The 57110-nt window shown below is 72.7% G+C and carries 49 protein-coding genes (2 of these 49 running past the window's edge); 20 read left to right on the top strand and 29 right to left on the bottom strand.

The window, feature by feature from the left end:
* The 5 genes in view from V4Y03_RS25370 to V4Y03_RS25350 are tightly spaced (at most 3 nt apart) and all read left to right on the top strand, a layout consistent with a single transcriptional unit that may run on beyond the window.
* Positions 1-222, top strand: partial view of an ABC transporter substrate-binding protein gene (locus V4Y03_RS25370; protein ID WP_317877208.1) — the final stretch only. It extends 1617 nt beyond the left edge of the window; 222 of the gene's 1839 nt are visible here — the last part of the coding sequence; the start codon falls outside the window, past its left edge; its stop codon occupies positions 220-222.
* Between the two features lie 3 nt (positions 223-225).
* Positions 226-1287, top strand: coding sequence for an ABC transporter permease (locus V4Y03_RS25365; RefSeq protein WP_317877206.1), 1062 nt, complete (start codon positions 226-228; stop codon positions 1285-1287).
* A complete protein-coding gene (locus V4Y03_RS25360) occupies positions 1284-2168 on the top strand; it encodes an ABC transporter permease (protein ID WP_332436376.1) in 885 nt (294 codons plus the stop codon). Before V4Y03_RS25365 ends, V4Y03_RS25360 begins: the two co-directional genes overlap by 4 nt.
* Positions 2165-3130 carry an ABC transporter ATP-binding protein gene (locus V4Y03_RS25355; protein ID WP_317877204.1) on the top strand — a complete coding sequence of 322 codons (966 nt, stop codon included), beginning with the start codon at positions 2165-2167 and terminating at the stop codon, positions 3128-3130. The genes V4Y03_RS25360 and V4Y03_RS25355 overlap by 4 nt, the downstream gene beginning before the upstream one ends.
* Positions 3127-4173 (top strand): ABC transporter ATP-binding protein, encoded by a 1047-nt coding sequence (locus V4Y03_RS25350; protein ID WP_317877203.1) that lies wholly within the window; start codon positions 3127-3129, stop codon positions 4171-4173. Before V4Y03_RS25355 ends, V4Y03_RS25350 begins: the two co-directional genes overlap by 4 nt.
* A gap of 175 nt (positions 4174-4348) precedes the next feature.
* Here the strand turns inward: V4Y03_RS25350 and V4Y03_RS25345 are convergent, their stop codons facing one another.
* The 9 genes from V4Y03_RS25345 to rimP form a co-directional block, all read right to left on the bottom strand.
* Positions 4349-5317: a bifunctional riboflavin kinase/FAD synthetase gene (locus tag V4Y03_RS25345; protein WP_317877202.1), complete on the bottom strand. Its 969-nt coding sequence runs from the start codon at positions 5315-5317 to the stop codon at positions 4349-4351.
* 39 nt (positions 5318-5356) lie between these two features.
* A complete protein-coding gene (locus V4Y03_RS25340; protein ID WP_332436375.1) occupies positions 5357-9565 on the bottom strand; it encodes a trypsin-like peptidase domain-containing protein in 4209 nt (1402 codons plus the stop codon).
* Between the two features lie 206 nt (positions 9566-9771).
* Positions 9772-10671: a tRNA pseudouridine(55) synthase TruB gene (truB, locus tag V4Y03_RS25335; RefSeq protein WP_317878318.1), complete on the bottom strand. Its 900-nt coding sequence runs from the start codon at positions 10669-10671 to the stop codon at positions 9772-9774.
* On the bottom strand, positions 10668-11108 hold the full coding sequence (rbfA, locus tag V4Y03_RS25330) for a 30S ribosome-binding factor RbfA (protein ID WP_332436374.1): 441 nt from the start codon (positions 11106-11108) through the stop codon (positions 10668-10670). The genes truB and rbfA overlap by 4 nt, the downstream gene beginning before the upstream one ends.
* Before the next feature lie 30 nt (positions 11109-11138).
* The gene (locus tag V4Y03_RS25325) at positions 11139-11432 is read right to left on the bottom strand and encodes a DUF503 domain-containing protein (protein WP_317878316.1); all 294 of its coding nucleotides are present in this window, start codon (positions 11430-11432) and stop codon (positions 11139-11141) included.
* 148 nt (positions 11433-11580) lie between these two features.
* Positions 11581-14679 (bottom strand): translation initiation factor IF-2, encoded by a 3099-nt coding sequence (gene infB, locus V4Y03_RS25320; RefSeq protein ID WP_332436373.1) that lies wholly within the window; start codon positions 14677-14679, stop codon positions 11581-11583.
* A gap of 147 nt (positions 14680-14826) precedes the next feature.
* Complete coding sequence (locus tag V4Y03_RS25315; RefSeq protein WP_317878879.1) at positions 14827-15108, bottom strand: YlxR family protein; 282 nt, start codon at positions 15106-15108, stop codon at positions 14827-14829.
* A 74-nt stretch (positions 15109-15182) separates the two neighbouring features.
* Positions 15183-16178, bottom strand: a complete 996-nt coding sequence (nusA, locus tag V4Y03_RS25310; protein ID WP_317878880.1) for a transcription termination factor NusA — start codon at positions 16176-16178, stop codon at positions 15183-15185.
* A gap of 2 nt (positions 16179-16180) precedes the next feature.
* Positions 16181-16678 carry a ribosome maturation factor RimP gene (gene rimP / locus V4Y03_RS25305; protein WP_332436372.1) on the bottom strand — a complete coding sequence of 166 codons (498 nt, stop codon included), beginning with the start codon at positions 16676-16678 and terminating at the stop codon, positions 16181-16183.
* Positions 16679-16856: 178 nt separating this feature from the next.
* Here rimP and V4Y03_RS25300 point away from each other — a divergent pair, with 178 nt between their 5' ends.
* From V4Y03_RS25300 to V4Y03_RS25285, 4 genes are read left to right on the top strand one after another with little or no spacing between them, the layout of a single operon-like run.
* Positions 16857-17417: a hypothetical protein gene (locus V4Y03_RS25300; protein WP_332436371.1), complete on the top strand. Its 561-nt coding sequence runs from the start codon at positions 16857-16859 to the stop codon at positions 17415-17417.
* Positions 17414-17830, top strand: a complete 417-nt coding sequence (locus tag V4Y03_RS25295) for a ferritin-like domain-containing protein (protein WP_332436370.1) — start codon at positions 17414-17416, stop codon at positions 17828-17830. Before V4Y03_RS25300 ends, V4Y03_RS25295 begins: the two co-directional genes overlap by 4 nt.
* Before the next feature lie 31 nt (positions 17831-17861).
* Positions 17862-18761 (top strand): aminoglycoside phosphotransferase family protein, encoded by a 900-nt coding sequence (locus tag V4Y03_RS25290; protein WP_332436369.1) that lies wholly within the window; start codon positions 17862-17864, stop codon positions 18759-18761.
* A 43-nt stretch (positions 18762-18804) separates the two neighbouring features.
* On the top strand, positions 18805-19743 hold the full coding sequence (locus V4Y03_RS25285) for a slipin family protein (RefSeq protein ID WP_317876135.1): 939 nt from the start codon (positions 18805-18807) through the stop codon (positions 19741-19743).
* A gap of 60 nt (positions 19744-19803) precedes the next feature.
* Here the strand turns inward: V4Y03_RS25285 and V4Y03_RS25280 are convergent, their stop codons facing one another.
* From V4Y03_RS25280 to V4Y03_RS25240, 9 genes are all read right to left on the bottom strand, one after another.
* A complete protein-coding gene (locus V4Y03_RS25280) occupies positions 19804-21504 on the bottom strand; it encodes a proline--tRNA ligase (RefSeq protein WP_317876127.1) in 1701 nt (566 codons plus the stop codon).
* 68 nt (positions 21505-21572) lie between these two features.
* Positions 21573-22118, bottom strand: a complete 546-nt coding sequence (locus tag V4Y03_RS25275; protein WP_317876128.1) for a GNAT family N-acetyltransferase — start codon at positions 22116-22118, stop codon at positions 21573-21575.
* Positions 22119-22146: 28 nt separating this feature from the next.
* Positions 22147-22992, bottom strand: coding sequence for a GNAT family N-acetyltransferase (locus V4Y03_RS25270; protein ID WP_317876129.1), 846 nt, complete (start codon positions 22990-22992; stop codon positions 22147-22149).
* A gap of 151 nt (positions 22993-23143) precedes the next feature.
* Complete coding sequence (gene ispG, locus V4Y03_RS25265; protein ID WP_056565882.1) at positions 23144-24301, bottom strand: flavodoxin-dependent (E)-4-hydroxy-3-methylbut-2-enyl-diphosphate synthase; 1158 nt, start codon at positions 24299-24301, stop codon at positions 23144-23146.
* A gap of 103 nt (positions 24302-24404) precedes the next feature.
* Positions 24405-25712 carry a M50 family metallopeptidase gene (locus V4Y03_RS25260; protein WP_317876130.1) on the bottom strand — a complete coding sequence of 436 codons (1308 nt, stop codon included), beginning with the start codon at positions 25710-25712 and terminating at the stop codon, positions 24405-24407.
* The gene (gene dxr, locus V4Y03_RS25255; protein ID WP_317876131.1) at positions 25709-26959 is read right to left on the bottom strand and encodes a 1-deoxy-D-xylulose-5-phosphate reductoisomerase; all 1251 of its coding nucleotides are present in this window, start codon (positions 26957-26959) and stop codon (positions 25709-25711) included. Before dxr ends, V4Y03_RS25260 begins: the two co-directional genes overlap by 4 nt.
* A 34-nt stretch (positions 26960-26993) precedes the next feature.
* On the bottom strand, positions 26994-28232 hold the full coding sequence (gene aroA, locus V4Y03_RS25250; protein WP_317876132.1) for a 3-phosphoshikimate 1-carboxyvinyltransferase: 1239 nt from the start codon (positions 28230-28232) through the stop codon (positions 26994-26996).
* 152 nt (positions 28233-28384) lie between these two features.
* A complete protein-coding gene (locus V4Y03_RS25245) occupies positions 28385-29830 on the bottom strand; it encodes an aldehyde dehydrogenase family protein (protein WP_332436368.1) in 1446 nt (481 codons plus the stop codon).
* Positions 29831-30058: 228 nt separating this feature from the next.
* Positions 30059-31042: an EamA family transporter gene (locus tag V4Y03_RS25240; protein ID WP_332436367.1), complete on the bottom strand. Its 984-nt coding sequence runs from the start codon at positions 31040-31042 to the stop codon at positions 30059-30061.
* A 176-nt stretch (positions 31043-31218) separates the two neighbouring features.
* Here V4Y03_RS25240 and V4Y03_RS25235 point away from each other — a divergent pair, with 176 nt between their 5' ends.
* Positions 31219-31422 (top strand): hypothetical protein, encoded by a 204-nt coding sequence (locus V4Y03_RS25235; RefSeq protein WP_332436366.1) that lies wholly within the window; start codon positions 31219-31221, stop codon positions 31420-31422.
* A gap of 74 nt (positions 31423-31496) precedes the next feature.
* On the opposite strand, the gene V4Y03_RS25230 is transcribed toward V4Y03_RS25235, so the two are convergent.
* Positions 31497-33050, bottom strand: coding sequence for a PucR family transcriptional regulator (locus tag V4Y03_RS25230; RefSeq protein WP_332436365.1), 1554 nt, complete (start codon positions 33048-33050; stop codon positions 31497-31499).
* Positions 33051-33257: 207 nt separating this feature from the next.
* Entirely contained in the window at positions 33258-35519 is a 2262-nt protein-coding gene (locus V4Y03_RS25225; RefSeq protein WP_332436364.1) for an ATP/GTP-binding protein, read from the bottom strand.
* Between the two features lie 595 nt (positions 35520-36114).
* Here V4Y03_RS25225 and gabT point away from each other — a divergent pair.
* The 4 genes from gabT (at position 36115) to V4Y03_RS25205 (ending at position 42070) form a co-directional block, all read left to right on the top strand.
* Positions 36115-37449: a 4-aminobutyrate--2-oxoglutarate transaminase gene (gene gabT, locus V4Y03_RS25220; RefSeq protein ID WP_317873988.1), complete on the top strand. Its 1335-nt coding sequence runs from the start codon at positions 36115-36117 to the stop codon at positions 37447-37449.
* Positions 37450-37549: 100 nt separating this feature from the next.
* Positions 37550-38368: a phosphatase PAP2 family protein gene (locus tag V4Y03_RS25215; protein WP_332436363.1), complete on the top strand. Its 819-nt coding sequence runs from the start codon at positions 37550-37552 to the stop codon at positions 38366-38368.
* Positions 38311-40773 carry an McrB family protein gene (locus V4Y03_RS25210; protein WP_332436362.1) on the top strand — a complete coding sequence of 821 codons (2463 nt, stop codon included), beginning with the start codon at positions 38311-38313 and terminating at the stop codon, positions 40771-40773. The genes V4Y03_RS25215 and V4Y03_RS25210 overlap by 58 nt, the downstream gene beginning before the upstream one ends.
* On the top strand, positions 40763-42070 hold the full coding sequence (locus tag V4Y03_RS25205; RefSeq protein WP_332436361.1) for an McrC family protein: 1308 nt from the start codon (positions 40763-40765) through the stop codon (positions 42068-42070). The genes V4Y03_RS25210 and V4Y03_RS25205 overlap by 11 nt, the downstream gene beginning before the upstream one ends.
* 12 nt (positions 42071-42082) lie before the next feature.
* Here V4Y03_RS25205 and V4Y03_RS25200 read toward each other — a convergent pair whose 3' ends face one another.
* From V4Y03_RS25200 to V4Y03_RS25165, 8 genes are all read right to left on the bottom strand, one after another.
* Positions 42083-43900 carry a chitinase gene (locus tag V4Y03_RS25200; RefSeq protein WP_332436360.1) on the bottom strand — a complete coding sequence of 606 codons (1818 nt, stop codon included), beginning with the start codon at positions 43898-43900 and terminating at the stop codon, positions 42083-42085.
* 137 nt (positions 43901-44037) lie between these two features.
* Complete coding sequence (locus tag V4Y03_RS25195; protein ID WP_317873991.1) at positions 44038-44508, bottom strand: hypothetical protein; 471 nt, start codon at positions 44506-44508, stop codon at positions 44038-44040.
* Positions 44509-44624: 116 nt separating this feature from the next.
* A complete protein-coding gene (locus V4Y03_RS25190) occupies positions 44625-46043 on the bottom strand; it encodes an NAD(P)/FAD-dependent oxidoreductase (protein ID WP_317873992.1) in 1419 nt (472 codons plus the stop codon).
* Between the two features lie 37 nt (positions 46044-46080).
* Positions 46081-46875, bottom strand: a complete 795-nt coding sequence (locus V4Y03_RS25185; RefSeq protein WP_015036516.1) for an ABC transporter permease — start codon at positions 46873-46875, stop codon at positions 46081-46083.
* On the bottom strand, positions 46875-47810 hold the full coding sequence (locus V4Y03_RS25180; RefSeq protein WP_317873993.1) for an ABC transporter permease: 936 nt from the start codon (positions 47808-47810) through the stop codon (positions 46875-46877). The genes V4Y03_RS25185 and V4Y03_RS25180 overlap by 1 nt, the downstream gene beginning before the upstream one ends.
* Complete coding sequence (locus tag V4Y03_RS25175) at positions 47807-48955, bottom strand: ABC transporter ATP-binding protein (protein WP_317873994.1); 1149 nt, start codon at positions 48953-48955, stop codon at positions 47807-47809. The genes V4Y03_RS25180 and V4Y03_RS25175 overlap by 4 nt, the downstream gene beginning before the upstream one ends.
* A 43-nt stretch (positions 48956-48998) precedes the next feature.
* A complete protein-coding gene (locus V4Y03_RS25170; RefSeq protein ID WP_332436359.1) occupies positions 48999-50246 on the bottom strand; it encodes a polyamine ABC transporter substrate-binding protein in 1248 nt (415 codons plus the stop codon).
* 49 nt (positions 50247-50295) lie between these two features.
* Positions 50296-51810, bottom strand: a complete 1515-nt coding sequence (locus V4Y03_RS25165; RefSeq protein ID WP_317873996.1) for a gamma-aminobutyraldehyde dehydrogenase — start codon at positions 51808-51810, stop codon at positions 50296-50298.
* Between the two features lie 175 nt (positions 51811-51985).
* On the opposite strand from V4Y03_RS25165, the gene V4Y03_RS25160 reads away from it, so the two are divergent.
* Positions 51986-52534, top strand: a complete 549-nt coding sequence (locus V4Y03_RS25160) for an NADAR family protein (RefSeq protein ID WP_332436358.1) — start codon at positions 51986-51988, stop codon at positions 52532-52534.
* A 96-nt stretch (positions 52535-52630) separates the two neighbouring features.
* Here the strand turns inward: V4Y03_RS25160 and V4Y03_RS25155 are convergent, their stop codons facing one another.
* Complete coding sequence (locus tag V4Y03_RS25155; RefSeq protein ID WP_332436357.1) at positions 52631-53314, bottom strand: DUF4190 domain-containing protein; 684 nt, start codon at positions 53312-53314, stop codon at positions 52631-52633.
* A gap of 75 nt (positions 53315-53389) precedes the next feature.
* Between V4Y03_RS25155 and V4Y03_RS25150 the strand changes: the two genes are divergently transcribed.
* The 5 genes in view from V4Y03_RS25150 to V4Y03_RS25130 are tightly spaced (at most 19 nt apart) and all read left to right on the top strand, a layout consistent with a single transcriptional unit that may run on beyond the window.
* Complete coding sequence (locus V4Y03_RS25150; protein ID WP_332436356.1) at positions 53390-54421, top strand: adenosine deaminase; 1032 nt, start codon at positions 53390-53392, stop codon at positions 54419-54421.
* A gap of 19 nt (positions 54422-54440) precedes the next feature.
* A complete protein-coding gene (locus tag V4Y03_RS25145; RefSeq protein ID WP_317874000.1) occupies positions 54441-55130 on the top strand; it encodes a glycerophosphodiester phosphodiesterase in 690 nt (229 codons plus the stop codon).
* Positions 55127-55912 (top strand): SAM-dependent methyltransferase, encoded by a 786-nt coding sequence (locus V4Y03_RS25140; RefSeq protein ID WP_317874001.1) that lies wholly within the window; start codon positions 55127-55129, stop codon positions 55910-55912. The genes V4Y03_RS25145 and V4Y03_RS25140 overlap by 4 nt, the downstream gene beginning before the upstream one ends.
* A complete protein-coding gene (locus tag V4Y03_RS25135) occupies positions 55912-57069 on the top strand; it encodes a sensor histidine kinase (RefSeq protein ID WP_332436355.1) in 1158 nt (385 codons plus the stop codon). Before V4Y03_RS25140 ends, V4Y03_RS25135 begins: the two co-directional genes overlap by 1 nt.
* Positions 57066-57110, top strand: the start of a protein-coding gene (locus tag V4Y03_RS25130; protein ID WP_317874003.1) for a response regulator transcription factor. It continues 669 nt past the right edge of the window; the window shows 45 of its 714 coding nt (coding positions 1-45); its start codon is at positions 57066-57068; its stop codon lies off the right edge, out of view. The genes V4Y03_RS25135 and V4Y03_RS25130 overlap by 4 nt, the downstream gene beginning before the upstream one ends.

Raw genomic sequence — 57110 nt, 5'->3', positions numbered from 1 at the left:
TCCATCACGACCATGCCCGAGGCAGCCGGAAACCTGTGGGGCCAGGACGGCTACTGGAGCTGGTGGTCGGCCGTGCCGACGGCCTCGGCGTCCGGGGACTCCGGCGACGGCGGCTCGAACACCGGTGTGATCATCGGGATCGGCGCGGCCGTGGTGGTCGTCGTCGGCCTCGGCGTCTTCCTGGGAATGCGCCGCCGCTCCACCGCCGACGACCGCGAGTAGTACGTGACGACGGCAAGCACCCCCGCCGACGTGGCGCGGGCCGACAAGGCCCGCGCCACGGACGGCGCACCCCGCACCGGTTCCTCCCTCGGCTATCTCCGTCACGCGGCGGGGAAGCTGGGCGGCGCGCTCGTCTCGCTCTTCGCCGTTCTCGTCACCAGCTTCTTCCTCTTCCGGATCATCCCCGGTGACCCGGTGAAGGCGATGACGCACGGCGCGCCCACCTCCGCCGAACAACTCGCCACGCTACGGAGGCAGTTCGGGCTCGACTTGCCGCTGTGGCAGCAGTTCACCGACTACTGCGCCAAGGCGCTCAGCGGTGACCTCGGCACCTCCTTCCAGTTCCGCGCCCCCGTCGGGGACCTGATCGCGGAGAAGCTGCCCGCGACGCTGCTCCTCACCGGCGTCGCCGTGGTGATCTACTCGGCGCTCGGGCTCTGGCTCGGCACCCGTTCGGCCTGGCGGCACGGCGGTCCGGGCGACAGGCTGAACACCGGGATCGCGCTGACCCTGTGGTCGGTGCCCTCGTTCTGGCTGGGCCTGCTGCTGATCATCGTGTTCTCGGTGGGCGTCGGCCCGATCCCCGGGCTCTTCCCCACCGGCGGCATGGAGTCGGGCACCGGCGAGACCGGCTTCGCGTACGTCCTCGACGTCGCCCACCACCTCGTCCTGCCGGTCGTCACCCTCGTGGCGGTCGGCTACGCGCAGACCCTCCTCGTGATGCGCTCCTCGCTGCTCGACGAGATGGGCGGCGACTATCTGACGACGGCGCGCGCGAAGGGGCTGCGGGACGACGACGTACGCCGCCGGCACGCCGTGCCGAACGCGCTCCTGCCGACCGTCACCATGATCTTCATCAATCTCGGGCATGTGGCGGCCGGATCGATCCTGGTGGAGACGGTGTTCTCCTGGCCGGGGCTCGGCGGGCTGTTCTACCAGGCGCTCAGCGTGCCCGACCTGCCTCTGGTCCAGGGCCTGTTCGTCGTCTTCGCCGGAGCGATGATCCTGATGAACCTGGTCGCCGACCTGCTCTATCCGCTGCTCGACCCCCGGGTGGGCCGATGACCTCTCTCACATGGGAACGCCGACGGGGCACCGTCGCCCGCTTCTGGCGCGGCTACCGCGGCCACCGCGCCGGGCTCTACGGCCTGGCCGGGCTCGCCGTGATCGCGCTGCTCGCGCTCACCGCGCCGCTGCTCGTCGGCGCCGACGTCCAGTCGGTGACGGAGGCGCCCGGTACGGCCCTGGAGTCACCGAGCGCCGAATTCCCGCTCGGAACCGACCAGTTCGGGCGCTCGCTGCTCGGTCTGCTGATCTGGGGCGCGCGGATCTCGCTGCTCGTCGGGCTGCTCGCGGCGGTCCTCTCGGTCGCCATCGGGACGCTCGTGGGGATCATCGCCGGGCACTACGGCGGCTGGTTCTCGACGGTCGTCATGCGGATCACCGACTGGTTCCTGGTGATGCCGACCCTCGTCCTCGCGATCGTGCTCGCCACCGTCATGTCCCGGTCGATGTGGACGGTGGTCCTGGCCATCGGGGTGACCTCCTGGCCGACCACCGCCCGCCTGGTGCGGGCCCAGACGATCGCGGTCGAGTCCCGCCCGTACATCGAGCGGGCGACCGCGCTCGGCGGCGGCCACGGGCACGTCATGAGCAGGCACGTCCTGCCCAACGTGATGCCGCTGGTGCTCGCGCAGACCACGCTGGGCATCTCCACCGCCATCCTGACCGAGGCGACCCTCGCCTTCCTCGGGCTCGGCGACCCCACGGTGGTCTCCTGGGGCGGGATGCTCCAGGACGCCCGCGAGGCGGGCGCGGTCTCCTCCGGGCACTGGTGGTACCTGGCCCCGCCCGGCATCGCCATCGCCCTGGTCGCGCTCGCGTTCACCCTGTGCGGCCGGGCGGTCGAGTCCGTGCTCAACCCGAAGCTGGGGGTGGGGCGATGAGCCTCCTCGACGTACGGGACCTCCATGTGACGTACGGGACGGGCGCGAACGCCGTGCCCGCCGTGCGCGGGGTCGACCTGACCCTGGAGGCGGGCAGCAAGCTCGGGGTGGCCGGCGAGTCCGGCTGCGGCAAGTCCACGCTGGCGCTCGCGCTGCTGCGGCTGCTTCCCCCGTCGGCGCGGGTGGAGGGCGAGATCCGGCTCGACGGCGACGACGTCCTCGCCATGAAGTGGGGGCGGCTGCGGGCCGTGCGCTGGGCGGGCGCGTCGATCGTCTTCCAGGGCGCGATGCACTCGCTCAACGCGGTGCACCGCATCGGGGACCAGATCGCCGAACCCCTGCTCGTACACGGCCGGGCGACCCCGGCGGCGGCCCGGAAGCGGGCGGGTGAGCTGCTGGAGCACGTCGGACTGCCGGCCGCCCGCGCCGCCGCGTACCCGCACGAGCTGTCCGGCGGCCAGCGGCAGCGCGTGATGATCGCGATGGCCCTGGCCTGCGACCCCCGGCTGATCGTCGCGGACGAGCCGACGACCGCGCTCGACGTGATGATCCAGGCGCAGATCCTGCGGCTGATCGAAGGGCTCGTCGCCGAGCAGTCCATCGGCCTGCTGATGATCAGCCACGACCTGGCCGTCCTCTCCGACACCTGCGACCGGCTCGCCGTGATGTACGCGGGCCGGGTCGTCGAGGAGGGGCCGGCGCGGACGGTGTACGAGGCGGCCCGGCACCCATACGGGCGGGCGCTGTCCTCGGCGTTCCCGCGCGTCGGGGACCTCGCCTCCCGGCGGGCGCCGCGCGGACTGCCGGGCGACCCGCCGGACCCGGCCGACCTGCCCGGCGGCTGCACCTTCCGTCCGCGCTGCCCGGTGGCGGTGGACGCGTGCGCGGAACACGACCAGGAGCTGCGGGAGGCGGGTGCGGGGCACCGGGCCGCCTGCGTCCATGTGGGGAGCACGTCATGAGTACGGAGACGGCCGGAGGTACGGAGACGGCGGGGGGTACGGGGACGGCCGGGCGTACGGAGTCGGCCGGGGGCCCGCTGCTGTCGGCGCGCGGGCTGCACGTCACCTTCCCCGGGCGGCGGGGCGCGGCGCCCGCGCGCGCGGTCGACGGGGTCGACCTGGACATCGGCGCGGGCGAGATCGTGGCCCTCGTCGGGGAGTCCGGCTGCGGCAAGACGACCCTCGCGCGCTCGCTCCTCGGCCTGGTCCGGCCGACCTCGGGCACGGTCGCCTTCGACGGGAAGCCGCTCGGGTACTCCTCCGGGGCGCTCAAGGCCTACCGGAAGCGGGCGCAGCTGGTCCTCCAGGACCCCAGCGGCTCGCTGAACCCCCGGCACACCGTGTACGACGCGGTGGCGGAGGGACTGCGGATCCACGGATACGCCGGCGACGAGCGGGAGGCGGTCGCCGGAGCGCTCGCGCGTGCCGGGCTGCGGCCACCGGAGCGCTTCTTCCTGCGCTACCCGCACGAGCTGTCCGGCGGCCAGCGGCAGCGGGTCGTCATCGCCGGAGCACTGGTCCTGGAGCCCGAACTCATCGTGGCCGACGAGCCGGTGGCCTCCCTGGACGCGTCCGTACGGGGCGAGATCCTGGCGCTGCTGCTGCGCCTGCGGGACGAACTCGGTCTGTCCGCACTGGTGGTGACCCACGACCTGGGTCTCGCGTGGAACATCGCGGACCGGGTGGCGGTGATGTACCTGGGCCGGGTCGTGGAGACCGGCACGGTGGAATCCGTCCTGACCAACCCGCGACACCCCTACACACAGGCGCTGTTGTCGGTGCTCCCGGAGTCCGGCGGCGACCCGGTCGTCCTGACCGGCGAGCCCCCGGACCCGTCCCGCATCCCCTCCGGCTGCCGCTTCCACGCCCGCTGCCAGATCCTGGCCTCGGGCGAGGCGAACGAGGTGGAGCACCGCTGCCGCAACGAGAACCTGCCGATCCTGACGACCGGCGGGGGGCGGGCGGTGGCGTGCCACTGGGTGACGCGGGGGGCGACGGACTGAGAGGGCGGAGGCCCGGCCCTGTCTGCCCTGGGGCCTGTCGTCACACTCCCGTCGTCGCCCGAAGGGCGGCCCCACGGCGTCCGGTGCGTGCGCTCGGCGTGCCGGGCGGAAGCCCTCGTACTGGACCGTACTCGGGCTTTCGCCCGGTGCGGCGAGAGCGCGTGCGGCGGAGAGCTCAGCCGGCGGAGGGGTTCTCCGTGTCGTACGTGTCCGTCAGCTCGCGGCACCGCTTCACATCGGCGGCCATCGCCTGGAGCAGATCGTCCAGGGTGTCGAACTTCAGCATCCCGCGGACGTACTCCAGGAAGTCCACGGCCACGTGGAGCCCGTACAGGTCGAGGCCCTCGCGGTCGATCGCGTACGCCTCGACGGTCCGCTCGGTGCCGTCGAACTGCGGGTTCGTGCCGACCGAGATGGCCGCCGGCATCCGCTCCCCCGCGGCCGTCAGCCACCCGGCGTACACGCCGTCCGCCGGGATCGCGGTGTGCGGCAGCGTCTCGACGTTGGCCGTCGGGAAGCCCAGCTCCCGGCCGCGCTGGGCGCCGCGGACGACGATGCCCTCGACGCGGTGCGGGCGGCCGAGGATCTCGGCGGCACCGGCGATGTCGCCCTCGGCGACGAGCCGGCGGGTGAGGGTGGAGGAGAAGGGCTGACCGCCGCCGGCCGCGCCGCTGACGTACAGGTCGACGACCTCGACCTCGTAGTCGTAGGTGGCGCCCAGCTCGGACAGGAAGGCGACATTCCCCGCGGCCCGGTGTCCGAAGCGGAAGTTGGGGCCCTCGATGACGGCCTTCGCGTGCAGCTTGTCGACGAGCACCTTGACGATGAACTCGGCCGGGGACAGCTGGGAGAACTCGGCGGTGAACGGCAGCACGAGCACCGCGTCCACTCCGAGGCCGGCCATCAGCTCGGCGCGCCGGTGGTGCGGGGCGAGCAGCGGCGGGTGGCTGCCGGGCCGCACGACCTCGGACGGGTGCGGGTCGAAGGTGACCACGACGGAGGGGACGCCCAGCTCACGGGCGCGCTCGACGGCCCGCCCGATGATCAGCTGGTGTCCGCGGTGCACCCCGTCGTAGGAGCCGATGGTGACGACGCTGCGCCCCCAGTCCTGGGGGATGTCCTCCAAGCCACGCCAGCGCTGCACTGTGACCGCTCCTCGTCCGCCTGTTCGCCCTGTTCGCCTTTACGCAGGTCTAAGACTGCCATGCCCACGGCCGTCGGTTCGCATCGGCATGGAAGTGCCGTGGCCCCGCAGGGCCCGGACGGTCTCCGGGCCGAGCAATGGCGCCCACTCGCCGGGGGCGGCGGCCGTCCAGGCGGCGAGCAGGACGGCGAAGGCGGGCCGCGCGCGGACCAGCCCGGCCAGCGCCCGGTCGAGCCGTCCCGCCCCTTCGGCCGTACGGCTCCACAGGGCGCCGACACGGTGGGTCAGCTCCCGGGTACGGGGCTCGCTGCGCCGCTCGGCGCCCTCGGCGGCGGCCGTCAGGAGGGCGTCGAGGACGGAGTCCTCCCCGGTCCCGGCCTCGTACCGCTCGTGTTCCAGGAGTACGTCGAGCAGTTCGGCCCGCAGATGGCGTGAGGCGCCGGTGCCGGGGGCGGCGAGGACGGGGGCGAGGGCGCGGCGGACGGCGGCGGGGCGGCCCCGGAGCAGGCCCACGACCAGCGGGAAGAGCACGGCCCTGGCCGCCGGTCCGTCCTCGAAGCGGCGGTCCACGAACGCGGCCACGTGCCCGGCGCCCTCGGGGTGCCGGGCGACGTAGTCACGGACGAGGGCGGCGATACGGCGGGCGAGGGCGGGCGTGTCGACCTCGGCGAGGGCCCGCAGGGCGGCGGCGGGGGCCTCGCCGCCGCCGTACAGCCTGGCGCGGAAGGCGGCGAGGACCGGTCCCGGGTCGGTCGCCAGGGCGTCCACGAGGGCCCGTGCGGGCACCCGTGGCTCCGCGAGGGCGCGGGGCAGGTGCCGGGCGCGGCTGTGCGGGTCGCGGACGAGGAGGCCGAGGGCGGCGCCGTGGAGGCTCCGGTCGCCGGGGCGGGCGAGCAGGGCGAGAGCGGCGTAACGGAGGAGTTCGCGGTCGGCGGGGCCGGTGGCGTGAGCGGCGACGCGGTGCCCGTACGCGGCGGCGGCGGCGCGCCGCTCGGGGCGCCCGTCGTCGTGGGCCCAGCGGTCGACGGCCCGGCAGACGGCGGAGGGCTCGTCCTCGGCGAGCGCGGCGAGGAGGCCTTCGGCGAGCGGGTGGGCGGTGGCGACGAGCGCCTCGCAGAGATCGTCGACGGCGAGCGCCCGATGGGTGTGCAGCAGGGCCTGGGCGGCGGTGGCGACGGTCGCGGACGGCGCGGCGGGAAGCTCCCGCTCGTCGCCGAACCACCGGCAGAGGAGGGGCTGGACGCCCCGGGGATCGGCGACGAGCATGGCGGCGACGAGGTCGAGCGCGCGGGCGCCGGGGTTCGGGGACCGGGCGCCGTCGAGTGGTTCCCCGGGCCCGCCCGGTGGCGGATCGGACGGTACGAGGCGGCGGAGGAGGTCGATCCGTTCGTCCTCGCCCAGCGGGAGTCCGAGCCAGAAGTCCGGGCCGAACGCGGCGAACACGCTGTGCCGCTCGGCCCGTGCGCCGATCAGGTCGGCGAGGAGCCGCAGAACCGGCAGGTACGCCCGGAGGTCCGGCAGACGGCGCACGCTCTCCCCGAACAGCCGGGCGGCCCACCAGGCGCCGTCCCCCGGACCACCCCCGCCGGCCTCGGCGAAACCGGAGAGGGCCAGGGCCAGGAGGCGCAGCCGGGGGCCGAGGGCGTCGGGCCCGTGCTCGCGGTGGAGCAGCAGGAGGGCCTGGAGCACGGGCCCGATGCGATGCCGAGGGACGGGCGGCGGGGCGTCGTCGACGGCGGTACGGGGCCGGGGGACACGGCTGTCCCCACCGGGCGGGCCGTCGGGACGCCCGGCCGGCCGGCCGGCGGCGACAGGCCCGGCAGGCGGGCCGGAGAGCAGCCCCGCCCCCGCAGCCAGCCGGGCGGGCGGCCCGTCGAGGCGCCCTGCGGACGGTCCTACGGCAGCCCCGGCAGGCGGGCCGGAATGCCGCCCCGCGACCAGCCCGCCGGACGCACCGGCAGGACGCCCGGCGGACGGCCCTGCGGCAGCCCCCGCAGACGGCCCGGAAAGCAGCCCCGTATCCAGCCCGGCGGACGCGCCGGCAGGGCGCCCGGGAACCGGCCCGGCGGACGGGCCCGAGGTGTGCCCCGCAGCAGCCCCGGCAGGCGGGCCGGAATGCTGCCCCGCAACCAGCCCGGCAGCCGCAGCCTCAGCCTCAGAGCGCCCGGCGACCGGCCCGGCCGGCCCGCCGGCAGGGCGCCCGGCAGGCTGGTCGGACAGCCCGGCCCCAGCCGGCACGGCCGCCGCGCCCGAAGCGTGCCCCGGCCCTGCGCCGAGGAGCGCGTTCAGGGCGCCGTCCACGTCTAGGTGGGCGGCCTGGAGCCAGTCGCCCAGTTCCTCGTGGGCGAAGCGGTAGCCCGTGCCCGCCGGGGTGAGGAGGCCTTCCGTGAGGACGGCCGGGGCCCAGCCCTCCCGCCAGGGGAACAGTTCCTCGAACGACGCCCGGTCGAGGACGCCGTGCCCGGGGCCCAGGCAGCGCCGCGCCGCCTCGTGGACCTGGCCCGTGACGCGCGCGGCGAGACGGCGGACGGCGGTCCCCCGGACCAGGGGCCGGGTCCCCGCCGCGATCCGGACGGCGATCCGCAGGCACATCAGGTCCAGGTGGGCGGTGAAGATCTCCTCGCGGCCGGGCCGCCCCGGCACCACGCCGGGCAGCGCGGCGCGCACCTCGGCGAGCAGGCGCAGGGCGAGCGGGTGGCGGGCGTCGGCCTCGGCGAGGTCCGTGTCACCGAGGCCGTACCCCTGGCGTACCGCCCGCGCCTCCGCCTCGGTGTACGGGCCGAGAACGAGCGCGCCGGGCAGCCCGTCGCCGGACCCGAAGACCGCCCGACGCAGCCCGCCGAAGAGTCCCTGGTCCAGCCCGACCGCCATCCCGCGCATCACACCGGACAGCCCGCCGTCCGGTCCGGTCGCCGTCCCGTGCGGCCCGCCGGACAGCCCTTCCCCCGGCCCTCCCACCGTCCCTTGCGGCCCGCCGGACAGCCCGCCGTCCGGTCCGGTCGCCGTCCCGTGCGGCCCGCCGGACAGCCCTTCCCCCGGTCCGGTCACCGTCCGGTGCAGCGCCCCCGGGGTGTACAGGGCCCCGGCCTGCTCCCAGTGCTCCGGGCGGCACGCCGTGACCAGGTGGACCCCGTGGGCGCCGAGCCAGTCCTCCGTGGCCGTGGTCCACGCGGCGAGGCGGTGGGCCAGGAGTGGGGGCATCTCCTCGGGGCCGTCGAGGACGACGAGGAGGGGGCGGCCCGCGTCGCGGGCGAGGGCGGCGGCCCGCTCCGGGGTGGCGGTGCCGGTGTCGCCGGCCGCCCCGGAGGCCGCGACGATGCGCCCGGCCTGGTGCAGGGCGCGTCCGACGGCGTCGGCCAGGGACCGGTCCTCCGCGCGCAGATCGGCGCCGCGCAGCCGGACGGTGGGGGCGGGCGCGACACCCCGGGCGCGGCGGGCGCAGAGCGCGGCGAGGGCGGTGGTACGTCCGGTGCCGGGGGCGCCGACGAGGGCGAGTACGGGTGTGTCTCCGGCGGTGAAGCGGGCGAACTCGCGGACGCACTGGGGGCGTTCGACGGGTTCGGGCCACGGGTCGGACTCCGGCCCGGGTCCCGTGGAGGTGGCGGTGAGTTCCAGGATTCCGGCGAGGTTGAGGTCGGGGCCGTAGGCGGGGACCGTGGCGGCGTTGCGCCGGAGGAGGGCGGCGAGGGGGCCTCGGGGCCGGAGCGGGACCGCGTATCCGGCGGCCGGCCGTTCGCCGTGCAGGGCGGTGCCGAGGACGGCGAGGACGGTACCGGTGGCGGTGTCGAGGACGGGCCCGCCGGCCGCCTGCCCGCCGATCCGGAGGGCCTCCGCGCCCTCGGTGCCGATGGCGAGTTCGAGCGCGTCGGTGAGACTGTGGAAGCGGTCGGCGGCGGCGTACGTGACGGCGGCGGGGCCGAGGACGCGCGCCTCGCGCCAGCCGAGGGCGGCGATCCGTACGTACGTGCCGGGTTCCGTCTCGCCCCGGGTGGCCACCGGCAGCGGCCGTACGCCGAGTCCTTCGGTGCGGACGAGGGCGAGGCCGCTCTCGGGCAGCGGGGTGACGGCCTCCGGCTCGGCGAGCCAGGTGCGCTCGTCGGGCGCCCTCACCAGGACACGGCTGAGCCCGTCGACGGCTTCGTGACTGGTGACGACCGTTCCGTGGTGGTCGGCGAGGAATCCGGTGCCGCGCGGCCGGCCCGCCTGATCGCAGATCCGTACCAGCGTCGCCAGGTCCCCGCGTCCCATGGTGGAGACGGTAGGCGGCCGGTGATCACACGAAGCGCCACGGAGGCGAACGCGCCCCCTGCCACTCCCCCGTTCACTCCGAGCGCCTCCCTGATCGGGTGATTGTTTGGCGTCCACCGGACAGACTTCCCCGGGGGAGGCCCGAGGGGGGAAAACACGGTGGGGCGGGCACGCGCGCGTGCCCGCCCCACCGTGGACGTACGAGCTCAGCCGAAGACGGCGAGACTCTTGGCCTTGCCCCGATGCGCTTCGACGAGCGCCAGCAGCGTGCCTTCCGGCCCGTAGACCGCGACCGCGCCCGCCGGGTACTCCGGCATCTCCAGCCGGACCCCGTTGAGCAGCAGCTTGGCCCGCTTCTCGTCGACGTCCCACCGGGGGAACGCCGCCGCGGCCGCGTCGGCGACCGGCATGACCGTCAGATCCTCCTGGAGCTGGTCGAGCGTCTTCGCCGAGTCCAGCTTGTACGGGCCGACCCGGGTGCGGCGCAGCGCGGTCAGGTGTCCGCCCACGCCGAGTCCCGCGCCGAGGTCCCGGGCGAGCGCCCGGATGTACGTACCGGAGGAGCAGACGACGGAGACGACCAGGTCGACGACGGGGGTGCCGTCCTCGGCGGTGGCCTCGCGGACGTCGTACACCTGGAAGGAGGAGACGGTGACCGGGCGGGCCGGGATCTCGAACTCCTCGCCGCCGCGCACCCGCGCGTACGACCGCTTGCCGTCGATCTTGATCGCGGAGACCTTCGACGGCACCTGCATGATGGCGCCGGTCAGCTCGGCGACGCCCGCGTCGATGCCTTCGCGGGTGACCTTCGAAGCGTCGACCGACGCCGTGATCTCGCCCTCGGCGTCGTCGGTGATCGTCGTCTGGCCCAGCCGGATGGTGCCCAGGTACTCCTTCTCGGTCAGCGCGAGGTGACCGAGCAGCTTGGTCGCCCGCTCCACGCCGAGGACGAGGACGCCGGTGGCCATGGGGTCGAGCGTGCCCGCGTGGCCGACCCGGCGGGTCTTCGCGATCCCGCGCATCTTGGCCACGACGTCGTGCGAGGTGAATCCCGACGGCTTGTCGACGATGACCAGGCCGTCGGGAGTCTTTGCTGCGTTGCTCATTCGGCGGCTTCGTCCTCGCCCGGCTTCTTGTAGGGGTCGGCCTCGCCGGCGAAGTCGGCGCCCGAGGACGCCTCCCGCACCTGGGCGTCGGAGGCCCGCGCCCTGTCGAGGAGGTCCTCGATCGCCTTGGCGTTCTCCGGGAGGGCGTCGGCCACGAAGGCCAGGGTCGGGGTGAACTTGGTCCCGGCCGCGCGGCCCACGGCCGAACGGAGGATGCCCTTGGCGCTCTCCAGGCCGGCGGCGGCGCTCGCCCGCTCCTCGTCGTCGCCGTAGACCGTGTAGAAGACCGTGGCCTCCCGCAGGTCTCCGGTGACGCGGGTGTCCGTGATGGTCACGTGCGTGCCCAGGCGGGGGTCCTTGATGCCGCGCTGCAGCTTCTCTGCGACCACCTCCCGGATGAGGTCTGCCAGCTTCTTCGCCCGCGCGTTGTCGGCCACTGGTCCTTCTCCTTCTTTGCCTTGCTCAAATCAGTCTTCATCAGTGTGGAGCCTGCGGCGCACCGACAGCAGCTCCACCTCGGGACGGGCGGCGACGAGCCGCTCACAGCGGTCGAGCACGTCCGATACGAACCCCGGGTCCCCGGACACCAGCGCGACGCCCAGCAGGGCCCTGCGGTGGAGGTCCTGGTCGCCCACCTCGGCCGCGCTCACGGAGAACTTCCGCTGGAGCTCGGCGACGATCGGCTTGACGACGGAGCGTTTCTCCTTCAGCGAATGGACGTCGCCGAGGAGCAGATCGAAGGACAGTGTCCCCACATACATGTATGCCCGGATGTCCCGCCGGTTCGGGTTCGGTGCTCCCGCCGACCACTCGGCGGGGACACCCGAAACCGTACACGCAACGGCCGGGGCCGATCGACGGAATACTTTCCGCCGACCGGCCCCGGCTCACTGCTGCGATCGGACGCGATCAGGCGCGCGGCTTCTCGCGCATCTCGTACGTCGCGATGACGTCGTCGATCTTGATGTCGTTGAAGTTTCCGAGGTTGATACCGCCCTCGAAGCCTTCGCGGATCTCGGTGACGTCGTCCTTGAAGCGGCGCAGACCGTGGATCGTGAGGTCCTCGGCGATGACCTTGCCGTCGCGGACGAGGCGCGCCTTGGTGTTGCGCTTGACCTCGCCGGAGCGGATGAGGACACCGGCGATGTTGCCCAGCTTGGACGAGCGGAAGACCTCGCGGATCTCCGCCGTACCGAGCTCGACCTCTTCGTACTCCGGCTTGAGGAGGCCCTTGAGAGCCGCCTCGATCTCCTCGATGGCCTGGTAGATCACCGAGTAGTACCGGACGTCGACGCCTTCGCGCTCCGCCATCTGCGCCGCGCGGCCCGCAGCGCGGACGTTGTAGCCGATGACGATGGCGTCGGAGCCCATGGCCAGGTCGATGTCCGACTCGGTGACCGCACCCACACCACGGTGCAGGACGCGGATGTCGACCTCTTCGCCGACGTCGAGCTGGAGCAGCGAGGACTCGAGGGCCTCGACCGCACCGGACGCGTCGCCCTTGATGATGAGGTTGAGTTCCTGGACGAGACCGGCCTTGAGCACCTTGTCGAGGTCCTCGAGGGACACCCGGCGGACGCGCTTGGCGAAGGCGGCGTTGCGCTCACGCGCAGCGCGCTTCTCGGCGATCTGGCGGGCCGTACGGTCCTCGTCGACCACCAGGAGGTTGTCGCCGGCACCCGGGACGTTGGTGAGACCGAGCACCAGGACGGGAGTCGACGGGGTCGCCTCCTCGACGTTGTTGCCCTTGTCGTCGAGCATCGCCCGGACGCGGCCGTACGCGTCGCCGACCACCACGGTGTCGCCGATGCGCAGCGTTCCGCGCTGGACCAGGACGGTCGAGACGGCACCGCGACCGCGGTCGAGGTGGGACTCGATCGCAATACCCTGCGCGTCCTGGTCCGGGTTGGCCCGGAGGTCGAGCGAGGCGTCCGCGGTGAGGACCACGGCCTCCAGCAGGGAGTCGATGTGCAGACCCTGCTTGGCGGAGATGTCGACGAACATCGTGTCGCCGCCGTACTCCTCGGCCACCAGACCGAACTCGGTCAGCTGACCGCGGACCTTGGTCGGGTCCGCACCCTCGACGTCGATCTTGTTGACCGCGACGACGATCGGGACGCCGGCGGCCTTGGCGTGGTTGAGCGCCTCGATCGTCTGCGGCATGACGCCGTCGTTGGCCGCGACCACGAGGATCGCGATGTCGGTCGACTTCGCACCACGGGCACGCATGGCGGTGAACGCCTCGTGACCCGGGGTGTCGATGAAGGTGATGCGACGCTCTTCGCCGTTGACCTCGGTACCCACCTGGTAGGCACCGATGTGCTGGGTGATGCCACCGGCCTCGCCCGCGACGACGTTCGTCTTGCGGATCGCGTCGAGCAGTCGGGTCTTACCGTGGTCGACGTGACCCATGACGGTGACGACCGGCGGACGGGAGACCAGAGCCTCTTCGCCGCCCTCGTCCTCGCCGAACTCGATGTCGAAGGACTCGAGGAGCTCGCGGTCCTCTTCCTCCGGCGAGACGATCTGAACGGTGTAGTTCATCTCCTCGCCGAGCATCGTCAGCGTGTCGTCGGAGACGGACTGCGTCGCCGTGACCATCTCACCGAGGTTCATCATCACCGCGACGAGCGACGCCGGGTTGGCGCCGATCTTCTCGGCGAAGTCGGTGAGGGAGGCACCGCGCGACAGTCGGATGACCTCGCCGCCACCGCGGGGAAGCATCACGCCGCCCACGGACGGGGCCTGCATGGCCTCGTACTCCTGGCGCCTCTGACGCTTCGACTTGCGACCACGACGCGCGGGACCGCCGGGACGGCCGAAGGCGCCCTGCGTGCCACCACGTCCACCCGGACCGCCGGGACGGCCACCGAAGCCACCGGGACGACCGCCGAAGCCGCCGCCACCGCCGCCGGGACCACCCGGACGACCGCCGCCGCCACCGGGACCACCGGGACGACCGGCGAAGCCGCCGCCGCCACCGCCGGGACCGGCCGGACGACCGGCGAAGCCGGGACGACCGCCGCCGCCACCGCCGGGACCACCCGGACGGCCGCCGGGGCCACCGGGACCACGGCCGCCAGGACCGGGACGCGGGCCGGCAGCGGGACGCTGCGGCATCATGCCCGGGTTCGGACGGTTACCGCCGGGCGCGCCGCCCGGACGGGGAGCCTGCGGGCGAGGCATCCCACCGGGGGTGGGACGAGCGCCGCCCTGACCCTGCGGGCGCGGGGCGCCGCCGGGGCCGCCCTGCGGACGCGGGGCACCGGGAACGGCACCGGGGGCGCCGCCGGGACGGGGGGCGCCGCCACCCGGACGGGGCGTCTGCGGACGCGCCATGCCGGTGGAGCCACCCGAGGTGAAGGGGTTGTTGCCCGGACGGGGACCGGCCGGACGGGCACCGCCCGGACGGGGGGCCTGCTGGCCGCCGGGGCGCGGGGCGCCCTGACCCTGCGGGCGGGGGGCCTGCTGGCCCGGACGCGCGGGACGCTCGCCGGTGGGGCGGGCACCCTGGGCGGAGCCACCGGGACGCTGACCGGCGGCGGGAGCCGACGGGGGCGCGGTGAACTCCGGGGCGGCCGGAGCCGGCGTGACCGGCTTGGGCGCGGGCTTCGGGCCCGGGCGGGGGCCCGAGGCGGCCGGAGCCTGGGAGGGGGTGCTGCTCGCGGGCGCGGCGGCCGGAGTGACCGGAGCCGGCGCCGCAGGCGCGGCGGGGGCCGGCTTGGGGGCCGGGGCGCCGGGCTTCGGGGCAGCGGGACGAGCCGCGGCGGCCGGAGACGGCGCCGCGGGGGAGGGCGCCGCCTTGCGGGGCGCGCCGGGCTTGGCAGCGGTCTTGCCGGCGTTGCCGCCGGGACCCTGCAAAGCGTCAGTCAACTTGCGCACGACCGGCGCCTCGATCGTCGAGGACGCCGAACGGACGAATTCACCGAGTTCTTGGAGCTTGGCCATGACGACCTTGCTCTCCACACCGAACTCCTTGGCGAGTTCGTATACCCGGACCTTAGCCACTTTGCTCCTTTGTGAGGTCCGGTTACCGCCGGACCGTCGCTACTTCATGGGCGTACTCATCGCGTACTCATCGAGTGCTCATCGCAATCTCGACCTACTTCCAACTCGCGAGGTACCTGACCGCACGGTGTTCCGTGCCGTACTTCTTCACTGCGGTGCCGGCCGTTCGACGTGGTGACGGAGTTCCGCGGTGTCGAGCGGGCCCTGGACCCTGAAGGCCCTCGGCATTGCTCGGCGGCGGACCGCCAGGTCGAGACAAGCCTCGGCGGGGTGCAGGTACGCACCCCGGCCGGGCAGCGTACCGCGATGATCAGGAACGCACTCGTCCTTGTCCATCACGATCCGCAGCAGATCGCTCTTGGCCGCTCGCTCCCGGCATCCCACACAGGTTCGCTCAGGGCACGCGCGGGCATGCGTCCGGCCAGACACGATTAAGTCTACCTCCCCGTACCGACCTCACCTGTTTGGGGCAAGAATCGAACAGTTGTTGGCCAAAAAACGGCTCAGTCCTGCGGACCGTCCTGCTCCGTGTCCGGCCGGATGTCGATCCGCCAGCCGGTGAGGCGGGCGGCCAGGCGGGCGTTCTGGCCCTCCTTGCCGATCGCCAGCGACAGCTGGTAGTCCGGCACCGTCACCCGCGCGGAGCGGGCCGCCATGTCGACGACCTCGACCCTGGAGACACGGGCCGGGGAGAGCGCGTTCGCCACCATCTCGGCCGGGTCGTCCGACCAGTCGACGATGTCGATCTTCTCGCCGAGCAGCTCCGCCATCACGTTGCGGACGCGGCTGCCCATCGGGCCGATGCAGGCGCCCTTGGGGTTCAGACCGGACCGGGTGGAGCGGACCGCGATCTTGGTGCGGTGACCGGCCTCACGGGCGATCGCCGTGATCTCGACCGAACCGTCCGCGATCTCCGGGACCTCCAGCGCGAAGAGCTTCTTCACCAGGTTGGGGTGGGTCCGCGAAAGGGTGACGGACGGACCGCGCACACCCTTCGCCACCCGGACGACGTACGTCCGCAGCCGCAGACCGTGCGTGTAGTCCTCGCCCGGCACCTGCTCCTGCACCGGGAGGATGGCCTCCAGCTTGTCATCCAGCCGGACGAGGACGTTCTTCGGGTCCTTGCCCTGCTGCACCACACCGGCGACGACATCGCCCTCGCGGCGCGCGTACTCGCCGAACGTCACGTCGTTCTCGGCGTCCCGCAGCCTCTGCTGGATCACCTGGCGGGCGGTGCTCGCCGCGATCCGGCCGAAGTCCGACGGGGTGTCGTCGAAGTCCTTGGGCTCCTGGCCCTCCTCCAGATCGGAGGGGTCTTCCTTCGCCCACACCGTCACGTGACCGGTCAGCCGGTCCAGCTCCACGCGCGCGTGGCGGCGGGCGTCGGGGGTGCGGTGGTAGGCGATGAGGAGGGCCGACTCGATCGCCTCGACCAGCAGGTCGAAGGAGATCTCCTTCTCATGCGCCAAGCCCTTGAGCAGCTTCACGTCGATGTCCACGGCTACGCCTCCTCTTCCTTCTTGTCCTTGCGGTTGAACTCGATCTCGACACGCGCCTTGACGACGTCGGAGAACTCGACCCGGCGGGCGGTCGGCTTGCGCCCCTTCACGCCCGGCACTTCGAGGTCGAGGCCGTCCTCGTCCACGGCCAGGATGCGCGCGACCAGTTCGTCGCCCTCGGTGAGCTGGAGCTTGACCAGCCGGCCGGTGGCCCGCACGTAGTGGCGGTGCTGGGTCAGGGGGCGGTCGGCGCCGGGCGAGCTGACTTCGAGGACGTACTCGCCCGCGCCCATCGCGTCGGTCTCGTCGAGCTTCTCGGAGATCGCGCGGCTCAGCTCGGCACAGAGGTCCAGCTCCACGCCCTCGTCGGAGTCGACGACGATCCTCAGCAGTCCGCGACGGCCGGCCCGGGACACCTCGATCTCTTCCAGATCCAGGTCCTTCGCGTGGACGAGCGGCTCCACGAGTCCGCGCAGCCTGTCGCTCTGGGTGGTGCTCATCCGGGTGACTCCTCGGCCGCGTGTGCTGTTGTGGTTCGTCGCGTGTTCGTCGCGTGTCAGACCAAAGGGTATCCGGTCCCGGAGGGTGTTGCCGTCCACCGCCTCGGGGCCCACGGGTACGCTCGCCTGCGGTGATCCCGACGATCTTCGACGACGTACCACGGCCGAGGGAGAGAGCGTGACGACGACGGACAGGCGGGCACTCCTGACGGCCGGGCTCTCGGCCGCCGCGGCGGCGGCCCTGGCGGGCTGCGCCTCGGACGATCCCGGCCCCCGGAAGCCGACCGCCGCCGAGATCGAGGCCGAACGGGTGGCCCGCGCCGAGGCGGCGCTCCGGCTGCGCGCGGTGACCGCCTCCCGGACCCTGCTGAATCGTTACGACGCCGCGCTCGCCGCCCATCCCGCCCTCGCGCCACGGCTGACCTCGCTGCGCCGCTCGGCCGCCGCGCACGCCAAGGCCCTCGGCGAGGGCGGTACGACGGTCGCTCCGGCGACCGCCCCGGCCTCCCCCGCGACCGGCCCGGCCTCCCCGAAGCCCACGGCGTCGACCGCTCTCCCGCCCGTGGCGACCGACCCCCGGGCCGCGCTCCGGGACCTCGCGAGGGCCGCCCGCGAGGCCTCCGCCGTCCACACCGCCGCGCTGCCCACCGCACCTCCCGAGTACGCCCGGCTGCTGGCCTCCGTGGCCGCCGCGGGCGCCGCGCAGGGCTATCTGCTGACCGAAGGAGCACGGGCATGAGCGCCCTCGACGCCACCCAGGCCGCACTGGCCGCCGAGCACGCGGCGGTGTACGGGTACGGGGTCGTCGGCGGCCGGATCGGCCCCGAGCGGCGCGCCGAGGCCACCGCCGCGTACGAGGCGCACCGGGCCCGCCGGGACGCCCTGCACCGGGCCGTGCGGGACCTGGGCGGCACTCCGGTGGCAGCGGAGGCCGCGTACGAGCTGCCCTTCCCGGTGGCGGACCCGGCCGGAGCCGTACGGCTCGCCGCCGTCCTGGAGGACCGGGTGGCCGGGGTGTACTCCGATCTCGTCCGCGCCTCCCCGGGCCCGAAGCGGGGTGAGGCCGCCGCCGCGCTCACCGAGGCGGCGGTACGGGCCGTCCGCTGGCGCGGCAGCGACGTAACCTTTCCTGGGCTGGCCGAGCGGGTCTGAGCCCCGCCCCGACCGAAGGAACAACGTACGCATGGGTTTCGAACCGCCGCAGCGACTGGTGAGGACGCTCGGTGAGACGTACGGGGACGCCGTCGCGGCCGAGTGGCTCGGGAAGCTGCCCGAGCTGGCCGACCAGGTGCTCGACCGGGCCTCGCTGGACGCCGAACGGGTGATGGCCCCCGGCGGCCGGAGCAGCCTGGTCGTGCTCGTCCGGCGGCCCGACGGCTCCCCCGCCGCGCTCAAGATCGCGCCCCCGTTCGCCCGGCCCGACCGGGAGCGGGACGCGCTGGCGCACTGGAACGGCTGGGGCGCGGTCCAGCTCCTCGACGGGGCCGGGGAGGGCGCGCTCGTCCTCGAACGGCTCCATCCCGAGGTGTCGCTGCGCTCCCTGCCGGAGGCGAAGGCCCTCCTGGAGGCGGCGGGGACCGTGCGCAAGCTGTGGGTCGAGCCCCTGGCGGAGCACGGCTTCGAGACGGTGGCCGAGCGGACCGCCCGGCAGGCCTCCGCCATGGACCACTACCGGGCCGACGCCACGGCCGGTGAGCTGGCGGCCGCCGCGCTCGCGGCCCGCGAGGAGCTGGTGGCGGCCGACGCGGAGACGCTGCTGCTGCACGGGAACTTCCGGCAGGGCAAGGTCCTCGCCGGGGACCGGGCGCCCTGGCTGGCGGTCGGCCCCGAGCCGCTGGTCGGCGAGCGGGCGTACGACCTCGCCCGGCTGGTACGGGACCGGGTCGAGGACCTGGTCGCGGCCTCCTCGGGCGCCTCGGCGGCCCGGCGGCGGGTCAACAGACTGGCCGACTCGCTGGACGTGGACCGGGAGCGGCTGCGCGGCTGGACGCTGTTCCGCGCGGTCGAGTCGGGCACGCGGGCGCTGACGGCGGGCCGCCGGCAGGATGCCGAGCTGCTTCTGGAGTTCGCGGGCTGGCTGTAGGGGAATACCCTTTTTATATCGTTTGGCTCGATTGGGGGCCGTGATGATCCAAGAGCTGCTGTTGGTGGCGCTCGGCGCGTGTGCGGCGATCGCGGTGTACGCGGGCGCGGCAGCGCGGGTGGTGAAGCAGTACGAGCGCGGAGTGGTCTTCCGCTTCGGCCGGCTCCGCGACGACGTCAGGTCCCCCGGGTTCACCATGATCCTTCCCGTGGTGGACCGGATCCACAAGGTGAACATGCAGATCGTCACGATGCCCGTCCCCGCCCAGGAGGGGATCACCCGGGACAACGTGACGGTCCGGGTCGACGCGGTCGTCTACTTCAAGGTCGTCGACGCGGCGGAGGCGCTCGTCCGGGTCGAGGACTACAAGTTCGCGGTCTCCCAGATGTCGCAGACCTCGCTGCGGTCGATCATCGGCAAGAGCGACCTCGACGACCTGCTGTCCAACCGGGAGAAGCTCAACCAGGGCCTGGAACTGATGCTGGACTCCCCCGCCATCGGCTGGGGCGTGCAGATCGACCGGGTCGAGATCAAGGACGTGTCCCTGCCGGAGACGATGAAGCGCTCGATGGCCCGGCAGGCGGAGGCGGACCGTGAGCGGCGGGCGCGGGTCATCAACGCGGACGCCGAGCTCCAGGCCTCGAAGAAGCTCGCGGAGGCCGCGGCGGTGATGTCCGACCAGCCGGCGGCGCTCCAGCTCCGGCTGCTGCAGACGGTGGTGGCGGTGGCGGCGGAGAAGAACTCGACGCTGGTGCTGCCGTTCCCGGTGGAGCTGCTGAGGTTCCTGGAGCGGTCCACGGTGGGGCCTGCGGCGGTCATGGCGCCGGCCCCGCAGACACCGCAGACACCGCCCGTGCCGGTGGCGCCGCCGGTCGGCGAGGCGTACCTGAAGGGTGCGGCGCACGCGGCGGAGGGGGTGGAACCGGTGGAGGACCTGACGGGGGCGTCGGTGGAGCCGGGACCGCCGGAGGAGGGCGCCTGAGGCCCACGACAGAAGGGGCGGGGGCCTCGGGCCCCCGCCCCTTCCTCATGCCTCCGGCCGTCAGGCGGTCAGACGCGCGATGGCCTCGTCGACCGTCAGCTCCTCGCGCTCGCCCGTGCGGCGGTCCTTCAGCTCCACGACGCCCTCGCCGGAGCGGCGGCCCGCGACCAGGATCTTCGGGACGCCCATCAGCTCCGCGTCGGTGAACTTGACGCCCGGGGAGACGCCCGCGCGGTCGTCGACCAGGACACGGAGCCCGGCCGCGGACAGCTTGTCGGAGACCTCGAGGGCCAGCTCGGTCTGGAGGGCCTTGCCGGCGGCGACGACGTGCACGTCGGCGGGGGCGACCTCGGCGGACCAGCACAGGCCCTTCTCGTCGGCCGTCTGCTCGGCGAGGGCGGCGACGGCGCGGGAGACGCCGATGCCGTACGAGCCCATGGTCACGCGGACCGGCTTGCCGTTCTGGCCGAGGACGTCGAGCTTGAGGGCGTCGGCGTACTTGCGGCCCAGCTGGAAGATGTGGCCGATCTCGATCGCGCGGTCCAGCTTCAGACCGGTGCCGCACTTGGGGCAGGGGTCGCCCTCCTGCACCACGACGACGTCGACGTACTCGTCGACCTCGAAGTCACGGCCCGCGACGACGTTCTTCGCGTGCGTGCCCTCCTTGTTGGCGCCCGTGATCCAGGAGGTGCCGGGGGCCACGCGGGGGTCGGCGATGTACTTCACCTTCTCCAGGCCCTGCGGGCCGACGTAGCCGCGCACCAGGTCCGCGCGCCCGGCGAAGTCGGCCTCGGTGACCATCTCGACGGTGGCCGGGGCGAAGTGCTCCTCGACCTTGCCCAGGTCGACCTCGCGGTCGCCGGGCACGCCCACGGCGACGATCTCGCCGTCGACCTTGACCAGCAGGTTCTTGAGGGTGTCCGAAGCGGCCACACCGAGCGAGGCCGCGAGGGTCTCGATGGTGGGGGTGTCGGGGGTGGGGATCTCCTCGGCGGCGGGCACGGCGGAGCCGTCGACCGGCTGCAGCTCGTAGGAGATCGCCTCGGTGTTGGCCGCGAAGTCGCAGTTCGGGCAGTCGGCGAAGGTGTCCTCGCCGGCCTCGGCCGGGGCGAGGAACTCCTCGGACTTGGAGCCGCCCATGGCGCCGGCGGTGGCGGCGACGATGCGGTAGTCGAGGCCGAGGCGCTCGAAGACCCGCTGGTAGGCCTGGCGGTGCAGGGCGTACGACTTGGCCAGGCCCTCGTCCTCCGTGTCGAAGGAGTACGAGTCCTTCATCAGGAACTCACGGCCGCGCAGGATGCCGGCGCGGGGGCGGGCCTCGTCGCGGAACTTGGTCTGGATCTGGTACAGGATGACCGGCAGGTCCTTGTAGGACGAGCACTGGTCCTTGACCAGGAGGGTGAAGATCTCCTCGTGCGTGGGACCGAGGAGGTAGTCGCCGCCCTTGCGGTCCTGGAGGCGGAACAGCTCGGCGCCGTACTCGTCCCAGCGGCCCGTGGCCTCGTAGGGCTCGCGGGGCAGCAGCGCGGGCAGGGAGACCTCCTGGGCGCCGATGGCGTCCATCTCCTCACGGACGATGCGCTCGACGTTGGCGAGGACCTTCTTGCCGAGGGGCAGCCAGCTCCAGATGCCGGCGGCGGTGCGGCGGACGTAGCCGGCGCGGACGAGGAGCTTGTGACTGAGGACCTCGGCGTCCGCCGGGTCGTCGCGCAGCGTCTTCGCCATCAACTGGGACATGCGCTGGACCGGTGCGTTGGCCATGGTTCTCGTACTCCTGCCGGGTAAGGATGATGCCCCGAGATTAGCCGGGCCGCCCCGCCTCGGAGAAATCAGTTCCGGCGCCTGAGCGGCAGCGGAGCGCCCATCACGGCGTACGGGCGGGCGGCGCTCGGGAAGTGCACCTGGCGGGCGAGGTCGGTGTAGCCGAGGGATCGGTAGAGGCCGCGGGCCGGGCTGTCGGTGTCGATCGCGGAGAGGATCGAGCGCGGCTCGGCGGCACCGTCGGTGATGGTGGTGATCAGCTCGCGGCCCACCCCGCGCCCCTGGTGGGCCGGGTGGACGTGGAGTTCGGTGATGACGAAGGAGTCGTCGAGCCAGTCGGCGGTGCCGGTGACGCGGAGGTACCCCTCGACGACGGTGGACCACCAGTGGGTGCGGTCGTTGGGCATCCCGTAGACGAAGCCGACGAGGGCCCCGTCGGGGGTGGTGGCCCCGTAGGCGCGGGCGCCGGGGCTCAGCAGGTGACGCAGCACGATGTGGCGGCGTACGGCGATCTCGTCCTGGTCCAGGCCGAAGGCGAGCGCCTGCACGGCGAGGGCCTCGTCCACCCGGGCGGCGAGATTGACCGGCCCGATCATGACCTCTGCGGCATCCATGCGGCGCACCCTACAAGCGGCCGGGGCCTCAGAACAGCACGCTCATGAAGGCACCGGTCTCGCGGAAGCCGACACGGCGGTACGCGGCCCGCGCGGGGGTGTTGTAGTCGTTCACGTACAGGCTGACCACGGGGGCGACGTCGGCCAGGGCGTACTGGAGGACGGCGGCCATGCCCGACTCGGACAGGCCCCTGCCGCGGTGCTCGGGGGCCACCCAGACGCCCTGGATCTGGCAGGCCTGGCGGGTCGCCGCGCCGATCTCGGCCTTGAAGACGACCCTGCCGTCCTCGACGCGGGCGAAGGAGCGGCCCGAGCCGACGAGTTCGGCGACCCTGGCCTGGTAGAGCAGGCCACCGTCGTTGGCGAGCGGGGAGATGCCGACCTCCTCGGTGAACATGGCCACGCAGGCGGGCATGATCACGTCCATCTCGTCCTTGCGGACCCGGCGGACCAGCGGGTCGGGGGCGACGGTGACGGAGGGCTCCTCCGCGACCATCAGCGGCTGGCGGGCGCGGACGTCGCGGGCGGGTCCCCAGCTGGGTTCGAGGAGCCGCCACAGCTCGGCGGTGGGCTCGACGGGGCCGACGATCGAGGAGCAGCGGCGGCCGATCCTGCGGGCCCGGTCGGCGAAGGCGCGGACGGCCTCGGGGGTGGCGCAGAGGGGTACGAGGTTGGCGCCCGCGTAGCAGAGGGAACGCAGCCGGCCCTCGCTGTACCAGCCCCACATCTCGCCGCCGAGGCGCCAGGGGTCGAGTCCGGCGATCTGGACGCGGGCGGTGACGAAGGCGTTCTCGACGGGGGCGCTCTCCAGGACGGCGAGTGCGGCGCCGAGGTCGGCGGGTTCGAGGACCCGGGTGGCGGGTTGTGTCAACACGAGGGGGCCTCACCGTGCGGTTCTGCTGGTCTCCGCACTTTACCCTTCCCGCCTGTGGCGGGGCCCTTCCCGCCTGTGGCGGGGCCCTCCACGCGGACGAAGCCCCTCCGCCCGGTGGGGCGGGAGGGGCTTCGGCGTGCGGGGCGGGCGGTCAGCCGGCGACGGCGACGGACGGTTCGCCGCTGGCGACGCCGTCCTTCTCCATCTGCTCGGCGATCTTCAGCGCCTCTTCGATCAGGGTCTCGACGATCTTCGACTCGGGAACGGTCTTGATGACCTCGCCCTTGACGAAGATCTGGCCCTTGCCGTTGCCGGAGGCGACGCCGAGGTCGGCCTCGCGGGCCTCGCCGGGGCCGTTCACGACGCAGCCCATGACGGCCACGCGCAGCGGGACGGTCATGCCGTCGAGGCCGGCGGTGACCTCCTCCGCGAGCTTGTAGACGTCGACCTGGGCGCGGCCGCAGGACGGGCAGGAGACGATCTCCAGGCGGCGCTGGCGCAGGTTCAGCGACTCCAGGATCTGGATGCCGACCTTGATCTCCTCGGCCGGAGGGGCGGAGAGCGAGACGCGGATGGTGTCGCCGATGCCCTGGGAGAGCAGCGCGCCGAAGGCGACGGCGGACTTGATGGTGCCCTGGAAGGCGGGGCCCGCCTCGGTGACGCCGAGGTGCAGCGGGTAGTCGCTCTGGGCGGCGAGCTGGCGGTACGCCTCGACCATGACGACCGGGTCGTTGTGCTTGACCGAGATCTTGATGTCGCGGAAGCCGTGCTCCTCGAAGAGGGAGGCCTCCCAGAGGGCGGACTCGACGAGCGCCTCGGGGGTGGCCTTGCCGTACTTCTTCAGCAGACGGGCGTCGAGCGAACCGGCGTTGACGCCGATGCGGATCGGGGTGCCGGCGTCGGAGGCCGCCTTGGCGATCTCCTTGACCTTGTCGTCGAACTGCTTGATGTTGCCCGGGTTGACGCGGACGGCCGCGCAGCCCGCGTCGATCGCCGCGAACACGTACTTCGGCTGGAAGTGGATGTCGGCGATGACCGGGATCTGTGACTTCCGGGCGATCGTCGCCAGGGCGTCGGCGTCGTCCTGGGTCGGGCAGGCCACGCGCACGATCTGGCAGCCGGAGGCGGTCAGCTCGGCGATCTGCTGGAGGGTGGCGCCGATGTCGGAGGTGCGGGTGGTGGTCATCGACTGCACGGAGACGGGAGCGTCACCGCCGACGGCCACGCTGCCGACCTGGATCTGGCGGCTCTTGCGCCGCTCGGCGAGCCGGGTCGGGACGGTCGGGATACCGAGCGAAATCGCGGTCATCTTCTGTGCAACCTCAAGGTTGTGCGTCGGCGGGCTCAGGTCTCCGAGGTTACCGCCCCGGGGGCGGGGGGCCGGACACCACCGGGTGCGGCCCCCCTGCGGGCTACGTGATCCTCACCGGGTTGACGAGGTCCGCGGCGAGGACGAGCAGCGTGAAGCAGACGAACACGCCGGCCACCACGTACGCGGCGGGCATCAGCTTCGCCACGTCGAAGGGACCGGGGTCGGGGCGCTTGAAGAGCCGGGCCGTGTGGCGGCGCACGGACTCCCACAGGGCGCCCGCGATGTGGCCGCCGTCGAGCGGCAGCAGCGGGAGCATGTTGAACAGGAACAGCGACACGTTGAAGTACACGAGCAGGTTCATGAACATCACGAGGATCGTCGTCGGCGGGGCCTCGATGTTCATGAGTTCGCCGGTGATCCGGGCGGCGCCGACGACGCCGACGGGCGAGTCGTCGGCGCGCTCGCCGTTGCCGAAGGTGGCGTCCCACAGGCCGGGGATCTTGCCCGGGAGGGCGATGACCGAGTGGACGCCGTTCTGCATCAGCTCGCCCATGCGGTCGGTGGTCTCACCGAAGGTGAGGGGCGCGACCTCGGTCTTGGAGGCGAAGCCGAGGTATCCGGCGTCGATGTACGTCACCGGCTGGACGACCCGGCCGTCCGCGTCCTTCTTCGGGACCTTGTTCGACACCAGGGTGGGGTGCAGGTCGACGCGCTGACCGGCCCGCTCGACGGTGACCGTCGCGGGGCCGACGGTGTCGCGGATGCGGTCCGAGAGGGTGTCCCAGTCCGCGACCGGCGTCCCGTTGAACGCGACGATCTTGTCGCCGTCCTTCAGGCCGGCCCGGAACGCCGGCGAGACGGGGTCGCCCGCCTGGCACTTCTCGCGCTTCTCGCTCTGCTTGATGACGCACTTCTGGACGCCGGCGACCTGGGTCGTCTGGCCCTCGATGCCCAGCGTCATCATCGAGCCGAAGAACAGCGCCGCCGCCAGGACCAGGTTCATGAACGGTCCGGCGAACATGACGATCACGCGCTTCCACGGCTTGCGCGTGTAGAAGAGGCGGCTCTCGTCGCCCTCCTGGAGCTCCTCGTACGAGGCCTCCCTGGCGTCCTCGATCATCGAGCGCCAGGGCGAGGTGGAGCGGGCCTCGATCTTGCCGTCCTCGCCGGGCGGGAACATGCCGATCATGCGGATGTAGCCGCCGGCCGGGATGGCCTTGATGCCGTACTCGGTGTCGCCGCGCTTCTTCGACCAGATGGTGGGGCCGAAGCCGACCATGTACTGCGGCACACGGATGCCGAAGAGCTTGGCCGTGGAGAGGTGGCCCAGCTCGTGCCAGGCGATGGAGATCAGCAGGCCCAGCGCGAACAGCACGATGCCCAGGCCGTACAGGAGCATTTCGGTCATGCGCGGGCCTCCGCTGTTGCCTTCGCTGCGAGCTCTCGGGCCCGGGCGCGCGCCCAGGTCTCCGCTTCGAGGACGTCCGGGACGGTGAGAGAGGTTCCCGCCGCGGGGACACCGTGCTCCGCGACGACCGCCGTGACCGTGTCCATGATCCCGTTGAACGGCAGCCGTCCGGCGAGGAAGGCCTCGACGCACTCCTCGTTCGCCGCGTTGAAGACGGCGGGGGCGGTACCGCCCAGCTCGCCGACGTGCCGGGCCAGCCCGACCGACGGGAACGCCTCGGTGTCCAGGGGGAAGAACTCCCAGGTGGAGGCCTTGGTCCAGTCGAAGGCGGGGGCCGCGTCCGGGACCCGCTCGGGCCAGCCGATGCCGATGGCGATCGGGCCGCCCATGTCCGGCGGGGTGGCCTGGGCGAGCGTGGAGCCGTCCGTGAACTCGACCATCGAGTGGACGTAGGACTGCGGGTGGACGACGACCTCGATGCGGTCGAAGGGGATGTCGTAGAGCAGGTGGGCCTCGATGACCTCAAGGCCCTTGTTCACCAGGGTCGCGCTGTTCACCGTGATGACCGGGCCCATCGCCCAGGTCGGGTGGGCGAGCGCGTCCTCGCGGGTGACATGGGCCAGCTCCGCCCGCGTACGGCCGCGGAAGGGGCCGCCGGAGGCGGTGACGACCAGCTTGCGGACGTCGGCGCGGGTGCCGGCGGCGAGCGCCTGGAAGAGGGCCGCGTGCTCGGAGTCGACCGGGATGATCTGGCCGGGCTTGGCGAGCGCCTTCACCAGGGGGCCGCCGACGATCAGCGACTCCTTGTTGGCGAGGGCGAGGGTGCGGCCGGCTTCGAGGGCGGCGAGGGTCGGCGCGAGGCCGATGGAGCCGGTGATGCCGTTGAGGACGGTGTGGCACGGGGACGCGGCCAACCGGGTCGCCGCGTCCGGCCCCGCGAGCAGCTCGGGCAGGGGCTCGGAGCCGTACAGCGCCTTCAGCGCGTCCCGCAGCTCCGGCAGCACCTCCTCGCGGGCCACGGCGACCGTGGCGACCTTCAGCCGGTGCGCCTGCTCGGCGAGCAGCGCGACCCGGCCGCCCGAGGCGGCCAGGGCGGTGACCCGGAAGCGGTCGGGGTTGCGCAGCACCAGGTCGATGGCCTGGGTGCCGATGGACCCCGTCGAGCCGAGGACGACGATGTCCCGGCGTCCTTCGGAGACATCGAAGGCGATGTGGGGGTCGGCGAGAGGAGAGGGGCGGTCGCTCATGCCCCCCATTCTTGCCTCAAACACTGTGCGCTCTTCACTGGGTCCGGACGAACGTGTCGAAGACACGGTGGAAATCGGGGAACGTCTTCTTCACACAGCCGGGATCGTCGAAGGTGATGCCCGGGGTGCGCAGCGCCGTGACCGCGAAGGACATGACGATCCGGTGGTCGCCGTGGGTGGCGATCCCGACGGGTCCCGTCGGGGTGCCGGGGTGGATCTCGATCGAGTCGGGGCCGGTGTGGACGGTGATTCCCAGGCGGCGGAGGTTCTCCGCGCAGGCGTCGAGCCGGTCGCACTCCTTGACCCGGGTGTTGGCGACGTCCTCGATGCGGACGGGACCGTCGGCGAAGGGCGCGAGCGCGGCGAGGGTCGGCATCGTGTCGGAGATGTCCCGCATGTTGACGGTGAGTCCGCGCAGGGTGCCGGTGGAGCGGACGGTCGTCGCGGTCTCGGTGACCTCCACGTCGGCGCCCATGCGGCGCAGCACGTCGACGAAGGCCAGGTCGCCCTGGAGGGCGCCGGTGCCGAGGCCGGGGACGGTGACCGAGCGGCCCGCCGGTCCGAGGGCGGCGGCGGCGAAGAAGTAGCTCGCGGTGGAGGCGTCGGGCTCGATCCCGTACGTCCTGGCCCGGTAACCGGTGGGGGCCACCCGGTAGGTGCGTCCCTCCCTGCGCACGTCCGCGCCGAAGCTCCGCATCATGGCGAGGGTGATCTCGACGTACGGCTCCGAGACGAGGTCCGTGACGGTGATGTCGAGGCCTTCGGCGGTGAGCGGGCCCAGCATCAGAAGGGCCGTCAGGTACTGGGAGGACTGCCCGGCGTCGAGGGTGAGCGCGCCGCCCTTCACGCCGTGGGCATGGACGTCGAGGGGGTGGTGCCCCTCCTCGCCGCCGTGGCGCAGGTCGACGCCGAGGGCGCGCAGGGCGGTGGTGAGCGGGCCCAGGGGCCGCCGTCGCATCTGCGCCGAGGCGTCGAAGCGGTAGGTGCCGTGGCCGGCGGCGACGAGGGCCGGCAGGAACCGCGCGGTGGTGGCGCCGTCACGGCAGTACACGTCGGCGTCGGGGGCCCCCGGCCCTGCGGGGCGGCCCTCGATGTGCCAGGCCTCGGGCGTGCGGCGGACGCTGTAGCCGAGGGCGGTCAAGCCCTCGGCGAAGCCCTCGGTGTCGTCGGAGACGAGGGGCCGCAGAAGGGTGGTGGTGCCCTCGGCCGCGGCGGCGAGGAAGAGCGCGCGGGCGGTGACGGACTTGGAGCCGGGGATGTCGATGACGGTCACGGGCCCATTGTGTCGCCGCGTCCCGGCGGGCGGACGGGCGTTCCGTCACGTGGACGGGCGTCCGGGCGGGGGTCCCCCCGCGGCCTGACGAAAAGGCGGCCCGAGCCCCCGCACAGTGGGCTCGGACCGCCTGCTCCGGTGGGGCGTACGCCTTACAGGGCGAGGCCCGTCAGGACGAGCACGCGCTCGTAGGTGTAGTCGTCCATCGCGTACTTGACGCCCTCGCGGCCGACGCCGGAGCGCTTGGCGCCGCCGTACGGCATCTGGTCGGCGCGGTACGAGGGGACGTCGCCGACGATCACGCCGCCGACCTCCAGGACGCGGTGGGCGCGGAAGGCCGCCTGCAGGTCGTGGGTGAAGACACCGGCCTGGAGACCGAAGTCGGAGTCGTTGACCGCGGCGAAGGCCTCGGCCTCGCCGTCCACCTTCGCGATGGTCAGGACCGGGCCGAAGACCTCGGCGCGGGCCAGGGTGACGTCCGCCGGGAGGTCGGTGAGGACGGTCGGGGCGTAGGTCGCGCCCTCGCGCTTGCCACCGGAGAGGAGCTTGGCGCCGGCCGCGACGGCCTCGTCCACCCAGGACTCGACGCGCTTCGCGGCGGCCTCGTCGACCAGCGGGCCGACATCGGTGGCGGCGTCGGACGGGTCACCGGTGACCTGCGTCTCGACGGCGGCGACGATCTTCGGCACCAGGCGGTCGTAGACCGAGGCGTCCGCGATCACGCGCTGCACGGAGATGCAGGACTGGCCGCCCTGGTAGTTGGAGAAGGTGGCGATACGGCTCGCCGCCCAGTCCAGGTCCTCCTCGGAGGACCAGTCGGGGAGGACGACGGCGGCGGCGTTGCCGCCCAGCTCCAGGGTGCAGTGCTTGTGCGGCACCGACTGCTGGATGGCGTAGCCGACCTTGTCGGAGCCGGTGAAGGAGATGACCGGGAGGCGCTCGTCCTGGACCAGGGCGGGCATCCGGTCGTTCGGCACGGTCAGGATCGACCAGGAGCCGGCCGGCAGGTCGGTCTCGGCCAGGATCTCGCCCAGGATCAGGGAGGAGATCGGCGTCGACGGAGCCGGCTTGAGGATGATCGGGGCGCCGACGGCGATGGCCGGGGCGACCTTGTGGGCGCTGAGGTTCAGCGGGAAGTTGAACGGCGCGATGCCGAGCACGACGCCCGTCGGGATACGGCGGGTGAGGGCGAGGCGGCCCGCGCCGCCGGCCTCGGTGTCCAGGCGCTGGGCCTCGCCGGCGTTCCAGCGGCGGGCCTCCTCGGCGGCGAAACGGAAGACGGAGACGGCGCGGCCGACCTCGCCGCGGGCCCACTTGATGGGCTTGCCGTTCTCGGCGGAGATCAGCAGGGCGATCTCCTCGGTGCGCTCGGCGAGCCGCTTCGACACATGGTCGAGGGCGGCGGCGCGGACGTGCGCCGGGGTCGCGGCGAACTCGTCGACGACGGCGTGCGCGGCGGCGACGGCCTCCTCGACCTGGGCCTCGGTGGGCACGCTGACCTTGCCGACCAGACGTCCGTCGTACGAGTTGGTGACGTCGAAGGTGGCGTCGCCGGTGGCCTCGCGGCCGGCGAGCCAGAAGGCGTGGGTGGTCGTCATTGCGTCCCGGCCCTTTCCGTTTCGGGGAGCGAGCGATTGCTCTCGTGACACGTTAGGGCCGGGGCGGCGGGGGTGGGCTTGTCCGGTGTGGAGTGATGGGTCCGGACCGCTGGCCGAATTGGCCGAAGCGGGGGCGGGCCCCGTACGGGGAAGCGGCGGACGCGTTCTCCCGGAGCCGCACCCTGCGCCACCGGCCCTGCCCGCCGCCCACGGTCCCGCGCCCCGCCGTCAGCCGCGTCGTTCCGTCGAGACGATCAGGACGACCCCGCCGACGACGATCGCGCCGCCGAGGACGATGGGCCAGGTCAGGGCCTCGTTCAGAACGAGCGCGCCGAGCGCGACCGCCACGACGGGGTTCACGTACGCGTAGGTGGCGACGAGCGAGAGCGGAGCCGCCTGGAGCAGCCAGGCGTACGCGGTGAACGCGATCAGCGAGCCGAAGACGATCAGATAGCCGAGGGCGACCCAGGAGCGGCCCGAGACCGCCGTCAGGTCCAGCCCGTGCTGCTCGCCCCTGACGAGACCGACGGCCAGACCGCCGAGACCGCCCGCGACCATCTCGTACGCACTGGCCGTGAACGGGTTGGCGGGCATCGGCAGGCGCGCGGAGGAGAAGGAGCCGAAGGACCAGAGGAACGTCGCCACGACGACGAGCAGGACACCGCCCACCTTCACCTCGCCGCTGAGCCCCGGCAGCGTCAGCACCGCGAGCCCCGCGAGTCCCAGGAGCACGCCCGCGAGCCCGCCCGCGCTCGGCCGCTGCCCGGTGGTGGCCTTCAGGACCACGACCCAGGCCGGGACGACGGAGATGAGCAGGGCGGCCAGGCCGGAGGGGATGGAGGTCTCGGCGAGGACGACGAGCCCGTTGCCGCCGAGGATGAGGAGCAGGCCGACGAGGGCGGCCGAGGCGAGCTGCCGGCGGGTGACCTTGAGGGCGGCGGGGCCCTGGCGCCAGGCGATGATCCCGGCGAGCAGCAGGCCGGCGGTGACGAAGCGGGTGCCGGCGGAGAGGAACGGCGGCATCGTCTCGACGGCGATCCGGATGCCGAGGTACGTCGAGCCCCAGACGACGTAGACGATGCCGAGCGCGGCCCAGACGGCACCGGTGATCCGGCGGGCGGGGGCGGCGGCGGGCTTCTCGGTGGTGGGCCGGGGGGCGGTGGGGGCCGTTTCGGGCGCGCCGGGGGCCGGATCGACGGCGGGGCTTGTCATGGACAGGAGAGTAAGGAGTCCGGGGCCGGATGACCAAGGGATCTGCCCGCGTCCGGGCAGGCCGGGGTGAGTGGACGGCCTCGGGAGGCCCTTTCGCCGGGGTGGCAGGATGATCGGACCCGTCACGGGGAAGACCGGCCGTGCGGGGGAGGAAGACCGACCGGAGGGGGAGACGCATGATCCCGATCGCCTTGGCCATCGTCCTGGTGCTCGTCGTCGGAGGCTGCGCGTGCGTGGTGTGGGCCGCCAGGGGCGGCCCGCGCTGGGTCCGCGGGGTGGCCGCGGTGACGCTGGCGGCGGGGCGGCTGGTGCGCAGCGGCAACCGTCGGCGGAGCGTGGGCGGCGGCGGGGATGACGGCGGCGGCGGCGGGGACGGCTGAGAGCGGGCGGTGACCGGAGGCCGGGCGGCACCGGAGGGGTCGGGTCGCCGACCCGCCCTCCGTAGCGCGTCCCGCTACCGCGTCCCCTCCCCCGTCGTCTTCAGCGCCAGCCACAGTTCCATCCGTACGTCCGGGTCGTCCAGCGAGCGGCCGAGGATCTCCTCCACCCGCCGCATCCGGTAGCGCAGGGTGTGCCGGTGGACGCCCAGGTCCGCCGCCGCCGCGTCCCACTGGCCGTGCCGGGAGAGCCAGGCGCGCAGCGAGGCGACCAGGTCGCCCCGGCCGGTCGCGTCGTGGTCGCGGAGCGCGCGGAGCATCCCGTCGGCGAAGGCGCGGACGGCGTCGTCGGCGAGCAGCGGGAGGACCGAGCCGGACGCCAGGTCCTCGTGCTCGACGAGCGCGCGGCCCCGCCGCCGGGCCACCGAGAGGGCCTGTTCGGCCTGCTTGTACGCGGCTGCCGCCAGGGCGGGACCGGCCGGCGCCGACAGGCCGACGACGATGCCGGCCTCCTCGGCCTCCCGCTCCGCGTACCCCTCGCAGGCGGCGACGACCGCGCCCGCGTCCCCGGCGAGGACCACGAGCCGCCGTTCGCTCTCCGGCACGGTGAGCAGGGCCTCGCCCGCGCGGGCGGCGGCGGTCTCCAGGGTCTCGGCGAGCAGCGCGAGGGGCGGTTCCCCGGTGGTCTCGGCCCCGGCCGTCTCCGCGACGAGCAGCCGGAAGGGCGCGTCGAGCAGCCCGCCGTACACGTCCCCGGCCACCGCGCGGGCGTGGTCCGGCTGGCCCGCGAGCAGCATCCGCAGGACGGCCGCGCCGAGCCGCTGCTCGGCGGCCTGGAGCGAACGGGAGCGTTCCGTCGTCAGGGTGAGCAGGGCGATCGCCGAATGGACGGCGTACCGCTCGGCCGTGCCGAGGGGCGCGCCCGTGCCGACCGCGAGGGCGCCCCGTACCCGCCGTCCGGTCCCGAGCGACTGGAGTTCGACGCGGTCGTCCGTACCGCCGACCACGGCGCTCGCGGGCGCCGGGCGGTCGCGGAGCCGCTCCACGTCGGGGGTGAGCCGGGCGGCCCTGCGCGCGGCCCAGTCGGGCGAGGCGGCGACGACCGTGCCGGAGGTGTCGTAGAGGGCGGCCCAGCCGTCGACATGGGCGGCGAGCCGGGCGACGACGGCCTCCGGGCCCTCCGCGAGCGCGGCCCGGGTCAGCTCGCGCTGTGCCTCGAAACCGGCCGTGACGGCCCGGTACTGGTCGGCGGAGATGGCCGCCGACACGGCCTTGCTGATGGCGAGGAACGGCGTACGGCGCGGCACTTCGAGCAGCGGCAGGTGCTCCTCGCGGGCCGCGTCGAGCAGGGCCGGCGGGATCTCCTCGTAGTTGACGCCCACGGCGAAGCCGAGCCCGACGACCCCCGCGCCGAGCAGCCTCCGCACATAGCGGCGCATCGCCTCCAGGTCCTCCGCGTCGAGGGTGAGCGCGGTGGTGAGGAGGAGTTCGCCGCCCTCCATGTACGGGACGGGGTCCGTGAGCTCGCTGACGTGCGCCCAGCGGACGGGGGTGTCGAGGCGGTCCTCACCGGCACGGACGATGAGCTTGAGCGAGGAGTGCTGGACGAGCGAGGCGAGGGTGGGCGGCATTGGGGACCGTCGGACCTTTGAGCGAGGACCGCGCGCGGGCGAGCCGTGCGCGGCGGCGGGAGCACCGCTCAGCCGAGCGGCGCCCCCGATTGTGCCAGGGCGGCCGGGGGGCCGCTCAGCCGCGCGGGCCGGGCGGGCGTACGGCGCACCCAGGGCCGTACGTACCGGTCCGGGGCGTACGGCCGCGGTCCGGACGGGCCCGCCCGCTCAGCCGTTCAGCTCCACGAGCAGCGGTGGTGTGTGCTCGCCGCGCACATGGGTCAGGGAGAGGACGGCGTGCCCCGGCGGAACGCCGTGCGCCAGGTCGGAGGCCGACCAGCGCTGCCGCTCCACCTCTCGTACGGTGACGGCCTCGGTGGTCACGGCCTTGCCGGTCACCAGCTTCCGCAGGGCGTGCAGGGCCCGGGTCATCGGCTGGTCGGCGAAGACGGTGTGATGGGCGACCTCCGTCGTCTCCACCCGTTCGGTGCCCCAGGCCTCCGCGAAGGCCCGGCCGTCCCAGGTGGGGAGCCCGGCGAAGGCCATCCGGCAGCCGACGACGGCGAGCAACGGACCGTGCAGCGCCTCGGGCACCTCCGCGAGGGTACGGAGGGCCAGCACGACACCCGCGTTCTGCGGGCGCAGCCGCTGGAGGCCCCGTACGGTCCCGGCCGTCAGCGCGCCCGCCGCGTCGTCGAGCACCAGACAGACGAAGTGACCCCGGCCCGGCCGGTCCCGGGTGACGGACTGGAACTGGGCGAGCAGCAGCCGGTTGAGCAGCCGCCCGGCCTCCTCGTGGCCGCCGTCGGGAAGGCTGATCCGGACCCGCATGGGGTGCTGGGCGACGGCCCGCAGGGAGAAGGGCCGCACCTCGTGGCCGCCGCCGAAGAACTCCGCGAAGACCGGCCGGTCCAGGGCGGCGAGCCGGTCGGCGAGCAGCGGACCGACGTCGGTCGCGGTGCCGACCTGGCGGATACGGGAGTCCAGCTCGCGCCGCATGGCCGGGGCGCCGTCCTCGGGCAGCAGGTCGAGCAGCGCCCGGAGGGTCTCGGGCCGGGCTTCGAGCAGCTCGCGCAGGACCGGGACGGTCGGGAAGCGGCCGTACGCGCTCCGGTACGGGCCGATGAGCTGGGCGAGCACGGTGGCGGCGCGCCGGGTCTCCACGCCCTCCATGTCGCCGACGAGCCCCTCGGCGAGGAAGGCGGCGGCCTCGTCCGGGTCGGTGGCCCCGGCGTACAGGTCCAGGTCGTAGCGGGAGGACGGGTCCCCGAGCCGGACCACGACGTCGTACGCCTCGTCGGGTCCGAGCGGCGCCCCGGCGGAGCCGACGGCGACGACGGCGCAGGCGCCGGTGAGCGCCTGGAGCGTCAGGGATTCGACGACGGGGGCGACGAGGTGACGGGTCTTGCCCGCGCCGGAGGGGCCGACGGCGAGGAGGGAGCTGCCGAGGAGTCCGGGGTCGAGCGCGAGACCGGCGCCCCGGTAGGCGTCGGGGGTGCGCTCGGCGGGCGCGTACCGGCCGACGCGGACCTGGCCGAGGAGCAGGTCGTGGGTGGCCCGGCGGCCGGGCAGGTCGCGGGCGCCGGAGGGGTGGGCGCCGGCGGCGGCGCCCTCCTTGAGGAAGGTTCCGACGACGGCGGCCCGGCGGCCGGGGTCGCGGCTCGCGTCCCGCCAGGCGCGGTGGACGCGGGCGCAGTCGACGTCGTTCATCCGCCCGGTGACCAGTTCCCCCGCGAGCAGGTCGGCGGCGCGGTGCTCGCCGGCCTCGCGCAGCTCGGGCCACTGGGAGCGGGCGGCGCCCGGTGCGGTGACGGGGGCCGGAGCGGGGGCGGCGGAGCCGCGGCGGGCGCGGAGGAGGGCGGCCCATTCGCCGACGCGGGCGAAGGGCCGGACGACGAGGGCGGTGATGAGCGCGTACAGCGGATAGACGAGGAAGGGGGACTCCAGGACGTCGTAGCCGCCGCCGACGAGCGAGACGAGGGAGAGCGCCGGGGAGACGACGGGCAGCGGGTCCCAGCCGAGGCCGAAGGCCTCCGGCCAGACGAACGCCAGGGCGATCAGGGCCCCGCCGCCCGCGAGCGCGGCGCGGACGGGCGGCCGGAACCGGCCGAGGTAGTGGCGGACGATCGTGCCCCAGGAGCCGAGCGCGGCGATCGCGCAGACGAGCCCGACGAAGACGGCGCCGCCGAAGACGTCGTGGGCGGCCTGTCCGTGCCAGTCCCGGGCCGCGGTGGTGCCGTGGTACCACCAGTCGCCCGGGGTGAGGGTCTGGAGCACGGCCCACATGTAGGGGAGCGTGCCGCGCCGGTAGGCCGACCAGATGAGCAGGCCGACGGCGACCGGGATCAGCATCCCGACGACGGTGACGGGCGCGAGCCGCTTGGGCGCGGCGGGCGGCGGCGGTACGTGCCGGAACCGCCAGATCCCGGGACCGGCCTCGGGCCGGGGGGCGTCGAGCCAGTCGACGACGGCGGGCCGCGCCCCGGTCACCGGGTCGGACCGCGACGGGAGGACGGGGCCGGGCGGGCGGGGGGCGTGGGAGGGCGGTTGCGGGGCGGGTCCGGAGGGGTGCGGGGCCTGGGCGGGGAGCGGCGGCACGGGCGGGAGTCCGGCGGAGGGGGCGACGGCGGGGGCGGGACCGGCCTGTGTCGCATCGGCCGACGACGACGTGCCACCGGCCTCCCGGCCGTGGGCCGACGGCTGACCGGTCGACGGCTGGCCTGTCGACGGCTGACCGGTCGACGACTGACCTGTCGACGGCTGCCCCACCGGCGGCCCCGCCGGCCGCGGAACCCCGCTCCCCCTGGTGTCGCGTGACTCGTACGTGCCGTCGGTCTCCATGAACCCCTGCCCCCTGACCAGCCAGGTCGCCGCGTCTGTGCCACCGTCAATCTAGTGGGCCCGGAGCGCCCCGGAGGGGTTTCGACCAGCCGTACGGCCGGAGCGGAACCGGAGCCACCATGTCCATCCCGGACAACGACACACCCGCCACCACTCCCGATCGGCGCATGCCTCCGCCCCTCCCCCGCGCCTAGCCTGCGGAGGAAACCCGCAAGTGCGTCCAGAACACCCCCAGGAGCCCCGCATGAACGCTGTCCCGCAGGAGCGGCGCATCGTCACCGCCATCCCCGGTCCGAAGTCGCAGGAGCTTCAGGCCCGCCGCCTCGACACGGTCGCCGGTGGCGTGGGCTCCACGCTCCCCGTCTTCACCAAGCGGGCCGGCGGCGGCATCATCGAGGACGTCGACGGCAACCGTCTGATCGACTTCGGTTCCGGCATCGCCGTGACCTCGGTCGGCGCCTCCGCCGAGGCCGTCGTGCGCCGCGCGTCCGCGCAGCTCCAGGACTTCACCCACACCTGTTTCATGGTGACGCCGTACGAGGGTTACGTGGACGTCTGCGAGGCGCTGGCCGAGCTGACCCCGGGCGACCACGCCAAGAAGTCCGCGCTGTTCAACTCGGGCGCCGAGGCCGTCGAGAACGCGGTGAAGATCGCCCGTTCGTACACCAAGCGCCAGGCCGTCGTCGTCTTCGACCACGGCTACCACGGCCGTACGAACCTCACGATGGCGCTGACGGCGAAGAACATGCCGTACAAGCAGGGCTTCGGTCCGTTCGCGCCCGAGGTCTACCGCGTGCCGGTGGCCTACGGCTACCGCTGGCCCACCGGTGCCGAGAACTGCGGCCCCGAGGCCGCCGCGCAGGCGATCGACCAGATCAGCAAGCAGATCGGCGCCGACAACGTCGCCGCGATCATCATCGAGCCGGTCCTCGGCGAGGGCGGCTTCATCGAGCCGGCCAAGGGCTTCCTGCCGGCGATCGTGAAGTTCGCCAACGACAACGGCATCGTCTTCGTCGCCGACGAGATCCAGTCCGGCTTCTGCCGTACCGGCCAGTGGTTCGCGTGCGAGGACGAGGGCATCGTCCCGGACCTCATCACCACCGCCAAGGGCATCGCGGGCGGTCTGCCGCTCGCCGCCGTCACCGGCCGCGCCGAGATCATGGACTCCGTCCACGGCGGCGGTCTGGGCGGCACGTACGGCGGCAACCCGGTGGCCTGCGCCGCCGCGATGGGCTCCATCGAGACGATGAAGGAGCTCGACCTCAACGGCAAGGCGCAGCGCATCGAGGAGGTCATGAAGGCCCGCCTCACCGCGATGCAGGAGAAGTTCCCGGCCATCGGTGACATCCGTGGCCGCGGCGCCATGATCGCCATCGAGCTGGTGAAGGACCCGGCGACCAAGGAGCCGTTCCCGGAGGCCGCCGCCGCGCTCGCCAAGTACTGCCACAACGAGGGCGTGCTCGTCCTGACCTGTGGCACCTACGGCAACGTGCTGCGCTTCCTGCCGCCGCTGGTCATCGGCGAGGACCTGCTGAACGAGGGTCTGGACGTCATCGAGGCCGCGCTCGCGACGGTCTGAGGACCGATCCGGCACACGGTGTGAAGACTCTGTGGGGGGCCGATGGCGGGATGCGTTTCCCGCTGTCGGTCCCCCCTTGTCTGACGTACGGTTTCCGCAGATGAGAGAAACACCCCGGGCGGAGCCACCCCAGCACCGCCCACACCGTGCCGTCGCGCACACCTCCGGGGCCTCGTGCCCCGGGCCTCCTCACCGATCGGATGGCCGCCCGCCCCACACCCCCCGGGGCGTGCGGCGGCCCGATCCCCTCGGCCGCCCTGGAACCACCCCCCCTGTTCCAGGGCGGCCGGCTCTCTTCTCGGCGCTCGTCGCCCTCGCCGTCGTGACCTGGCAGGTGCTCGTCCACGGCCCCTTGGCCAGGCTCGACGAGCGGGTGTCCCGGGCCGTGGTGGACTCGGTCCCCCGGCCCCTCTCCGAACTGGCCTCCGACCTCGGCAACATGACGGTCGCCCTCCCGGTCCTCGCCTGCGCGATGGCGTACGCGGTGTGGCGCGGCCGACGGCTCGCCGCCCTCCACGCGGGCCTGGCGATGGCCGCGGTCCCCCTCCTGGTGATCCCCCTGAAGGAGTGGACGGCCCGCCCCGGCCCGCTGGAGCCCTGGGCGGCCGGCTACTACCCCTCGGGCCACACGGCCACGGCGGCGGTCGCCTACTTCGGCGCGGCCTTCCTGGTCTCCAACCGCCTGATCCCCGTCGCCGCCGCACTGACGGCGGTGACGGCAACCGGCCTGATCCTGCGGGGCTTCCACTGGCCGCTGGACGTGCTGGCATCGCTCGCGCTGTGCGTTCCTCTTCTGCGGTGGCCCGTCCTGGCCGCGCGGTACGGTCGACGCTCACCGGTCGACGGCCACGGGGAGGACTCATGGGGGACGAGGAGCGGCGCTACGCCGTCACGGTCGGAGGACGGGCGTACGAACTGATCCCCTCGCCCGGCGAGGTCGTCCTCCCCGTCCACGGCGGCAAGATCCACCACGACGCGGGCTGTACGCATCTGACGGACTCCCACCGCCTTCCCCGGCACCCCGACCCCGACGGGCTGCTGTGGCGGCGGCTGCTCGACGCGGAGGACGCCGCCGGCTACGCGCTCTCCATCGGGCTGCGCAACCAACGGGGCCGACCGCTCACCGGCGTCTGCTCCTGCGCTCTGCGACCGGTCGCGGAGACACACGCCGAGGCCCTTCCGTACTGGCCGGTCGACGACGCGCTTCGCGTCTTCGACCACGCGCGCCACGCGGCGGACGTCGAGGCCGCGGACCGTGAGGCCGAGGCGATCCGGGCGGCCTTCCCCTGGGAGGAGTGGCCGACGCTGGCCCTTGAGCGGTACGCCCTGGGGCAGCCGGACAGCCCCGGCCAGGTGTACAGCCATGCGCTCGAATTCGGCAGCAAGGCGCTCGGCAGCATCCCCGGCGGCACCGCCAAGAAGCACTTCGTCTACCGGCAGAACCACGGCGCCTGGTGGCACGACAAGAAGTACGGGGACGTCACCGAGGCGTGGGAACAGGTGCGGGCCGGACTCGTCGCCGCCGTGACGGCGGCCCGGGCGGGCCACGTCGGAGACATCGACGACATCCCCTCGGTGCGTTCCGGGATCACGGTCGTGGCGAAGACCCTGCGCGTCTACGCGCCGGACGCGACCCTGCCGGTCTACTCGGACAGCTACACCCGCCACTACCTCGACCGGCTCTCACCCGGCTCGGCGGCGAAGCTCCAGCCGTTCGCGCGCAAGGAACTGCTCAAGGCCCTCGTCGACGACGATCCGCGGTTCGAGGGCTGGCCGCCGCAGCTCGTCCGGCACTTCCTCGACTGGTGGGCACCCGCACGCCGGACCGCTGCCCGGACGGTCAGGATCGGCGCGTCCGAAGCCCTGGGCGACTGGCTCTACTTCACGGCCGAACGCGTCGCCGCCGTCGGCATGGACCGCGTCGGCGATCTGCGCGGGTACGCCGATCAGGACGAGTTCACCTCCGCCTACACCGCCGCGTACGCGGACACCGGCCTGTCCGGTAACAAGCTCACCGCGCGGGCCGCCGAACTCTGGTCCCTCCTCGACCTGCGGGTCGGAGACCGCGTGATCGCGACCCAGGGCAAGAACGAGGTGCTCGGCCTGGGCCGGGTCGTGGGCAACGGATACGCGTGGCTTCCCCACCTCGCCACCGAGCGCCCTCCGTGGCACGCGGTCGAGGTGGACTGGGACGAGAGGTACGCGGGCAGACTGGACGAGCCGGTGGACGACTGGGGCGGGGGCCTGGTCACGGACGTCCCCGCGCCGCTCTGGCGGAAGATTCGGGGACTGGCCGCCGCCCAGGGCTCCGGGACACCGCAAGAAGCCGCCGACGAGGCCGCCGACGAGGTGGAGATCCCGCCGCTCGACGCGGGCCTCCAGCGCATCGACGACGCCCTGGAGCGGCGCGGCCAGGCCGTACTGTTCGGCCCTCCGGGCACCGGAAAGACCTTCCACGCCCTCCGCTACGCCGTGCGACGCCTCGGCGAGCTGTCCGAGGACCTGTCGGACGTCGATCCGCTCGCCGAACCCGGAAGCAAGGAGTTCGCCGCGACCGTCGAGGCACTGACGGACTCGGGCAGGCTGACCCTGGTCACCTTCCATCCGAGTTACGGCTACGAGGACTTCGTGGAGGGCCTGCGACCGGCCAAGGGCGGCGCCGGGCTCAGCCTGGAGCCCACCGCGGGCGTCTTCAAGCGGGTCTGCGAGAAGGCGGCCGGCGACCCCGGGCAGCTGTACCTGGTGATCGTGGACGAGCTGAACCGGGGCAACCTCCCGCGCATCCTGGGCGAGTTGATCACCATTCTGGAGAAGGACAAGCGGGGACTCCCCGTCACGCTCCCGCTGACCGGCGAGACCTTCCGGGTTCCCCCGAACGTCCGTCTCCTCGGCACGATGAACACCGCCGACCGGTCCGTCAGGATGCTCGACTCGGCCGTCCGCCGCAGGTTCGCCTTCATCGAACTCCTCCCCGACTCGAAGCCGTTGGGGAACAACCGGGTGGACCAGCTGCATCTCGGGAACTTCCTCGACGAACTCAACCGGCGCATCAGGACCCACCTCGACCGGGAGAAGCAGATAGGCCACGCCTTCTTCCTGCCGGAGGGCGAGGCCGCCTCCACCACCGCCGAGTTCGCCGCGATCATCCGGGGCGAGATCCTTCCGCTGCTCCAGGAGTACGCGTACGACGACTACGGCCTCCTCGCCGCCTTCCTGGGCGAGGACCTGGTCGACCCCGTCGCCCACACCCTGAGGGATGTCACGGACGAGACGCTGGTCATCCGGCTCTACGAGGAGCTTCAGGTCGGCGCCGGTGCGGAGTGACCTCGTACGCGAACCCGTACGCCCAATCGAACTCGTCGAGTACGGGACCGCGGTCTTCGAGGGCGTCCGCCTCACGGCACCGGACCGGCGCCTGCTGGACGGTGGCGCCTTCGACTCCCGGCTACGGGTGCGCCAGCTCTCCGGCGACCGCCTGGAGGTGACCGCGTACCAGTACGTGGGCACGCTCCGGCTGGAGTCCTGCGAGATCCGGGTGCGCCCCAAGTACCTGGGGACCGACCTCGACGTCCTGCGCATGCTCGACCACGCCTGGAGCGGGGCCCATGACCCGCTCCCCATCCGCCAGGACTTCCTGGCCGGTGCGCCGAACCTGCGCGACCTGGTCTGTCTGATGGTCGTCGAGCACGGTGAGCGGCTGCTGCGGCGCGGAGTGCGGCACGACTATCTGACGGTGGAAGACGATCTGCGGGTCGTACGCGGCAGGCTCCTGCCCGACCGCCAGCTGTTGCGCCACCACGGTCGGCTGGACCGGCTGGCCTGCCGCTTCGAGGAGCACGACGCCGACATCGACGACAACCGGCTCTGCGCCGCCGCTCTGGCCCTGGCCGCGCGGACCGCGCGCGTCCCCCCGGTCCGCGCCCGCGCCCGGCGCGCCGCCGGCCTGTTCGCGCAGCACGCCCCGACGCCGCCGGGGGACGTCCGGGCCGTGATGGCGGGCCTGACCTACCACCGGCACAACGAGCACTACCGGCCCGCGCACCTGTGGTCCGGTCTGCTGCTGACCGGTGGCGGCCTGGACGGCCTGTTCACGTCCGGGCCGCTCGCTTCGCGGGCCTTCCTGGTTGACATGAACAGGCTGTTCGAGGCCTTCGTCACCCGCCTTCTGGAGCAGGGCGCGGCAGGGACGGGGCTGCGGGTGGACAAGCAGGTCGACGAGCGGAGGGTGCTGCACGACGAGCGCACCGGACTGAGTTACGGCGCGGTGCGGCCGGACGTGCTGATCTCCGGCCTGCGGGCGGGCGGATCGTACCGGCTGCCGGTGGACATGAAGTACAAGCTCTACGGAGGGACGAAGCTCTGTCCCGCGGATCTCTACCAGGCCTTCGTCTACGCGCACACGCTCGGCCGGCCGGCCGAAGGGGAACCTCCCGTCTGCGCGCTGCTCTACCCCGGCGACGCCTCGACGCGCCACGACCGGGTCGCCGTGCGTGTGATCGACGGGCCGGTGGCGGCGCGGGTGCGCTCGGTGCCGGTGGATCTCCCGGCGGTGCTCGCGGGCTTGGCCGGGTCGGATCCCCAAGGGGTTCCGGCCCGGCTGTTCAGTGAGGTGCTGCCCTAGGCGCGTGGGCCGTCAGCTCCCGTCGGCGGCGTTCCCGAAGTACGTGTCGAAGTTCTGCGAGAACTGCCACTGGTTGTAGCGGTCCCAGTTGATCGACCAGGTCATCAGGCCGCGCAGGGTCGGCCAGGTGCCGTGGGTCCGGTAGGTGCCGCAGTTGGTCTTCTTCGTGAGGCAGTCCAGGGCCTTGTTCACCTCGGCCGGGGGCGTGTGGCCGTTGCCCGCCTGGGTGGAGGCCGGGAGGCCGATGGCGACCTGGTCGGGGCGGAGGGCCGGGAAGACGCGGTCGGTGTTGCCCGCGACGGGGAAGCCGGTGAGCAGCATGTCGGTCATGGCGATGTGGAAGTCGGCGCCGCCCATCGAGTGGTACTGGTTGTCCAGGCCCATGATCGAGCCCGAGTTGTAGTCCTGGACGTGCAGCAGGGTCAGGTCGTCGCGCAGGGCGTGGATGACCGGCAGGTAGGCGCCGGCGCGCGGGTCCTGGCCGCCCCAGGGGCCGGAGCCGTAGTACTGGTGGCCGAGCTGGACGAAGAAGGTCTCCGGGGCCATGGTGAGGACGAAGCCGGCGCCGTACTTGGCCTTGAGGGTCTTCACCGCCTGGATCAGGTTGACGATGACGGGGCTCGTCGGGTTCCGGAAGTCGTTGTCGCCGGTCTGGAGCGAGAGGGAGTGGCCCTCGAAGTCGATGTCGAGGCCGTCGAGGCCGTACTCGTCGATGATCTTCGAGACGGAGGTGACGAAGGTGTCGCGGGCGGCGGTGGTGGCGAGCTGCACCTGGCCGTTCTGGCCGCCGATGGAGATGAGGACCTTCTTGCCCGCGGCCTGCTTGGCCTTGATCGCGGCCTTGAACTCGGCGGGCGACTCGACGTTCGGGCACTCCGTCGCCGGGCACAGGCTGAATCGGATGTCGCCGGAGGTCACCGAGGTCGGTTCGCCGAAGGCGAGGTCGATGACGTCCCAGGAGGCGGGGACGTCGGCCATCCGGGTGTAGCCGGAGCCGTTGGCGAAGCCGGCGTGGAGGTAGCCGACGAGGGCGTGCGCGGGCAGGCCGCCGCTTCCGCCCCCGCCGCCGGAGGTGGTCGTCGCGCTCACGGCGGCCGACTTGGCGGACTCGCCCGCGGTGTTCACGGCGCTGACCTGGAAGGTGTACGCGGTGGAGGGGGTGAGCCCGGTGGCGGTGGCCGAGGTGCCGGTGACCGTCTGGACCCTGGTGGCGCCCTGGTAGACGTGGTACGAGGTGGCGCCGGAGACCGCGGTCCAGGTCAGCGGCACGGTGGTGGAGGTCGGGGAGCCCGCCGCGAGGCCGGTGGGGGCTGCCGGGAGCTGGACCGGGTCGCCGCCGGGGCCGTACAGGGAGAGGTCGTCGGCCTGGTAGGCGGGGGTGCCGTACCAGCCGTGGGTGTAGATCGTGACCGAGGTGGTGGAGGCGCCCGTGGTGAAGGAGGTCGAGAGCCGCTGCCAGTCGGGGGCGGAGCCGGTCCAGGTGGAGACATCGGTGGTGCCGGTGCCGCTCGCGCCGAGGTAGACATAGCTGCCGCGCACCCAGCCGCTGAGCGCGTAGGTGGAGTTGGGCTTGACGGTGACCGTCTGGGAGCAGCGGGCGTTGTCGCTGCCCGCGGGGGTCGCCTGGAGCGCCTTCGTACCGCTGTGGGTGGGGGTGGAGACGGCGGCGCCGCTGCCCGCGGTGCAGGTCCAGCCGTCGAGGCCGGCCTCGAAGCCGCCGTTGCGGGCGAGCTCGGAGTCGGCGGCCTGGGCCGCGGGGGTGAGCGCGGCGAGTCCGCCGGCGGCGAGGACGCCCGCGAGGAGCAGGGTGAGAGGTCTGGCGCGGTCCACAACTGCCTCCGGGTGTGGGGGAATCGAGGTGGGGAGCGCGCCACAGCATGGTCCAGACCAATCAAGTGGTCAAGACCTCTGTATCCGGCGTCCGCACGGCGGACGACCCGGTCCGACCACCGTACGGACCACACCCCCTACGGCGTCCCTCCCGTCCGCCCGATCCGCCCCGCAGCCTCGTGCATCGCCAGCTCCAGGAGTGCCGCGTCGGTGAGGGTGCCGGTGCCGTCCGGCACCACCAGCCAGCGGACCCCGCCGGTCACCCGCCCCGGGTACGGGACCACGATCCAGGTGCCGTCGCCCGCGCCGCGCACCCCGGTGCCGAGCCAGCGGGCGGCGGTGCCCGGCGGGACGAAGAAGCCCATCCGGGCGTCGCCGAAGTCGACGAGGACCGGCCCGGGGCGGTCCACCAGCCGGGCCAGGACGTCGAGCGTGGGGTAGCCGAGCTCGGACGGCAGGATCAGAACGTCCCAACGCCTGCCGGCGGGCAGCAGCGCGACCCCGTGCGGGTTGCGCTCCCACTCCCACCGGCAGGCGTCGGGATCGGGTGCGACCGAAGCCAGCCACTCCACCGCGCTCTTGGCGCCCGAGGCCCCCGTACCAGTCATCGCAACGGTCTCCTTCCGTGTGGACACGGTGTCCGTACGGAGAGAGCGATTCGGGCGGCAACTCTTACGCGGTTTCAGCTACCCATCAGTTGTGACGTGCATCACATGAATGGCGCTCAGCTGTCGAAACCGAGGCCCACCCGGTCCATGACCTTCAGCCACAGGTTGCGCCGGCCGGCGTTCTCGTCGGCGCGGGCCATCGACCACTTGGTGATGCCGATGCCGGCCCAGGCGATCGGCTCGGGCGGGAACGGCAGCGGCTTGCGGCGGACCATCTCCAGCTCGGTGCGCTCGGTGCGCTCACCCGCGAGCAGGTCGAGCATCACGTCCCCGCCGAAGCGGGTGGCGCCGACACCGAGGCCGGTGAACCCGGCCGCGTACGCCACCTTGCCCTGGTACGCCGTACCGAAGAAGGCGGAGAAGCGGGAGCAGGTGTCGATGGCGCCGCCCCAGGCGTGGCTGAAGCGCAGCCCCTCCAGCTGCGGGAAGCAGCGGAAGAAGTGCTCGGCCAGCTTGAGGTACGTCTCGGGCCGGTGGTCCATCTCGGCGCTGACCTTGCCGCCGAAGGGGTAGATCGCGTCGTAGCCGCCCCAGAGGATGCGGTGGTCGGACGTGATCCGGAAGTAGTGGAACTGGTTGGCGGAGTCGCCGAGGCCCTGCCGGTTCTTCCAGCCGATCGAGGCGAGCTGCTCGGGGCTGAGCGGCTCGGTCATCAGGGCGTAGTCGTAGACCGGGACGGTGTACGAGCGGACGCGCTTGACCAGCGACGGGAAGACGTTGGTGCCGAGCGCGACCCGGCGGGCGACGACCTTGCCGTACGGGGTGCGGACGCCCATGCCGGCGCCGACGGAGACGAGCTCCAGGCCCGGGGTGTTCTCGAAGATCCGGACGCCCAGGCCGAGGCAGGCCCGCTTGAGTTCCCAGGCCAGCTTGGCCGGGTTCACCATGGCGACGCCGCGCTTGTCCCACATGCCGCCGAGGAAGGTCGGCGAGTCCACCTCCGCGCGGACCGCGTCCTGGTCGAGGAGTTCGAGGCCGTCCGCGAGACCGAGCCGGTCGATCTCCTCGTACATCTCGTGGAGTTCCTCGACCTGGTACGGCTCGGTGGCGACGTCGATCTCGCCGGTCCGCTCGAAGTCGCAGTCGAGGGAGTAGCGGGCGACCGTCTCCTCGATGCCGTCGAGGTTGCGCTCGCCCAGCTCCTCCAGCTTCGGCAGCTCGCCCGGCCAGCGGGCGAGCCCGTTGCCGAAGCCGTGGGTGAGGGAGGCGGCGCAGAAGCCTCCGTTGCGGCCCGAGGCGGCCCAGCCCACCTCGCGCCCTTCGATCAGTACGACATCCCGGGCGGGGTCGCGCTCCTTGGCGAGGAGCGCGGTCCACAGTCCGCTGTAGCCGCCGCCGACGACGAGGAGATCGCACTTCTCGGTGCCGGTGAGGGCGGGCAGGGCGCCGGGCTTGCCGGGATCTTCCAGCCAGAAGGGGACGGGCTGGGCGTCGGAGAGAGATTGTGCAGCGAGACGCATGGCGACTGGGGCCATGGTTTCCAACTCCTTCGGTGCCTGAGCTGCGTTCTGCTCAGGCCGTTGCTGTTTTCTTGCGCCGGTTCGTAATGATTTGCCCGGCCACGACCACCAGTACCGCAAGGACGAACATCGCGGTGCCGATGACGTTGATCTGAACGGGGGTTCCTCGCTGTGCCGAGCCCCAGACGAACATGGGGAAGGTCACCGTGGAGCCCGCGTTGAAGTTGGTGATGATGAAGTCGTCGAACGAGAGCGCGAAGGCGAGCAGGGCGCCGGCGGCGATGCCCGGCGCGGCGATCGGCAGGGTCACGCGCAGGAAGGTCTGCGTGGGTCCCGCGTAGAGGTCGCGGGCCGCTTCCTCCAGGCGCGGGTCCATGGACATGACCCGGGCCTTGACCGCCGTCACGACGAACGACAGACAGAACATGATGTGGGCGATCAGGACCGTCCAGAAGCCCAGCTCGATCCCCATGTTGAGGAAGAGGGTGAGCAGCGAGGCGGCCATGACGACCTCGGGCATCGCCATCGGCAGGAAGATCAGCGAGTTGATCGCACCGCGCGCCCGGAAGCGGTAGCGGACGAGCGCGAAGGCGATCATCGTGCCGAGGACGACGGCGCCGACGGTGGCCCAGGCGGCGAGCTGGAGGGAGAGTGAGAGCGACTCGCACATGTCGGCGACGCCGCAGGGGTCCTTCCAGGCGTCGAGCGAGAACTCCTGCCAGGAGTAGTTGAAGCGCCCCTTCGGCTTGTTGAAGGAGAACGCCATCACCACCAGGTTCGGCAGGATCATGTACGCGAGCGTCAGCAGGCCCGCGATGACGACGAGGTTCCGACGGATCCAACGCATCAGACCAGGTCCTCCGTTCCCGCTCGGCGGATGTAGACGGTGACCATGATCAGCACGATCGCCATGAGGATGAAGGAGAGAGCCGAGGCCGTCGGGTAGTCGAGCACCCGCAGGAACTGCGACTGGATGACGTTGCCGATCATCTTGGTGTCGGTCGAGCCGAGCAGTTCGGCGTTGACGTAGTCGCCGCTCGCCGGGATGAAGGTGAGCAGGGTGCCGGAGACGACGCCGGGCATCGACAGCGGGAAGGTCACCTTGCGGAAGGTGGTGGCCGGGGAGGCGTACAGGTCCTGCGCGGCCTCGTGCAGCCGGCCGTCGATCCGCTCCAGGGAGGTGTAGAGGGGCAGGATCATGAAGGGCAGGAAGTTGTACGTGAGACCGCAGACCACCGCCATCGGCGTGGCGAGGACGCGGTCGCCCTCGGTCCAGCCGAGCCAGCCGGTCACGTCCAGGAAGTGGAGGGCGTTGAGCGCCTCGACCACGACGCTGTCGTCCGCCAGGATCGTCTTCCACGCGAGCGTGCGGATGAGGAAGCTGGTGAAGAAGGGCGCGATGACCAGGACCAGGAGCAGATTGCGCCAGCGACCGGCCTTGAACGCGATCAGGTACGCCAGCGGGTAGCCGAGCAGCAGGCAGAGCAGGGTCGCGGTCCCGGCGTACAGCAGGGAGCGGATGAGCTGCGGCCAGTACTCCTGGAAGGCGTCCCAGTAGGTCTGGAAGTGCCAGGTGACCTCGAAGCCCTGCTCCAGGGAGCCGGTCTGGACCGAGGTGGAGGCCTGGTAGACCAGCGGCAGCGCGAAGAAGACGACGAGCCAGATGATGCCGGGCAGCAGCAGCCAGTACGGGACGAGCCGCTTACGGGTGGAGGGCTTGCGCAGAACCGGTTCCTCGACCGGCTGCGGCGCGTCCTCCTTCGTCAGGGTGGAGGTGCTCATCCGGCGTCCTCCACCGTCTCCACGCCCGCGTCGATCTTCTGGGCGGCGTCGAGGCCGAAGGTGTGCGCCGGGTTCCAGTGCAGGACGACCTCGGCACCGGGGACCAGGCGCGTGTCGCGCTCGATGTTCTGCTCGTAGACCTGGAGCTCCGCGCCCGCCGGCGAGTTCACCACGTACTGGGTGGAGACGCCGATGAAGGAGGAGTCGACGATCCGGCCGGTGACCCGGTTGCGGCCCTCGGCGATCGAGCCCGCGTCGTCGGCGTGCGCGAGCGAGATCTTCTCGGGGCGCACGCCCACGAGCACCTTGCCGCCTTGGCGGACGGCGGAGGTACAGCGGTCGCCGGGCACCCTGAGCTTGCCGCCGCCGGCCGTGACGAGCACGTCGGCGCCGGTCTCCTGGACCTCGGCCTCGATCAGGTTCGAGGTGCCGAGGAAGTTGGCGACGAAGGTGGTCTGCGGGTTCTCGTACAGGTCGGCGGGGTTGCCGAGCTGCTCGACCCGGCCGCCGTTCATCACCGCGACCTGGTCGGCCATGGTCATGGCCTCCTCCTGGTCGTGGGTGACGTGCACGAAGGTGATGCCGACCTCGGTCTGGATCCGCTTGAGCTCCAGCTGCATCTGGCGGCGCAGCTTGAGGTCGAGGGCGCCGAGCGGCTCGTCGAGGAGCAGCACCTGCGGGTGGTTGATGAGCGCGCGGGCCACGGCGACGCGCTGCTGCTGGCCGCCGGAGAGCTGGTGCGGCTTGTGGTGGGCCTTGTCGCCGAGCTGGACGAGCTCCAGCATGTCGTCGACCTGCTTCTTCACCGACTTGATGCCGCGCCGGCGCAGGCCGAAGGCGATGTTCTCGGTGATGTCCATGTGCGGGAAGAGCGCGTAGGACTGGAAGACGGTGTTGACCGGCCGCTTGTACGGCGGGAGGTCGGTGACGTCCTTGTCGCCGAGGAAGACGGTGCCGGTGCTCGGGTCCTCCAGGCCGGCGATCATGCGCAGCGTGGTGGTCTTGCCGCAGCCGGAGGCGCCGAGGAGGGCGAAGAAGGAGCCCTGCGGGACGGTCAGGTCGAGCGGCTGGACGGCGGTGAAGGAGCCGTACGACTTGCTGATCCCGGTGAGACGGACGTCGCCGCCGGTGTTCTTGTCAGTCATGGGTTGTGGTCCCAGGGAGTGAGAGAGGTGGACGAGGCCGGACTCAGGCGCCGATGAGCTTGGCGAACTTCTCCTCGTACGCCGTCTCCTCCGCGTTGGTGAGCGAGCGGAAGGCGCGCGACTTCGCCGCCATGGCCTTGTCCGGGAGGATCAGCGTGTTGTTCGCCAGCTCGGGGTCGATCTTGGCGAGCTCGCCCTTCACCCCGTCGACGGGGCACACGTAGTTGATGTACGCGGCGAGCTGGGCGGCGACGGGAAGCTCGAAGTAGTAGTCGATGAGCTTCTCGGCGTTGGCCTTGTGCCGGGCGTGCGCGGGGATGAGCAGGTTGTCGCTGGAGATGATGTATCCGGCGGAGGGGATGGCGTACCTGATGTCCGGGTTGTCGGCCTGGAGCTGGATGATGTCGCCGGCCCAGGCGAGGCAGGCCGCGATGTCGCCCTTGTCCAGGTCGGAGGTGTAGTCGTTGCCGGTGAAGCGGCGTATCTGCTTGGTGTCGACGCCCTTCTGCAGGCGTCCGATCGCCGCGTCGTAGTCGGCGTCGGTGAACTTCCCGGGGTCCTTGCCGAGGTCGAGCAGCGTCATGCCGACGGAGTCGCGCATCTCGGTGAGGAAGCCCACCCGGCCCTTGAGCGAGGGGTCGTCCAGGAGCTGGGTGACCGAGTCGACCTTCTTGCCGCCGGTCGCCTTGATGTTGTACGCGATGACCGTGGGGAGGCCGGTCCACGGGTACGAGTAGGCGCGGCCCGGATCCCAGTCGGGGCGGCGGAACTGCGCGGACAGGTTGGCGTACGCGTTCGGCAGGTTGGCCGGGTCGAGCTTCTGCACCCAGCCGAGCCGGATCATCCGGGCGGCGAGCCAGTCGGTGACGCAGATCAGGTCGCGGCCGGTGTCCTGGCCGGCCGCGAGCTGCGGTTTGATCTTGCCGAAGAACTCGACGTTGTCGTTGATGTCCTCGGTGTACTTGACCTTGATCCCGGTGCGCTTCGCGAACGCCTCCAGGGTCGGACGGGACTTCTCGTCCTCGCTGACGTCCATGTACTCGGTCCAGTTGGAGAAGGCGACGCTCTTCTCCTTGGCCGAGAAGTCCGTGGAGGCGGGCCCCTGGCCCTCCCGCTTGGCCGGCGGGATGCCGCAGGCGCTCAGACCGGCGAGGCCACCGATCGTGAGCGCCCCGACGCCGCCCGCCCGCAGCATCGAACGGCGGCTGAGGGCGCCCCGGCCGCTCGTCAGACTGCGCTGTATCGCCGCCCGTTGCGCGGCGGACAGGCTCTCGGGCTCGAACTGCTCCATGCGCTGTGCCCTTTCGGGATGCTTGCGCCGCTGGTCGGGCGGCAGGTGGTTATCGGTCCCCGAAGATCGTGCGGTGCCAGTCCTTGGCCGCCACCGCGGTGTTGTCGAACATCACGTGCTTGACCTGCGTGTACTCCTCGAAGGAGTACACCGACATGTCCTTCCCGTACCCCGAGGCCTTGGTGCCGCCGTGCGGCATCTCGCTGATGATCGGGATGTGGTCGTTGACCCAGACACAGCCGGCCTTGATCTCCCGCGTGGCGCGGTTGGCCCGGTAGACGTCCCGGCTCCAGGCCGAGGCGGCCAGGCCGTACGGGGTGTCGTTGGCGAGCCGGATGCCCTCGTCATCGCTGTCGAAGGGCAGGGCCACCAGCACCGGGCCGAAGATCTCCGACTGCACGACCTCGCTGTCCTGCTCGGCGCCGGTGATCAGGGTGGGTCGGTAGTATGCGCCGTTCTCGAGCTCTCCACCAGGGGCTTCGCCGCCGGTGACGACGGTGGCGTAGCCGCGGGCGCGCTCGACGAAGCCGGCGACGCTGTCGCGGTGGCGGTGGCTGACCAGCGGGCCGAGGTCGGTCGACGGGTCGAAGGGGTCGCCCAGGCGGACGGTCTCCATCAGTTCGGCGACGCGGGCCACGAAGGCGTCGAACAGCGGGCGCTGGACGTACGCGCGGGTGGCGGCGGTGCAGTCCTGGCCGCTGTTGATGAGGGAGGCGGCGACGGCGCCGTTGGCGGCGGCCTCCAGGTCGGCGTCGTCGAAGACGACGAAGGGGGCCTTGCCGCCGAGTTCGAGGTGGAGGCGCTTCACGGTGGCGGTGGCGACCTCGGCGACGCGCTTGCCGACCGGAGTGGAGCCGGTGAAGGAGGTCATGACGACGTCGGGGTGGCCGACGAGGTGCTCGCCGACGATCCGGCCGGAGCCGCTGACGACGTTGATGACACCGTCCGGGATGCCGGCCTCCTTCGCGGCCTGCGCGAACATCAGCGAGGTCAGCGGGGTGATCTCGGCGGGCTTGAGGACGATCGTGTTGCCGGCGGCGATCGCCGGGAGGACCTTCCAGGCGGCCATCTGGAGCGGGTAGTTCCAGGGGGCGATGGAGCCGATGACGCCGATCGCCTCGCGCCGGATGTACGAGGTGTGGTCACCGTCGTACTCGGCGGCCGACTGGCCCTGGAGGTGACGGGCGGCCCCCGCGAAGAAGGCGGTGTTGTCGATGGTGCCCGGTACGTCGAACTCGGTGGTGAGCCGGAGGGGCTTGCCGCACTGGAGGGACTCCACGCGGGCGATGTCCTCGGCCCAGTCGGCGAGGACGCCGGCGAAGCGGTGGAGGGCGTCGGAGCGCTCACCGGGGGTGGCGCCGGACCAGCCGGGGAAGGCGGCCTTGGCGGCGGCCACGGCCTCGTCCACGTCGGCGACGGAGGCCAGCGCGTACGTGTACACGCTCTCCCCGGTCGCCGGGTCGATCACGCTGTGTTCCTGTCCGGAGGTTCCGGCACGGAGCCGTCCGCCGATGTACTGTGCGCCGTCCGCGAAGCGGTCGGTCACCTGGTAGCGGTTGTCCATGACGTTCTCCGTTGTCCCAGCTCGAATTGAGTGCCGATCCTGACAGAGGGATGCCCCTCCAACAAGGGATTCCGTTGTTTCCTTTTGATTACGCGACGAATTCGGTCGACCATGTGTCGAGGCAGCCGGAATATCTCCGTACGGAATGTCCGTGGCGGCTGCCAGACTCGCATGCATGAACATGATCGACGAGCTGACGCAGCAGGTCAGCAGGGGTGCCAGGGTCGAGTGGCTGCACTTCTGGGGTCACCGTCCGCACCCGGATGGACGCCTTTCGGCGAGCTGTCTGAGCCAATGGTGGCCGTCACCCTTCGTGGTCGACGACCTGCCGTACGCGACCGCCGAGCACTGGATGATGGCGTCCAAGGCCCGCCTCTTCGGGGACGCCGGGGCCGAGCGGGCCGCGCTGGCCGCCCGTACCCCCGCCGAGGCCAAGAAGGCCGGCCGGCTGGTGCGGGACTTCGACGACGCCGTGTGGCAGCGGGAGCGCTTCGGGATCGTCGTCGAGGGCAGCGTCCACAAATTCTCCTCGGACGAGGCCCTGCGCGCGTACCTCCTCGGCACGGGCACCCGTGTCCTGGTGGAGGCCAGCCCGGTGGACCGCGTCTGGGGCATCGGGCTCGCGGCCGACGACCCGCGCGCCCACGACCCCGCCCGCTGGGCCGGGCTCAATCTCCTGGGCTTCGCCCTGATGGAGGCCCGGGAGCGGCTGCGGACCGGCTGAGCGCGGAAGGGCCCCGCACCCCCCCGGGGGGAGGTGCGGGGCCCGAGCCGCCGACTGCCGCTCACGGAGTCCCGCGGGCGTACGGTCGCGGGTCGCTCAGCGGGGAGCGCTGAGGGAGGTCCCGGTCGACGACCAGGGGTCCTCGTCGCTGCTGCTCCACTCGTCGGCGTTCATCGCCAGGACGATGATCAGGGCGATGCCCGCCAGGCCGAGGGCGATGCCGATCGACCCGAGCGTGATGCCGGCGACGGCCTGCCCCTTGTTGTTCGCCTCGCCCCGCAGGTGCCGCTTGCGGCCCACGATGCCCAGGGGCAGCGCGACCGCGCCCAGGATCAGGCCCAGGATGCCGTACGAGCAGAAGGCGAGCACGACGGCACAGATGCCCACGACCATCGCGGCGACGCCCATCCCGTTGTTCATCGGCTGCTGCCAGCCGGGCTGGCCGTACCCGGGGTATCCGTACCCGGAGACCGGCGGGGGCGTCGGTACCGCCGGGTAGCCGTACGCGCCGGACGCGTTCGCCGCCGGATAGCCGTACCCGCCGGCGCCGGCGGACGGATAGCCGTACCCGGCACCGGCCGCCGGGCCGCCCGGGGCCACCGGCGGCGGCGGGACCGCGTCCTCGGGCTCGGGTGCCAGCGGCACGGACGTGACGGTCTGCTGGTCGTGCACCGGCGCGGACGGCGCCGGCTTGCTCAGTTCCACCCCGTCACGGTTCGGCGGAGCCCACGGGTCCGCCGGGTCGAATCCGCCCCGCGACTGGTCTTGGTTGTCAGACATGGGCCTCCCCCATCATGGTCCGGCCATGCTACGGCCTCACCCTTGAGGGGGACCCGCCCGGCCTACGATGACCCGATGACCGACCTCCACCCCTTCATCGCGGGCCTCCCCAAGGCAGAGCTGCACGTCCACCACGTCGGCTCCGCCTCCCCCCGGATCGTCGCCGAACTGGCCGCCCGGCACCCCGACTCCAAGGTCCCCACGGACCCCGAGGCGCTGGCCGACTACTTCACCTTCACCGACTTCGCGCACTTCATCGACGTGTACCTGTCCGTCGTCGACCTGGTCCGCACCCCCGAGGACGTCCGGCTGCTGACCTTCGAGGTCGCCCGTGACATGGCCCGGCAGAACATCCGGTACGCCGAGCTGACCATCACGCCCTACTCCTCCACCCGCCGCGGCATCGACGAGCGCGCCTTCATGGCGGCGATCGAGGACGCCCGCAAGGCGGCCGAGGCCGAGTTCGGCACCGTCCTGCGCTGGTGCTTCGACATCCCCGGCGAGGCCGGTCTGGTCTCCGCCGAGGAGACCGCGCGGCTCGCCACCACCGACGGACTGCGCCCCGAGGGCCTGGTTTCCTTCGGGCTCGGCGGCCCTGAGATCGGGGTGCCGCGCCCCCAGTTCAAGCCGTACTTCGACCTGGCGCGGGCGGCCGGCCTGCACTCGGTCCCGCACGCGGGCGAGACGACCGGCCCCCGGACCGTCTGGGACGCGATCAACGACCTGGGCGCCGAGCGCATCGGCCACGGCACCAGCTCCGTCCAGGACCCCGCGCTCCTCGCGCACCTGGCCGAGCACCGGATCGCCCTGGAGGTCTGCCCGACCTCGAACATCGCCACTCGGGCCGTCGCCACCCTCGACGAGCACCCGATCCGGCGGATGGTGGACGCCGGGGTCCTCGTCACGGTCAACAGCGACGACCCGCCGATGTTCGGCACCGACCTCAACAACGAGTACGCGGTCGCCGCCCGCCTCCTCGGCCTCGACGAGCGCGGTGTCGCCGCCCTCGCCAAGAACGCGGTGGAGGCCTCGTTCCTCGACCCGGCCGGCAAGGCCGGGATCGTCGCCGAGATCGACACGTACACGAACGACTGGCTGGCCCGCTGACGGCGACGAGAATGGGGGCATGGACTCCGTCACTGTCGTAGGTCACCGCGGCGACCCGTACCGCGTCCGCGAGAACACCCTCCGCTCGGTCTCCTCGGCGATCGAGCGGGGGGCGGACGCCGTCGAGGTCGACGTCCGGCTGACGGAGGACGGCGTGCCCGTCCTCCTCCACGACGACACCCTCAAGCGCCTCTGGGGCCACGACCTCCCCCTCGCCGAGCTCCCGTACGCGCGGGTCCGCGAGCTGTCGCGGGGCGGGATCCCGACCCTGCGCGAGGCCCTGCTCACCGCCGGGGACCACCGGCTGATGCTGGACCTGCCGGGCGGCGACGCGGACTCGGTCCGCACGATCGTCGGTACCGTCCGCGAGTGCGGCGCCGGGGAGCGCGTCCACTACTGCGCGGGCGCCGTCGCCATGCTGGACGTGCGGGCCGCCGACCCGGCCGCCGAGATCGCCCTGACCTGGACCTCTCTCGCCCCGCCCCGGCCGGTGCTGCTCGACGCGGTACGGCCGCGCTGGCTCAACTACCGCTTCGGCCTGGTGAGTCGGGGGCTGGTCGACCGGGTGCACCGGGACGGGCTGCTCGTCTCGGCCTGGACGGCGGACACCCGGCGCACGATGCGTAAGCTGATCACGAACGGGGTCGACTCGGTCACCACGAACCGCGTCGACGCACTGGCAGCCGTCCTGCGAAAGGCGCACGCGTGAACGACCGCATCCGGACCGACATCGCCCACAACGCCCGGGTGTGGAACTACTGGCTGGGCGGCAAGGACAACTACCCGGTCGACCGCGCGGTCGGCGACCAGGTCACCCGCTTCTACCCGAGCATCGGCGAAGTGGCCCGCGCCGACCGGGCGTTCCTCGGCCGGGTGGTGACCGGGCTGGCCGCCGACGCGGGCGTGCGCCAGTTCCTCGACATCGGTACGGGGCTGCCGACCGCCGACAACACCCACGAGGTCGCCCAGCGGGCCGCCCCCGACGCCCGGATCGTGTACGTCGACAACGACCCGATCGTCCTCACCCACGCACGGGCGCTGCTGACCAGCGCGCCGGAGGGCGTCACCGAGTACGTGGACGCCGACGCGCGCGAACCGGAGCGGATCCTCGCGGCGGCGGGGGCCACGCTCGATCTCACCCGCCCGGTCGCGGTGATGATGCTCGGCATCCTCAACTTCGTCCTGGACACCGACGAGGCCCGGCGGATCGTCCGGACCCTGATGGACGCCGTCCCGTCCGGCAGCTACCTGGTGCTCACCCACCCCACCCTGGAACCGGAGCTCGGCGGCGAGGGCAACAAGGACGCGATGGCCTTCTGGAACGAGAACGCCACCCCGCCGATCACCGCCCGCAGCCGGGCCGAGTTCACCTCCTTCTTCGACGGCCTCGAACTCCTCGAGCCCGGCATCGTCTCCTGCTCGCGCTGGCGCCCCGCCTCGGAGGAGGCGTACGTGGTCGCGCAGTTCGGCGCGGTGGGCCGCAAGCCGTAATGGGGATACGGGGGGAGGTGCGCGGCCGGTGGGAGCGGGCGCGGACCTGGGGCGCGGCGAACCCCTGGGCGGTGGACGCGGGGATCGCGCTCCTCGTCCAGGCGGCGATGACGATGCCGTTCGTGGTGCCGCGCGGGCCCGAACTTGAACCGGCGACCTGGGCCGCGTACGGGCTGACGACGCTCACCGTGCTGCCGCTGGCCTGGCGGCGGCGCGCGCCGCTCGCCGTACTCCTGGCGGTCCTGGCGGCGAGCGCGCTGTACAAGCTGGCCCTGGAGGGGCCGGGGCAGCCGCTGCCGTACACCGGGCTCGTCTGCGTCTACACGATCGCGCTGCTCTCCCCCACCTGGAAGCGGCTCGCGACGGCGGGGCTCCTGCTGGTCGCGGTGCCGGTCTCGGTGTGGCTCAACACCCAGTCGGCGCGTGAACTGACCTTCTCCCTCTTCGTGTTCGGCGCCGCCTATGTCTTCGGGCGGCTCCAGGACGCCCGGCAGCGCGCCCACCTCGTGGAGGCCGAGCGGGCCGCCGCGCGCGAACGCGCCCGCATCGCACGGGAGATGCACGACATCCTGTCGCACGCGGTGAGCCTGATGATCGTCCAGGCGGAGGCGGGTCCGGTGGCCGTACGGGCCGCGCCGGAGCGCGCCGAGGCGGCGTTCGAGGCGATCTCGGAGACGGGCCGCGAGGCGATGACACAGCTGCGGCAGATGCTGGGGGTGCTGCGCGAGGGCGGCGAGGACGGCGCCCCGCGCGCGCCGCAGCCGGACCTCGGAGGGATCCCCGGCCTGGTGGAGCGGGTACGGGCCGGCGGCCTGACCGTCGGGTACACGACGGAGGGCGGGGTACGGGCGCTGCCCGCGACGACCGGCGCGAGCGTCTACCGGATCGTCCAGGAGGCCCTGACGAACGTGGTGAAGCACGCGCGGGCCCGTACGGTCGACGTCCGGCTCGCCCACACGGACGGCGTCCTGCGCGTGACCGTCACCGACGACGGGCGCGGCCCGCAGGGCGGCTCCGGCGGGCACGGACTCACGGGCATCCGGGAGCGGGCCGCCGCGCACGGCGGGACGGTGACGGCGGGACCGGGTCCCGGCGGCCGGGGCTTCGAGGTGCGGGTCCTGCTCCCCGTACCCTCCACGGCGGAGGCGGGGACATGACGACGATCCGGGTGGTGGTCGCGGACGACCAGGAACTGGTC

This window comes from Streptomyces sp. P9-A4 (assembly GCF_036634195.1).
Classification (GTDB): Bacteria; Actinomycetota; Actinomycetes; order Streptomycetales; family Streptomycetaceae; genus Streptomyces.
Note: the sequence above shows the minus strand (reverse complement) of the source record. Positions and strands in the feature narration are given on the sequence as shown.

What these genes read in the sequence shown, in the direction of transcription:
- V4Y03_RS25280 (WP_317876127.1), bottom strand. Translation starts at nt 21,504, where the DNA reads ATGGCCAACGCACCGGTCCAGCGCATGTCCCAGTTGATGGCGAAGACG.
- dxr (WP_317876131.1), bottom strand. Translation starts at nt 26,959, where the DNA reads ATGAGCGACCGCCCCTCTCCTCTCGCCGACCCCCACATCGCCTTCGAT.
- rimP (WP_332436372.1), bottom strand. Translation starts at nt 16,678, where the DNA reads ATGAGCACCACCCAGAGCGACAGGCTGCGCGGACTCGTGGAGCCGCTC.
- V4Y03_RS25185 (WP_015036516.1), bottom strand. Translation starts at nt 46,875, where the DNA reads ATGCGTTGGATCCGTCGGAACCTCGTCGTCATCGCGGGCCTGCTGACG.
- V4Y03_RS25260 (WP_317876130.1), bottom strand. Translation starts at nt 25,712, where the DNA reads ATGACCGAAATGCTCCTGTACGGCCTGGGCATCGTGCTGTTCGCGCTG.
- truB (WP_317878318.1), bottom strand. Translation starts at nt 10,671, where the DNA reads ATGAGCAACGCAGCAAAGACTCCCGACGGCCTGGTCATCGTCGACAAG.
- V4Y03_RS25350 (WP_317877203.1), top strand. Translation starts at nt 3,127, where the DNA reads ATGAGTACGGAGACGGCCGGAGGTACGGAGACGGCGGGGGGTACGGGG.
- gabT (WP_317873988.1), top strand. Translation starts at nt 36,115, where the DNA reads ATGAACGCTGTCCCGCAGGAGCGGCGCATCGTCACCGCCATCCCCGGT.
- V4Y03_RS25145 (WP_317874000.1), top strand. Translation starts at nt 54,441, where the DNA reads ATGGACTCCGTCACTGTCGTAGGTCACCGCGGCGACCCGTACCGCGTC.
- V4Y03_RS25175 (WP_317873994.1), bottom strand. Translation starts at nt 48,955, where the DNA reads ATGACTGACAAGAACACCGGCGGCGACGTCCGTCTCACCGGGATCAGC.
- V4Y03_RS25325 (WP_317878316.1), bottom strand. Translation starts at nt 11,432, where the DNA reads ATGTATGTGGGGACACTGTCCTTCGATCTGCTCCTCGGCGACGTCCAT.
- V4Y03_RS25230 (WP_332436365.1), bottom strand. Translation starts at nt 33,050, where the DNA reads ATGCCGCCCACCCTCGCCTCGCTCGTCCAGCACTCCTCGCTCAAGCTC.
- V4Y03_RS25360 (WP_332436376.1), top strand. Translation starts at nt 1,284, where the DNA reads ATGACCTCTCTCACATGGGAACGCCGACGGGGCACCGTCGCCCGCTTC.
- V4Y03_RS25355 (WP_317877204.1), top strand. Translation starts at nt 2,165, where the DNA reads ATGAGCCTCCTCGACGTACGGGACCTCCATGTGACGTACGGGACGGGC.
- V4Y03_RS25290 (WP_332436369.1), top strand. Translation starts at nt 17,862, where the DNA reads ATGGGTTTCGAACCGCCGCAGCGACTGGTGAGGACGCTCGGTGAGACG.
- V4Y03_RS25275 (WP_317876128.1), bottom strand. Translation starts at nt 22,118, where the DNA reads ATGGATGCCGCAGAGGTCATGATCGGGCCGGTCAATCTCGCCGCCCGG.
- V4Y03_RS25235 (WP_332436366.1), top strand. Translation starts at nt 31,219, where the DNA reads ATGATCCCGATCGCCTTGGCCATCGTCCTGGTGCTCGTCGTCGGAGGC.
- ispG (WP_056565882.1), bottom strand. Translation starts at nt 24,301, where the DNA reads ATGACCGCGATTTCGCTCGGTATCCCGACCGTCCCGACCCGGCTCGCC.
- V4Y03_RS25160 (WP_332436358.1), top strand. Translation starts at nt 51,986, where the DNA reads ATGAACATGATCGACGAGCTGACGCAGCAGGTCAGCAGGGGTGCCAGG.
- V4Y03_RS25150 (WP_332436356.1), top strand. Translation starts at nt 53,390, where the DNA reads ATGACCGACCTCCACCCCTTCATCGCGGGCCTCCCCAAGGCAGAGCTG.
- V4Y03_RS25245 (WP_332436368.1), bottom strand. Translation starts at nt 29,830, where the DNA reads ATGACGACCACCCACGCCTTCTGGCTCGCCGGCCGCGAGGCCACCGGC.
- V4Y03_RS25285 (WP_317876135.1), top strand. Translation starts at nt 18,805, where the DNA reads ATGATCCAAGAGCTGCTGTTGGTGGCGCTCGGCGCGTGTGCGGCGATC.
- V4Y03_RS25240 (WP_332436367.1), bottom strand. Translation starts at nt 31,042, where the DNA reads ATGACAAGCCCCGCCGTCGATCCGGCCCCCGGCGCGCCCGAAACGGCC.
- V4Y03_RS25340 (WP_332436375.1), bottom strand. Translation starts at nt 9,565, where the DNA reads ATGGGACGCGGGGACCTGGCGACGCTGGTACGGATCTGCGATCAGGCG.
- V4Y03_RS25135 (WP_332436355.1), top strand. Translation starts at nt 55,912, where the DNA reads ATGGGGATACGGGGGGAGGTGCGCGGCCGGTGGGAGCGGGCGCGGACC.
- V4Y03_RS25295 (WP_332436370.1), top strand. Translation starts at nt 17,414, where the DNA reads ATGAGCGCCCTCGACGCCACCCAGGCCGCACTGGCCGCCGAGCACGCG.
- V4Y03_RS25195 (WP_317873991.1), bottom strand. Translation starts at nt 44,508, where the DNA reads ATGACTGGTACGGGGGCCTCGGGCGCCAAGAGCGCGGTGGAGTGGCTG.
- V4Y03_RS25155 (WP_332436357.1), bottom strand. Translation starts at nt 53,314, where the DNA reads ATGTCTGACAACCAAGACCAGTCGCGGGGCGGATTCGACCCGGCGGAC.
- V4Y03_RS25170 (WP_332436359.1), bottom strand. Translation starts at nt 50,246, where the DNA reads ATGGAGCAGTTCGAGCCCGAGAGCCTGTCCGCCGCGCAACGGGCGGCG.
- V4Y03_RS25215 (WP_332436363.1), top strand. Translation starts at nt 37,550, where the DNA reads ATGAGAGAAACACCCCGGGCGGAGCCACCCCAGCACCGCCCACACCGT.
- V4Y03_RS25180 (WP_317873993.1), bottom strand. Translation starts at nt 47,810, where the DNA reads ATGAGCACCTCCACCCTGACGAAGGAGGACGCGCCGCAGCCGGTCGAG.
- V4Y03_RS25190 (WP_317873992.1), bottom strand. Translation starts at nt 46,043, where the DNA reads ATGGCCCCAGTCGCCATGCGTCTCGCTGCACAATCTCTCTCCGACGCC.
- V4Y03_RS25210 (WP_332436362.1), top strand. Translation starts at nt 38,311, where the DNA reads ATGGGGGACGAGGAGCGGCGCTACGCCGTCACGGTCGGAGGACGGGCG.
- V4Y03_RS25165 (WP_317873996.1), bottom strand. Translation starts at nt 51,810, where the DNA reads ATGGACAACCGCTACCAGGTGACCGACCGCTTCGCGGACGGCGCACAG.